Source organism: Micromonospora sp. NPDC001898 (assembly GCF_042891255.1).
GTDB lineage: Bacteria > Actinomycetota > Actinomycetes > Mycobacteriales > Micromonosporaceae > Micromonospora.
In genome coordinates, this window is record NZ_JBIATC010000014.1 from 57,395 (window position 1) to 115,065 (window position 57,671).

General features: G+C 72.7%; 25 protein-coding genes (2 of these 25 running past the window's edge). 10 read left to right on the forward strand and 15 right to left on the reverse strand.

The features are described from left to right. The 9 genes from ACFYZF_RS24180 to ACFYZF_RS24220 all read right to left on the reverse strand — a co-directional run. Window positions 1-1,456, reverse strand: partial view of a class I tRNA ligase family protein gene (locus tag ACFYZF_RS24180; RefSeq protein WP_387024335.1) — the 5' portion only. 143 nt of this gene lie to the left of the window's left edge; 1,456 of the gene's 1,599 nt are visible here — the first part of the coding sequence; the start codon lies at window positions 1,454-1,456; the stop codon falls past the left edge of the window. Further along, window positions 1,453-1,818, reverse strand: a complete 366-nt coding sequence (locus tag ACFYZF_RS24185; protein WP_387024337.1) for a cupin domain-containing protein — start codon at window positions 1,816-1,818, stop codon at window positions 1,453-1,455. Before ACFYZF_RS24185 ends, ACFYZF_RS24180 begins: the two co-directional genes overlap by 4 nt. A gap of 3 nt (window positions 1,819-1,821) precedes the next feature. Then, complete coding sequence (locus tag ACFYZF_RS24190) at window positions 1,822-3,141, reverse strand: SidA/IucD/PvdA family monooxygenase (protein WP_387024339.1); 1,320 nt, start codon at window positions 3,139-3,141, stop codon at window positions 1,822-1,824. 8 nt (window positions 3,142-3,149) lie between these two features. Then, window positions 3,150-4,250: an FAD-dependent oxidoreductase gene (locus tag ACFYZF_RS24195; protein WP_387024342.1), complete on the reverse strand. Its 1,101-nt coding sequence runs from the start codon at window positions 4,248-4,250 to the stop codon at window positions 3,150-3,152. Window positions 4,251-4,527: 277 nt separating this feature from the next. Next, entirely contained in the window at window positions 4,528-5,784 is a 1,257-nt protein-coding gene (locus tag ACFYZF_RS24200) for an MFS transporter (protein WP_387024344.1), read from the reverse strand. 112 nt (window positions 5,785-5,896) lie between these two features. Continuing rightward, window positions 5,897-18,115 (reverse strand): SDR family NAD(P)-dependent oxidoreductase, encoded by a 12,219-nt coding sequence (locus ACFYZF_RS24205; RefSeq protein WP_387024346.1) that lies wholly within the window; start codon window positions 18,113-18,115, stop codon window positions 5,897-5,899. Beyond that, entirely contained in the window at window positions 18,112-22,065 is a 3,954-nt protein-coding gene (locus ACFYZF_RS24210) for a type I polyketide synthase (protein ID WP_387024348.1), read from the reverse strand. Before ACFYZF_RS24210 ends, ACFYZF_RS24205 begins: the two co-directional genes overlap by 4 nt. A 14-nt stretch (window positions 22,066-22,079) precedes the next feature. Further along, window positions 22,080-28,433 (reverse strand): SDR family NAD(P)-dependent oxidoreductase, encoded by a 6,354-nt coding sequence (locus ACFYZF_RS24215; protein ID WP_387024350.1) that lies wholly within the window; start codon window positions 28,431-28,433, stop codon window positions 22,080-22,082. Window positions 28,434-28,447: 14 nt separating this feature from the next. After that, window positions 28,448-29,683: a cytochrome P450 gene (locus ACFYZF_RS24220; RefSeq protein WP_387024352.1), complete on the reverse strand. Its 1,236-nt coding sequence runs from the start codon at window positions 29,681-29,683 to the stop codon at window positions 28,448-28,450. A 349-nt stretch (window positions 29,684-30,032) separates the two neighbouring features. Here ACFYZF_RS24220 and ACFYZF_RS24225 point away from each other — a divergent pair, with 349 nt between their 5' ends. After that, the gene (locus tag ACFYZF_RS24225) at window positions 30,033-31,637 is read left to right on the forward strand and encodes a fatty acid--CoA ligase family protein (protein ID WP_387024354.1); all 1,605 of its coding nucleotides are present in this window, start codon (window positions 30,033-30,035) and stop codon (window positions 31,635-31,637) included. Window positions 31,638-31,785: 148 nt separating this feature from the next. Here the strand turns inward: ACFYZF_RS24225 and ACFYZF_RS24230 are convergent, their stop codons facing one another. Together ACFYZF_RS24230 and ACFYZF_RS24235 are read right to left on the reverse strand one after the other, a co-directional pair. After that, on the reverse strand, window positions 31,786-33,906 hold the full coding sequence (locus ACFYZF_RS24230; protein WP_387024356.1) for a LuxR C-terminal-related transcriptional regulator: 2,121 nt from the start codon (window positions 33,904-33,906) through the stop codon (window positions 31,786-31,788). Window positions 33,907-34,825: 919 nt separating this feature from the next. Further along, window positions 34,826-35,062 carry a hypothetical protein gene (locus ACFYZF_RS24235; protein WP_387024358.1) on the reverse strand — a complete coding sequence of 79 codons (237 nt, stop codon included), beginning with the start codon at window positions 35,060-35,062 and terminating at the stop codon, window positions 34,826-34,828. On the opposite strand from ACFYZF_RS24235, the gene ACFYZF_RS24240 reads away from it, so the two are divergent. After that, on the forward strand, window positions 35,052-37,610 hold the full coding sequence (locus ACFYZF_RS24240) for a hypothetical protein (protein ID WP_387024360.1): 2,559 nt from the start codon (window positions 35,052-35,054) through the stop codon (window positions 37,608-37,610). The two genes, ACFYZF_RS24235 and ACFYZF_RS24240, sit on opposite strands and share 11 nt — an antisense overlap. A 206-nt stretch (window positions 37,611-37,816) precedes the next feature. On the opposite strand, the gene ACFYZF_RS24245 is transcribed toward ACFYZF_RS24240, so the two are convergent. Further along, window positions 37,817-39,256: a DHA2 family efflux MFS transporter permease subunit gene (locus ACFYZF_RS24245; protein ID WP_387024362.1), complete on the reverse strand. Its 1,440-nt coding sequence runs from the start codon at window positions 39,254-39,256 to the stop codon at window positions 37,817-37,819. A gap of 182 nt (window positions 39,257-39,438) precedes the next feature. Between ACFYZF_RS24245 and ACFYZF_RS24250 the strand changes: the two genes are divergently transcribed. Continuing rightward, window positions 39,439-40,089, forward strand: coding sequence for a TetR/AcrR family transcriptional regulator (locus tag ACFYZF_RS24250; protein WP_387024364.1), 651 nt, complete (start codon window positions 39,439-39,441; stop codon window positions 40,087-40,089). A gap of 280 nt (window positions 40,090-40,369) precedes the next feature. Next, complete coding sequence (locus tag ACFYZF_RS24255; RefSeq protein WP_387024365.1) at window positions 40,370-41,200, forward strand: hypothetical protein; 831 nt, start codon at window positions 40,370-40,372, stop codon at window positions 41,198-41,200. Here the strand turns inward: ACFYZF_RS24255 and ACFYZF_RS24260 are convergent. Next, a complete protein-coding gene (locus tag ACFYZF_RS24260) occupies window positions 41,157-42,665 on the reverse strand; it encodes a serine hydrolase (RefSeq protein ID WP_387024367.1) in 1,509 nt (502 codons plus the stop codon). The two genes, ACFYZF_RS24255 and ACFYZF_RS24260, sit on opposite strands and share 44 nt — an antisense overlap. Before the next feature lie 747 nt (window positions 42,666-43,412). Here ACFYZF_RS24260 and ACFYZF_RS24265 point away from each other — a divergent pair. The 4 genes from ACFYZF_RS24265 to ACFYZF_RS24280 all read left to right on the forward strand — a co-directional run bounded on the left by ACFYZF_RS24265 (window position 43,413) and on the right by ACFYZF_RS24280 (window position 53,967). After that, window positions 43,413-44,756, forward strand: a complete 1,344-nt coding sequence (locus tag ACFYZF_RS24265; protein WP_387024369.1) for an MFS transporter — start codon at window positions 43,413-43,415, stop codon at window positions 44,754-44,756. Then, entirely contained in the window at window positions 44,753-48,994 is a 4,242-nt protein-coding gene (locus ACFYZF_RS24270) for an amino acid adenylation domain-containing protein (protein ID WP_387024371.1), read from the forward strand. Before ACFYZF_RS24265 ends, ACFYZF_RS24270 begins: the two co-directional genes overlap by 4 nt. Then, window positions 48,991-50,778, forward strand: coding sequence for a non-ribosomal peptide synthetase (locus ACFYZF_RS24275; protein ID WP_387024373.1), 1,788 nt, complete (start codon window positions 48,991-48,993; stop codon window positions 50,776-50,778). Before ACFYZF_RS24270 ends, ACFYZF_RS24275 begins: the two co-directional genes overlap by 4 nt. A 162-nt stretch (window positions 50,779-50,940) precedes the next feature. After that, window positions 50,941-53,967: an AMP-binding protein gene (locus tag ACFYZF_RS24280; RefSeq protein WP_387024375.1), complete on the forward strand. Its 3,027-nt coding sequence runs from the start codon at window positions 50,941-50,943 to the stop codon at window positions 53,965-53,967. 303 nt (window positions 53,968-54,270) lie between these two features. On the opposite strand, the gene ACFYZF_RS24285 is transcribed toward ACFYZF_RS24280, so the two are convergent. Then, a complete protein-coding gene (locus tag ACFYZF_RS24285; RefSeq protein WP_387024377.1) occupies window positions 54,271-55,164 on the reverse strand; it encodes an NAD(P)-dependent oxidoreductase in 894 nt (297 codons plus the stop codon). Between the two features lie 83 nt (window positions 55,165-55,247). Between ACFYZF_RS24285 and ACFYZF_RS24290 the strand changes: the two genes are divergently transcribed. Then, window positions 55,248-55,853: a CGNR zinc finger domain-containing protein gene (locus ACFYZF_RS24290; protein WP_387024378.1), complete on the forward strand. Its 606-nt coding sequence runs from the start codon at window positions 55,248-55,250 to the stop codon at window positions 55,851-55,853. A 76-nt stretch (window positions 55,854-55,929) separates the two neighbouring features. On the opposite strand, the gene ACFYZF_RS24295 is transcribed toward ACFYZF_RS24290, so the two are convergent. After that, window positions 55,930-56,859 carry an EamA family transporter gene (locus tag ACFYZF_RS24295; RefSeq protein WP_387024380.1) on the reverse strand — a complete coding sequence of 310 codons (930 nt, stop codon included), beginning with the start codon at window positions 56,857-56,859 and terminating at the stop codon, window positions 55,930-55,932. A gap of 78 nt (window positions 56,860-56,937) precedes the next feature. Here ACFYZF_RS24295 and ACFYZF_RS24300 point away from each other — a divergent pair, with 78 nt between their 5' ends. Next, window positions 56,938-57,671: the 5' portion of a LysR family transcriptional regulator gene (locus ACFYZF_RS24300; RefSeq protein ID WP_387024382.1), read on the forward strand. Its footprint extends 148 nt past the window's final position; only the first 734 of its 882 coding nucleotides appear in the window; it begins with the start codon at window positions 56,938-56,940; the stop codon falls past the right edge of the window.

The window sequence follows — 57,671 nt, forward strand, 5'->3', positions numbered from 1 at the left end:
CGTCGATCAGGATCGGCGCGGCGTACGCGAGCAGGGTCTGCACCTGAGCCAGCACGTCGGCGGCGGTGTCCGGGTTGATGTGGGCCCGCGCCAGGCGGTCCAGTTGGGTGGCGATCGTGTCGGCGACCCCGCCCGGGCTGAACCGGTCGTCATGGTAGTGCCGGCGCAGCCGGTCGGCCACCACCCGGGCCCGAGCGCGGCCGGCCGCGCTCACCGGCAACACCGCGCCGTCCGGGATGGTCAGTTCGGCCAGCGCCGTGGCCAGCAGGTTCCAGGGCCGCACCAGCCGGGTGGCCACCACGTCCCGCAGATCGGCCTCGGTGAAGTTGGTGCGTTGGAACTCCGGGGCGGTGAGGGCCAGATAGAACCGTGCCAGGTCGCGGGGCACGCGGTCGAGCAGTTCGGTGGCGGAGATCAAGTGGCCGCGGCTGGTGGAGAACTTCGCCCGGTCCAGCTCGTAGAACTCATTGGTCACCGTCACCGTCGGGGTGGCGTACCGCTGCGGGTGCGACAGCAGCATGGCCAGGTCGAGCATCCCCCAGTGGAAGACGTTGTCGTACCCGTGGAGGTAGACGATCGTGGGCTGGGTGTCGGCGAGCCAGAACTGGTCGGTGCGCTCGGCCGGCCGGCCGAGCTGCCCCGCCGACCACCACGTGCTGTAGATGACCGCCGGCATCGCCTCGATCCACGGGTACAACCGTTGCCCGGGAGTCTCGGCGAACGGCGCAGGCAGCCCCCACTGGCCGGGCACGGTGACCGGAACATCCGGTAGCGGGCCGGCCATCAGCTCCGTGACCAGGTCGCGGGCGTTCGGCCGCCACCGGGGCGCGTGCCGGGCGTAGTAGTCGGCGAGCTGGTCACGCAGGCGTTCCAACGGCAGCACGAGGATCTCCACCTCGCGGTGCTCGACGTCGTCCGTGGGGTCGAGCGTGTAGTACGGGTCGAGCAGCTCGTCGAAGTTGTTCGGGTGCCCGCACGCCTCGCACGCGCCGCCCGAGCTCTGCGCCAGGCAGGTCGGACAGGTGCCCGAGACGAGCGCGTCGTAGAGGCAGACCCCGGCCCGCCGGGCGAACGGAAACCGGACGGTACGCAGCTCGAAAGCGCCTGCCCGGTGCTGGGCGGTGACGAAGTCGAGCACGGTGCGTCGGTAGGTTTCGTCGACCGGCGGCAGCCCGACCAGGGTGGCGCCCAGCGCGGTGAACGCCTGCCCGATCTGCGCGGTGGCATCCCGCACCAGGTCCGCCGGGGCCACCCCCAGGTTCGCCGCGCGGGTCGCCACGAAGGACTGACTGTCGTCGGTGCAGGTGGTGTGGATGACAAACCTGCCCCGCGCACGCTGGTAGCGGGCGTAGACATCGGCGGCCAGGTACGGCCCCGCCAGGTGCCCGACGTGCAGGCCCCCGTTGGAGGTGGGGGTGGCCGGAACCACGATCACCGGAGGTTCGTCCAGGCTCATGACACGGCCCGGTGGCGCTCGACGAACTGGTCCGCCATCTCGTGATCCCACCAGATCGCATACATCTGGAACGGCTGTTCACCGCGGTTGACCACCTGGTGCCGCTCGTGTGGCGGGAAGTGCACGACGTCCCCCGCGACGAACGGCGTGGTGCCCGCGTCGGTGACGAGCTCCGCCTGGCCCGTCAACGCGATCCAGATCTCGTACTCGTGGTGACCGTGCGCCCCGGACTCGGCCCCGGGCGGCACCACACACCAGGAGCCCTCGAAGGGGGCGTTCAACGCCTCCCAGGGCATCAGCCGCTGCGCCCGCAGCCCGTTGTCGGGCTTGAGGCCGTGGTGGTCCAGCTTGCGGATCTCCATGAGTCAGTCATCCCTTCCCTCGGCGAAGACGCCGCCGGCCGCCGCCGTGCCGACCAGCGCCGGTGCGCTGGCACGGGGGGCGAGTAGATCGTTCACCATCTCGCCAGCGCGGACCGCCAGTACGCTGATCAGCGAGTCCGCGATGCCATGAGTCGCCTCGTTGACGCCCTGCAGATAGCAGCCGGCGGTCACGGAGTCCGGCGTCACCATGCGGTAGTTGCGGTCGACCGTGATCTCGCGTACGCCCACGGAGGCGGCGGTCTGCCGGATCAGCGCCGGCTTGCCCTGCTCGAAGCCGGTGCCCAGGAGCACCAGGTCGGCGCGGAGCTCGTCGGTCGTCGCCCGTAGCCGGTCGTGCACGGTCAACACGACCTCGTCGCCCTCCATCCGGGTGGCGAGCACGTCGGTGAGCGTATGCATGACGATCCGGGCGTTGCCGGTCAGCCGGTCCTGGTACATCTGGCGATACAGCGAGTCGAGCATGCCGGGGGCCAGCCCGGCGTAGTTCGTCCGGTGCATCTCCTGCAACAACTGGGCCCGGGCCTCGGCGGAGCCGGCGTGGAACTGGTCGACGAACGACGGGAAGTACAGCTCATTGGTGAAGGCGCTGCTCTCGTAGCCGCGCAGACCGGCCGACCTCATCAACATCCGGCACTCGGCGGCGGGGAACTGCTGGTACATCGTCCACAGCATCTCGGCGGCACTCTGCGCCCCGCCGACGACCACGACCCGGCGCACGGCCTTCGGGTCGAGCTGCGCCACCCGGCTGGTGAACTCGGTGCTGTGGACCACCCGATCGGCGGGCAGATCCCGGAACGCGGCGGGAACGTTGGGGGCCCGGCCGACCCCGATCACCACGTTCCGGCAGCGGACCACCTCGCCGGTGTCGAACTGGACCCGCCAGCGATCCGACACGCCGTCGTCACGCGACGACACCGGCGTGATCGCCGTGACCGCCCGCCCGTACTCCACCTGCACCCGCTCCAGCGACTTGGCCACCCACTGCAGGTACGCGGAGACCTCCAGGCGGAACGGCAACGCCGAGCCCAGGTTGATGAACTCGTCCAACCGGTTGGTCGAGTGCAGGTAGTTGACGAAGGAGTACCGGCTGCGTGGGTTACGCAGCGTCACGAGATCCTTGAGGAAGCCGACCTGGCTCTGGGCCCACGGCAGCAGCATCCCGCGCTGCCAGGCGATGTCGTCGTACTGGTCCACCAGCAGGGTTTCGTCGGCCACGTCGGGAGCCATCTCCTCGACCGCCACGGCGAAGGCGAGGTTGGCCGGACCGGCCCCCACCGCGACCACTGACTTGTGTCTCTCCATGCTGCCCCTCATCTTGACGCCTGGTCGCCCGGGTCCCGGCAAACCGGCACCGGGGGCGTGGACATCTGTGGCGGTTGTCCGCTGGCCGCCACGCACACCGTCGCGGCGGCGAGTCGGCTCGACGCCAGAACACTCTTCGCGGCGCTTCCCGCCCCACCGGCGAAGCTGAACACTCCCGGCATGTCGTCGATCGCGCGTAGCCGCAGCCCGCCCTCATCGGCGAAACCGTCCACGCCCGCGGCCGACCACCGCGGCGCCGGCAGCCGCCCGTCGAGGCCGAGAACGGCGCGGGCGACGTCCGAAACCCGATCCACGTACGCCGGGTCGGGGCGGTCGTCCCCCGGAGCTGCTCCCCACGCCGAGGTGGCGACACCGAGCAGTACGGACCCTCCATAGGACCGGCCGTACAACGTGGACACGTCGTCGACGAGGCAACCGAGGTCGGGTCGCGCCAGCGGGTATACGCCGTACTGGATTCGTCGGGTGCGCAGCGGCACGGGAACCAGTGCGCTGGTCCACGCACCGGCCGCGACCACCACCACGTCGTGATGCCGGACGATGCCGCCCACCGTCACGGCTGGCCCGGCTGCGACCGAGGCGACCGCCTCGTGGCGTACCCGAACACCCAACGCGGTGGCCCGGGTGACGGCGTAGTGGCGCAGCGCGTCCGGACGGATGTGCCCCGCATGCTGCTCGACGACCGCGAACGTGCCCTCCGGCCGGGGGGCGAGACCGAGGGCCCGCGCCGCCTGTCCGGCTGGCACCAGCCGGGCGGAGCCGCTGAGCGCGCCGTCCAACAGGGCGAGCTGGCGGCCCGGATCGACCTCCGGGCGCAGGAAATAGTAGGAGGGCGACTCCTGGTATTCGCTTGCCTGGGCCAGCGCGGGGTCGCGGCGAAGCTCGGCGAGGCTCTCAGCCGCCAACCGGCACTCGTCGAGGTTCGTCTCGAAGCCCCGGACCAGCCCACCGGAGGCGACAGTGGCATCTCGGCCACGCGTCGCCGCGCCCAGGTACAGCTCGATGCGGGGTCCGCCGATCTGCTCGGCGAGCCGCAGCGCGAGCAGGGAACCGGCCAGGCCCCCGCCGATGACGGCCACTGGGGTCCGCATCGGATCAGGCTCGGCGGGCATGCGGGCCGACCTGTGGACGGCGTGCGGACCGCCGGTCGAGCCCGCGCATGATCACTCCGACTCCACAGGTGGGGGAAAGGTGCCGCTGTGGCAACTGTGGTTGCAGACAATAGACATCAGTCGACAATCCGACAACCGATCAGGAAGCCCTGGCGCAGGGCGCGTAGGGCGACCATCCATGCATTCACCACGTCCGTCTCCGTCGAACAGGTTGATCCGGCTGGCTTGCAGGCGTCCAAGTGTCGCTTGTCGTCTGTCAGACCTCGACGTTCGGTCGTGCCTCCTCCACCGGGGGCGCGGCGTTGGCGACGCGGTCGTCCGGGCTCGGCTGAACGGCCACCAGGACCACAGCGGCGAGCGTCAGCACCGCCGACGCGCCGATGGTGACGGTGTAGCTGTGCTGCAGGTCAGCGAGAATCGCCCCCACCTGGCTCGTCGCTGCCACGGCGAGCATGTGGACCGCCCAGAGCACCCCGAGCGCGGTGCCGCGCACCCCGGGCGGCAGGGCCCGGGTCGCCCACACCGTCGTGGCGACCACGGTGGCCAGATAGCTCACGCCGAAGACCGCCCCGAAGGCGATGACGGTGGCCGGGGAGTTGACGAACAGCAGCATGACCATGGCGGCGGCGCGCAACGCGTAGGCGCCGATCAGCGTGGCCCGCGTCCAGCCGAGGTCACACAGTCGTCCGGCGGCCAGCGCGCCGATGATTTCCAGCGCGCCCAGCACCGCAACCGCCGAGGCGCCGACCGAATCGGAGATGCCGTGGTCGTGCAGGTGCGGGAAGAAGTGCACGTCGATGAAGGCCATGGTGGTTCCGCAGCCGATGAAGGCCAGCACCAGCGCGCGCATCTGCGGGTGGCGGAACGTCGTGGCCGTCGCGCTCCAGAACGACACCCTCGGTGCCACCCTGGCCGGCTGCCGGCTGATGGACAGGCGTACCAACGCCAGGGACAGGGGCAGCAGTACGACGAGGAAGAACACCCCGATGGCGAACAGCACCTTGTTCCAGGACATGGTGTTGTCCAGGTAGGTCCACAGGGGAACCAGCACCATGAATCCCACCGCCGCGCCGTTGGTCAGCAGCGCGTAGAACAGACCACTGTTGCGCCCCTGGAACAGCTGGTCGGCCAGCACGCCCAGCGGCACGAAGGAGAGCATCGTGACCGCGACGGCGCCGACCACGCCGTAGGTGAGGACGAACATCCACAACTCGGAGGCCATGGCGCTGAGCAGCAACACGATGCCGTTCAGGGCGGTGCCGATCGCCAGCACCGGGATCGCGCCGATCCGGTCGGCGAGGTGCCCGATCACCGACGATGTCACCGCGGTGACCACAGCGAACAGGGTGGTCGCGATCGCCAGGCTGCCGCGGCTGACGTCGAAGCCGTCCGCGATGTTCAGGAAGAAGACCTGGACGGTGCTCTTCAGCGAGGAACCGGCGAGCGAAATCAAGAAACTGGCGGCCGCTGCGAAGGTCGCAAAGGCCGTGCCCACTTTGGCGGTCCTGGTCATTGGGTAGCCTCTGCTTAGGAGAGTGCCGAACTACAAGCACGATTGCCGAGACATCCTGGCATGATCGTCAACCCCTGACCAGGGTCGGGCCTGGACCGACGACCGGCGGATCTCAGCCCTGCTCGTCGGTGGTGCCCAGCACGGCGTCGATGAGGCTGTACATCTCCTCGTCAGAGGCGACGTCGAGATCGGCGGAGACGTCGAGACCCTCCGTGCCGCGCCATCGGCGGAGCAGCCCCTCCAGCGCGGCCGTTATCTCCGTACGCGCGTCCTCTGCGGCCGTGGTCGCGCCCAGGGCCTCCTCCAGGTCGCGCAACCGGTCGAGGACCGGACGACCGGACGGCGCCCGCAGCGCACGCAGGCGGTCGGTGAGATGGCCGGCGAGTTCGACCGGGGTCGGGTGGTCGTAGACGACGGTCGCGGCCAGGCTCAGGCCGGTGTCGGCGCTGAGCCGGTTGCGTAGCTGGATCGTGGCGAGAGAGTCCATGCCCAGCTGCTTGAACGGCTCGCCCGGCGGAACGTCGGCGGCCGGGTGCCCGGAGACGGCCGAGACGTGGGTGACCACGCGTCCGAGCAGGAACTCCCGGAGGTCCTCGTCCGGCAGCGCGAGCACCTCGGCGGGCAGCGGCTCGGGGCTGCCGGGCTCCGCGCCGGTGGTCAGCTCGGCGAGCAGGCCGCGGGGGCGCCGGCCGAAGCGGTTCCAGTCGACCTCGGCGACCACGCTGCAGCCGGGCACGCAGCGCTCCAGCGCGTCCAGGGCCTCCTGCGGCACCATCGCGGTGAGACCGTCGAGGTGCGGGGAGCGGCCCGCCACGGCGTCGAACATGCCGGGACCGGCCCACGGTCCCCAGGCGACCGAGGTGGCGGGCAGGCCCAGGTCGCGCCGGTGCAGGGCGAGAGCGTCCAGCGCGGCGTTGGCGGCAGCGTAGGCGCCCTGACCGGCTGAGCCGACCAACCCGGCGAGCGAGGAGAACAGCACGAAATGATCTAGCGGCAGGGCGCGGGTGAGCTCGTGCAGGTGCCAGGCGGCACCGGTCTTGGGTGCCCAGACGCCCGCCATCCGTCGCGGGGTCAGGGCTGCGGCGGGGGCGTCGTCGAGGATGCCGGCAGCGTGCACGACCGCGGTCAGCGGCGCGTCGGCGGGCACCGACGCGATCAGCCGGGACAGGGCGGCCCGGTCGGTGACGTCGCAGGCGGCGATGCGTACGTCCGCTCCCAGCGCGACCAGGTCGGCGCGCAGGTCCTCCGCGCCCGGCGTGGCGGCGCCGCGGCGGCCGGCGAGCAGCAGGCGGCCGGCGCCGCGCCGGGCCAGCCACCGGGCGACCTGCGCGCCCAGGCCGCCGAGCCCGCCCGTCACCAGGACGGTCCCGTGCGGACGCCAGGGCTGCGGCTCCCGGACCGGCGCGCGGCGCAGGCGCGGGACGAGGATGTCGTCGCCGCGGATCGCGATCTCGTCCTCGCCACCGGGATCGAGCAGGACATCGGCCACCAGGGACCAGCAGTCCTGCTCCGGCAGGTCGAGTAGGCCGCCCCAGACGTACGGTGTCTCGAGCGCGATCGTGCGGCCCAGCCCCCACACGGCGGCCTGCGCGGGCCGGCGGATCCGGTCGCCGGGGCCGGTCGAGACGGCGCCCCGGGTCAGGTTCCAGACCGGCGCGCCCAGCCCGGTGGCGTCGACGGCGTTGAGCAGGTCGAGCGTGGCGGTCGCGGCCCGGGGCAGCCCGCCGTCGTCCCGGTCGTCCAGCGCGAGCAGCGAGACGATCCCGGCCGGTGTCCCCTGGTGCTGCCGCGGATCGGTGCACTGCCGCACCTGCACGCCGCGCTCGATCAGGGCCCGGCGAAGGCCTGCGGCGTCGTGCCCGCCGACGATCAACCAGGTCCCGCCGTGCGCGGGACGGTCGGGTGCGGGCCGGGGCCGCCAGGTGACGTCGTAGCGCACCGGGTCGACAGGCGGGTGCTCCACGTCGCGCAGCCAGTAGCGCTCCCGCTGAAAGGCGTACGGCGGCAGGTCGACCAGTGTGCCCCCGGCAGTCAGCGGTGACCAGTCGACGGGGACGCCGCGGACGTGCAGGTTGGCCAGCGCGGTCAGGAAGCCGTCCGGCTCGGTCCTGCGCAGGCAGGTGATCGGCTCGTCCGCGTCCGGCAGGGCCGCGGACACCAGGGTGGACAGCGTGTGTCCCGGCCCGGCCTCGACGAACGCGCGGACCCCGGCCCGCGCGAGCCGCTCCAGCGCGTCGCCGAAGCGCACCGTGTCGCGGGCCTGCCGCGTCCAGTACTCCGGCGTGCACAGCTGCCCGGCCGCGACCGGCTCGCCGGTGACCGCGGAGATGATCGGCGTGGTGGGCGGCGAGAACGTCAAGCCGGTCAGCACCTCGTGGAACGGTTCGAGGATCTCGTCGAGGTGGTGCGAGTGGAAGGCGCGGTCGGTGCGCAGCACGGTGGCCCGCAGCCCCCGTACGCAGTCGTGGACGGCCTGCTCGTCGCCGGAGAGCACCACGGCGGCGGGCCCGTTCACGGCCGCGATCGCGACCTCGTGCTCGCGGCCCCGGATCAGCTCCCGCGCCTCGTCCTCGGAGACTGGCAGGGCGACCATCGCTCCGGCGTGGCCGACCTGGCGCATCAGCCTGCCCCGGGCGACGACCAGCGCGCAGGCGTCGGCCGTCGAGAGGACCCCGGCGGCGTACGCGGCGGTGATCTCCCCGACGGAGTGACCGGCGAGGAAGTCCGGGCGTACGCCGAAGCTGGTCAGCAGGCGGTGCAGCGCCGCCTCGACCGCGAAGATCGCGGGCTGGGCGTAGTCGGTTCGGCTCAGCAGCTCGGGTCCGAGGTCGGTGAGTGACCGGCCGAGCAGGGGCTCCAGCTCGGCATTCAGTTCGTCGAAGGCCTGCGCGTACGCGGGCATCGTCCCGTGGAGACGGCGGCCCATCCCGGGCCACGCCGTCCCCTGGCCGGGGAAGAGGAAGGCGGTCGGGACCTCGCCCGACGCGTGCCCGGTGCGGCAGACGTCGCCGAGGAGGACGCTGCGGTGCGGGTGGTGGGCGCGCCGGGAGAGCGTGTACGCCACGTCCACGAGGCGAGGAGCGTCGGCCACGTGGTCGAGCAGCCGGGCGGTCTGCGCGGCCAGGGCGGCCGGCGTGGTGCCCGACACCGGGAGCGGCACGACCGGTGCCGTGGTGGCCGCCGCCGGGGGCTCGGCGGGTTCGGGCTGCTCCAGGATCAGGTGCGCGTTGGTGCCACTGATCCCGAACGCGCTGACCGCGGCGCGCCGGGGCCGGCCGGTCTCGGGCCAGGGGGTGGGCGAGGTGAGCAGGGTCAGCGGCGTGTCGTCCCAGTCGACGTGCGGGGTGGGCGCGGTGAGCCTGGGCTGCGCCGGAAGCGTGCCGTGGCGCATCGCCAGGATCATCTTGATGATGGCGGTGACGCCCGCGGCGGCCTGGGTGTGCCCGAGGTTGGCCTTGATCGAGCCGAGGTAGAACGGTCGTTCTCGCCCGGCGCCGTACGTGGCGGCCAGGGCCTGCGCCTCGATCGGGTCGCCGAGCGTCGTGCCCGTGCCGTGCGCCTCGACCACGTCGACGTCGTCGGCGTTCAGCCCGGCCCCGGCGAGCGTGGCCCGGATCAGCCGCTCCTGGGCGTCGCGGCTGGGCGCGGTGAGACCGTTGGAGGGCCCGTCCTGGTTGACGGCGGTGCCGCGGACGACGGCGAGCACCCGGTGGCCGTTGGCGCGGGCCCGCGACAGCGTCTCGAGGACGAGGACGGCCGCGCCCTCGCCCCATGCGGTGCCGTCGGCGTCCGCGGAGAACGGCTTGGCGTGGCCGTCGGGGGCGAGGCCGTGCTGCTGGGAGAACTCGACGAACCGGGTGGGCGTGGACATGACGGTCGCTCCGGCCACGATCGCGAGGCTGCTCTCGCGCTCGCGCAGCGACCGGGCGGCCAGGTGCAGCGCGACCAGGGAGGACGAGCACGCCGTGTCGACGGTCATGGCCGGCCCGTGCAGGCCGAGCAGGTAGGCGACCCGACCGGAGGCGACGCTCGGGGTGTTGGCGATCGAGGCCTGCCCTACCAGGTCGTCGGGGATGTCGGTGACCAGCGAGGTGTAGTCGCCGGCGATCAGCCCGGTGAAGGTGCCGGTGTCGGAGCCGCGCAGCGCGTGCGGGTCCACGCCGGCGTCCTCCAGGGCGTGCCAGGTGGTCTCCAGCAGGACCCGGTGCTGCGGGTCCATGATGAGCGCGTCGCGCGGCGAGATGCCGAAGAACGACGGGTCGAACGCGGTGGCGTCGCCCAGGAACCCGCCCCGTCGCACGTACGTCTTCCCGGGGGCCGGCGAAGGCGCGTACAGGGCGTCGGTCGCCCAGCCCCGGTCGGCGGGGAAGTCGGTGATCACGTCGCGGCCCTCGGCGAGCAAACGCCACAGCTCGGCGGGTGTGCCGATGCCGGGGTAGCGGCAGGCCATACCGACGATCACGACCAGGTCGTCGGTGTCCGCGGCGGGCCGGGCCGCGGGTTCGCCGCCGGCGGGCCGGGCGGGTGTCCGGTCGGCCAGGAAGGCGATCAGCGCGGCCGGGGTGGGCCGGTCGAAGATCAGGGTGGCCGGCAGCCGCAGCCCGGTGGCGGCGCTGAGCCGGTTGCGCAGTTCGAGGCCGGTGAGCGAGTCGAAGCCCAGGTCGCGGAAGGCGCGGTCCTCCTCGATGTCGTCGGCCGAGCCGTGGCCGAGCACCGCGGCCACGGTCGACAGGACCAGGTCGGGCAGCGTCTGCCGGTCGCGCGGGGCAGAGTCCGCCGCGTCGGTGGGCGCAGCCGCCGGTGCACGGCGGGACGGGCCGGCGAACGCGGTGGGGTCGAGACGGGCGGGGATCAGGTGCGCGACGTCGCGGGCGAGCGCCAGGTCGAACGCCGCGAGGCCCTGTTCGCGGCCGAGCGGGGAGAGGCCGTACCGGGCCAGCCGGGCCCGGCCGGCGTCGCCGAGGTGGCCGGTCATGCCGGTGTCGAGTTCCCAGAGCCCCCAGGACAGCGAGGTCGCCGTGAGGCCGCGGGCCCGGCGGTGGTGGGCGAGCGCGTCGAGGAACGAGTTCGCGGCGGCGTAATTGGCCTGCCCGGGCGTGCCGACCGTGCCGGCCACCGAGGAGAAGAGCACGAACGCGTCGAGGTCGAGGTGCTCGGTGAGCCGGTGCAGGTGCCACGCCCCGTCGGCCTTGGGCCGCAGCACGGTGTCGAGCCGGGCCGCGTCCAGCGAGTCGAGGGTGCCGTCGTCGAGGACCCCGGCGGCGTGCACGACGGCGGTCAGCGGGTGTTCGGGGTCGAAGGAGCCGAGCAGCGCGGCGACCGCGTCCGGGTCGGCCACGTCGCAGGCGGCGACGCGTGCCCGGGCACCGAGCGCGGCCAGCTCGTCCGCGACCGCCGCGCCGCGACCGCCGCGCCCGGTCAGGACCAGGTGGCGTACGCCGTGCTCGGTGACCAGGTGGCGGGCGACGAGCGCGCCCAGCGTGCCGGTGCCCCCGGTGATCAGCACGGTTCCGTCGGGGTTCCACGCCCACGGCGCCGTCGTGGATGGGGTGGCGGAGCGGGTCAGCCGGGGGACGAGCAGCCGCGAGCCGCAGAGGACGACCTCGCGTTCGCCGGTGCTGGCCGCCGCGCGCAGGTCCTCGGGGCCGGCCGGCCGGTCGGTGTCGACGAGCACGATGCGGCCCGGGTTCTCGGTCTGCGCCGAGCGCACCAGGCCCCGGACCGCCGACTGCGCCAGGTCGGCGTGCCGGGTGACCACGACCAGGGTCGTGTCCGAGTGGGCCGGGTCGGCCAGGGTGCGCCGCAACCACTCCAGGACGCCGCCGGTCGCCTCGCGCACCGCGGCGGGGACGTCCGGTGCGCTGTCGGGGCAGACGTACGCCACGACCTCGGCCGGTTCGCCGGCCCCCGCCTCGACCCAGTCGACCTGCCAGAGCAGCCGGTCGGGCGACCCGCGCCGCAGCGGGCGCAGCGTGAGCGCGTCGACCGAGGCCACGGGCCGACCGCCGAAGTCGGTGGCGTGCAGCCGGATCGCGCCGCCGCCCGCGTCGGCGAGGTGCACCCGCAGGCCGGTCGCGCCGGTGGCGTGCAGCGTGACGCCGCTCCACGAGTACGGCAGGCGGATCTCGTCGTGGTCGTCCGCGACCAGCAGGGGATGGAGGGCGGCGTCGAGCAGGGCGGGATGCAGCCCGTACCCGGCGGCGTCGGCTTGCAGCGGCTCCGGGAGGACGATCTCGGCGTACAGGTCGGTGCCGGATCGCCAGAGCGCCCGCAGGCCCCGGAAGGCGGGCCCGTACTCGTAGCCGGTCGCGGCCAGGCGCTCGTAGGCGCCGCCGAGGTCGACCCGTTCGGCGTCCACGGGCGGCCACGCGAACGGCGCGGCCGGGGCCACCCCGCCGGTCAGCCAGCCGCTCGCATGCCGGACCCAGGTGCTCCCGTCCTCGGCGTACACGGTGACCGGGCGGCGTGGCTCCGACGCGGCCCCGCCGACACCGACCTGGATCCGCGCGCCGGCACCCTCGGCCAGGACCAGCGGCGCGTGCAGGACCAACTCCTCGACCTGGGGGCGGCCGACCCGCTGCCCGATGTGCAGGGCGAGTTCCACGAACGTCGTCCCGGAGAGCAGCACGTCGCCGCCGACGCCATGGTCGGCCAGCCACGGCCGGCCGGTCGCCGACAGGACACCGGTGAGCAGCAGCCCGCCGTCGTCGGCGCGCGGCAGCTCGGCACCGAGCAGCGGGTGCTCGCCGGGCGACAGACCCAGGGCGCGGGCGCCGGCTGCCGCGGTGTCGGGCAGCATCCAGAAGCGTTCGGTCTGGAACGCGTACGTGGGCAGGCCGACACGCCCACGGCCGCCCGCCGCCAGGGCCGGCTCCCAGCGCACGCCGAGACCGATCACGTACGCCTCGGCGATCGAGGTCAGCAGCCGGTCGAGGCCGCCGTCGTCGCGGCGCAGCGTGCCGAGCGCGGTTCCGGGCCGGTCGCCCTCGTCGAGGATCCCCTGGACGTCCATGGTCAGCACCGCGCGGGGGCTCGCCTCGACGAACGTGCGGTGGCCGGCGGCGTGCAGGGCCCTGATCGCGCCCTCGAACTCGACGGTGTGCCGCAGGTTGCGGTACCAGTACTCGGCGTCGAGGCCGGCCGTGTCGATGATGCCGCCGGTGAGCGTGGAGTGGAACGGCACGTCCGAGGTGCGCGGCCGGATCCCGGCGAGCTCGGTGAGCAGGCGCTCGCGAAGCCGTTCCACCTGGGCCGAGTGCGAGGCGTAGTCCACGGGCAGCCGGGAAAGCCGGACGTCTTCGGCCGCGAGCTGCGCGCCCAGCGCGTCCAGCGCGTCCGGGTCGCCGGAGACCACCGTCGACCGGGGACCGTTGACCGCCGCGACCGAGATCCGCCCCTGCCAGGGCCGCAGGTGCCGCTCGGCGTCGGCGCGCGGGAGCTGGACCGACATCATGCCGCCGCGACCCGACAGCGCGCGGATCGCCCTGCCCCGCAGGCAGACCACCCGGGCGCCGTCCGAGAGCGACAGTGCGCCGGCGGCGCAGGCCGCCGCGATCTCCCCCTGCGAGTGCCCCACCACCGCGGCCGGCTCGACGCCGAAGGAACGCCACACCTCGGCCAGCGACACCATCACCGCCCACAGCGCCGGCTGCACGACGTCGACGTGGCGCAGCGCCGCCGCGTCGCCCAGCACGTCGGGCAGCGACCAGTCCACGAACGGAGCCAGGGCCCGCCCGCACTCGCGTATGGACGCCGCGAACACCGGCGAGGACTCCAGCAGCCGTACGGCCATGCCGGTCCACTGGGTGCCCTGGCCCGGGAAGACCAGGACCGGCCGGTGTCCCGTGCGGGCCCGCCCGGTGCGCACGTCCGGCGCCGGCTGCCCGCAGGCCACCGCGTCGAGGCCGCGCAGCAGCTCGTCGCGGCCGGTGCCGACGACGACCGCGCGGTGCTCGTGCGCGTGGCGGTGCGCGGCCAGGGCCCGGGCCAGATCGGCGAGGTCGGTCTCCGGTTCGTCGTGCAGCAGGTCACGCAGCCGGGCGGCCTGCGCCCGCAACGCCCGCGCGGACCGGCCGGACACCACCCAGGGCAGCGCGGCGGGCGGTTCCGGGCGGCGTCCGGGCGCCGGCTCCGGTGCGGGTTCCTCCAGCAGTACGTGCGCGTTGGTGCCGCTGATGCCGAAGGAGGAGACGCCCGCCCGGCGCGGGCGGCCGGTTTGCGGCCACGTGGTGGGGGCGTCGAGCAGGCGTACGCCCGAGTCGTCCCAGTCGACGTGCCCGGTCGGGCTGTCCAGGTGCAGCAGGCCCGGCAGGACCCCGTGCCGTAGGGCCTGGACCATCTTGATGACGCCGCCGACGCCGGCCGCCGCCTGCGCGTGCCCGATGTTCGCCTTGAGCGAGCCGAGCAGCAGCGGCCGTCCGTCCGGCCGCTCCCGCCCGTACGTGGCGATCAGCGACCGCGCCTCGATGGGGTCGCCGAGCGGTGTGCCGGTGCCGTGCGCCTCCACCGCGTCGATGTCGCCGGGTGTCAGGCCGGCGTCGGCGAGCGCCTCCCGGATCACCTGCTCCTGGGCCGGGCCGCTCGGCGCGGACAGGCCGTTGGAGGCGCCGTCCTGGTTCACGGCGCTGCCGCGCACGACCGCCCACACCCGGTGGCCGTGGCGGCGGGCGTCGGAGAGGCGTTCGAGCACGAGCAGGCCGGCGCCCTCGGCCCAGGCGGTGCCGTCCGCCCCGGCCGCGAACGACTTGCACCGCCCGTCGGGGGCGAGCCCGCGCAGCCGGGAGAACTCCACGAACATCTCCGGCGTGGACATCACCGAGACGCCGCCGGCAAGGGCGAGCGTGCACTCGCCTCGGCGCAGCGACTGGGCGGCCAGGTGCAGGGCGACCAGCGAGGACGAGCACGCCGTGTCCACGGTGACGGCGGGGCCGCGCAGGCCGAACACGTACGACAGGCGCCCGGAGACCACGCTGGAGGTGTTGCCCGTGACGAGGTGGCCCTCAAGCCCGGCGGGCACGGTGTGCACCCGGGGCGCGTAGTCGTGGTGCATGACGCCGGCGAAGACGGCGGTGCGGCTCTCGCGTACGGTCGCCGGGTCGATGCCGGCGTGCTCGAACGCCTCCCAGGCGGCGGTCAGCAGCAGCCGCTGCTGCGGGTCGGTGGTGAGCGCCTCGCGCGGCGAGATCCCGAAGAACGCGGCGTCGAACTCGGCGGCGTCGTAGAGGAAACCGCCGTGACGGGTCAGCGAGGAGCCGGGCCGGTCGGGTCCGGCGCCGAACAGCGCGTCGAGGTCCCAGCCCCGGTCGGCGGGGAACTCGCCGATCGCGTCGCCGCCCGACTCGGCCAGCCGCCACAGCTCGTCGGGGCCGGTGACGCCGCCAGGGTAGCGGCAAGCCATGCCCACGATGACGACCGGATCGTCCGCGTCGGCCGACCCGGCCACCGGCGCGGGGACGGGGACGGGGACGGACGCGGCGGACAGGTGACGGGACAGCGCGGCCGGGGTGGGGTGGTCGAAGACCGCCGTGCCGGGCAGCGCGGTGCCCGTGCGCGCGCGGACCCGGTCCAGCAGTTCCGCGGCCATCAGCGAGTCGAGACCCAGGTCGGTGAACGTGCGCTCAGGTTCCACGGCCGTCGCGTCGGGATAGCCGAGCACCTCGGCGACCTCCTCCACGACCAGGTCCCCGACGGCCACCACGGGCCGCCTCGTTCGGGGGACCGGCCGCGAGGTCAGCCAGTGGGGCTCGCGCTGGAACGCGTACGTCGGCAGCCGCAGTCCGGCGGCCCCGCCGAGCACCTTGGCCCAGTCCACCGGCACGCCGTGCGCGTGCAGCGTGCCGAGCGCGCCGAGCAGCGTCGCCGGTTCGGGCCGCTTGCGGCGCAGCACGGCGGTCACGGCCGGCGCAGGCCCGTCGCGGGCGGCCAGACACTCGCGGGCCGCGGCGGCCAGGCCAGCGCCGGGCCCGAGCTCGACGAGGACGGCGGCGTCCAGGGCGCGCATCGCGGCCATGAACCGTACGGGCTCCCGAGCCTGCCGCACCCAGTAACCCGGGTCGGTCATCTCGGCGGGGCCGACGGGCTCGCCGGTGAGCGTCGACACGATCGGCAGCCGCGGCGGGTGCAGGGCGACCGCCGCCAGGACCTCACCGTAACGCTCCAGCATCGGGTCCAGGTCGCGCGAGTGCAGCGCCCGGCTCACCCGCAGCGCCGTGGTCCTGCGCCCTCGTCGAGCGAGCAACTCGGCCGCGTGGGCGAGCGCGTCGGCATCGCCGCTGATCACGGTGGCCGCCGGCCCGTTGACGGCGGCCAGCCCGATCCGGCCGTCGTAGCCGGACAGCAGTTCGAGGATCTCCTCCGCGCAGGCGCGTACGGCCAGCATCGCGCCGGTCGCCGGCAGCGCCTGCATGAGCTCGCCCCGGGCGGCCACCACGGCCGCCGCGTCGGGCATGTCGAAGACACCGGCGACGGTCGCGGCGGCGAGCTCGCCGATCGAGTGTCCGGCCAGCGCTGCGGCCGTCACGCCGTACGAGGTGACCAGGCGGTGGACCGCCACCTCCAGCGCGAACAGCGCCGGCTGGGTGTAGCGGGTCTCGTCCAGCAGGGCGGCCCGCGGCGTGCCGGCCGGGGCGAACACGATCTCGCGCAGCGGCACGCCGAGGTGGGCGTCCAGGTGCCGGCAGACCTCGTCGAAGGCGTCCCGGAATACCCGGTGCTCGCGGTACAGCGCCCGGCCCATCCCCGGATGCTGGCTGCCCTGCCCGGAGAAGAGGAACGCGGCGGTCGCGCCGGGCGTGGCCACGCCCCGGGAGATCTCCGGGCCGCCGCGCCCGGCCGCGAGCCGGTCCAGCCCCGCGAGCAGACCCGGCTCGTCGACCGCGGTGAGCACCGCCCGATGCCGTAGGGAGGTCCGCGCACCGGCCAGCGTGCGGGCCACCGCCAGCAGGTCGGTGCGGGGCCGGTCGGCCAGGTACGCCCGCAGCCGCGCCGCCTGATCCGCGAGCGCGGCGCCGGTGTGGCCGGAGAGCAGGAACGCGGCCCGCGCCGGGCCGGGTTCCGACGAGGGCGCCGCGGCGACGTGTTCGGCGAGCACCACGTGGCAGTTCGTGCCGCCCATCCCGAACGAGCTGACCCCGGCGATCCGTGGCCCGTCCGCCGGCCAGTGCGCCGCCTCGGTCACGACCCGCAGTCGCAGCTCGTCGAGGGGTATCCGCGGGTGCGGCGCCGTGAAGTGCAGGGCGGCGGGCAGCTCGCGGTGCCGGATTGCCAGAGCGGTCTTGATCAGGCCGCAGACGCCGGCCGCGCCCTCCAGGTGGCCGAGGTTGGTCTTGACCGAGCCGACCGGCAGCGGACGGCCGGGGTCGCGGACGGCGCCCAGGACCGCGCCGAGCGCGGCGGCCTCGACCGGGTCACCGACGGGCGTGCCGGTGCCGTGCAGCTCGACGTAGCCCACGCTCGCCGGGTCGACACCGGCGTCGCGGTACGCGTCGCGCAGCAGCTGCGCCTGCGCCGCCTCGCTGGGCACGGTCAGGCCTGCGCCGCCGCCGTCGTTGTTCAGCGCCGAGCCCTTGACGACGCAGTACACCGGGTCGCCGTCGCGCAGCGCCGCCGCCAGGGGCTTGAGCACGACGATGCCGCCGCCCTCGCCCCGCACGAAGCCGTCGGCGTCCGCGTCGAAGGTGCGGCAGCGGCCGCCGGGGGACAGGCCACCGAACAGGGCGGCCTCCTCGTCGCTCGCCGCGAGCAGGTTGAGGTTCAGGCCCCCGGCCAGCGCCACGTCGGACTCGCCCGAGCGCAGGCTGCGGCAGGCCAGGTGAACGGCGGCGAGGGAGGCGGACTGCCCGGTGTCGACGGTCAGGCTCGGGCCGCGCAGGCCGTACAGGTAGGAGATCCGGTTGGCGATCAGGCTGCGCTGCAGGCCGGTGAAAGAGTGCTGGGTGGTGCTGTGCTCGCCGAGCTGCTGGGCCAGCCGGGCGTAGTCGTCGCGCATCGCCCCGACGAAGACCCCGGCCCGGCCGCCGCGCAGGGTCGCCGGGACGATCCCGGCGTCCTCCAGGGCCTCCCAGCTCAGCTCCAGGGCGAGTCGCTGCTGCGGGTCCATGACGGCCGCCTCGCGCGGGGAAATCCCGAAGAACGCGGCGTCGAAGCCGTCGACCGTGGGCAAGAACGAGCCAACCCGGGGCCGCCCGCCCGGCCCGGCGTCGGTCCAGCGGTCCGGCGGCGCCTCGGTGACGGCGTCCACCCGGTCGCGCAGCAGCCGCCAGAACTGCTCCGGCCCATCGGCGCCGGCGAACCGGCAGGCCATCCCGACGATCGCGACGTCCCCGTGCGTCACAGGACCTCGGCCAGCCAGTCGTGGACCGTACGGGCGGCCGCCTCGGCCTGCTCGGAGAGCATGTTCAGGTGGTTGCCGGGCAGCGTCACCACGCGGTTGCAGGGCGGCCGGAACCGGGCCTGCGGCGCGGGCGCGGGACGTCCGGGCAGCGCCTCAGCCGCGGCCACGTGCAGGATCGGGGTGGCTATCCCGCCGGGCCGCCAGTCGGCGAACAGGCGCTGGTAGGCGCCCATCGCGCCGAGCTGGGTGTCCAGGGCGCGGTCGGCGCCGCCCGCCCCGGCCGGCCAGCGGCGCGCCTGCTCGCGCATGAAGCCGCCGCGCAGCTCGTCGGCGCTAGAGGCGTACGGGTAGTAGTCGAAGAGTACGAGCGCGTCGGCCGGACGCCCAACGGCCTCCAGGTGCGCGGCGAGTTCGTGCGCGAGCCAGCCGCCCGACGAGTAGCCCACCAGCACGACCCGGTCCAGCTCGCCGTTGTCCAGCAGGGCCCGCGCCTGCGCCCGCACCAGGGCGTCCAGGTCGGCCGGCACCCGCTCACCGGGCACGAAGCCCGGCGGCCGCACCATCCACAACGGACGCGGCTGCGGCATCGCGGCGGTGAAGAACCCGTAGGCGACGTCGGTCATCGGGGCGATCGGCGCCGTCGTGCAGACCAGCGCCGCGCCCGTGCCGTCCGCCATCCGGTACATCGGCGCGGCGGTCCCGGCCTCGAACGTGGGGCGCAGGCTGCCCGCCGTACGGATCAGGTCCATGGCTGCGGCGGTGCGGCCCGCGCGGACACCGGCGAGGTAGAGCGCGCTGAGCGTGCCGTCGCCCGCGTCCGCCTCGGCGGGTGCGTCGAGGGCGGCGGGCCCGGCCTCGGGCAGCCGGGCGCCGAGGAACTCGGCGAGGTCGGTGACGGTCGGGTAGTTGAGGATGTCGGCCAGCTGCAGCTCGACGCCGGTCGCGGCGCCCAGCCGGTTGCGCAGGTCCACCGCGTTGAGCGACTCGAAGCCCAGGTCGCGGAACGTGTCGTCGCGCGGGACGGCCCCGGGCGAGGCGTATCGCAGCACCACGGCGACGTGCTCGGCGATCAGGTCGGCGAGAGCGTCGTCGCGCTCGCCCGGTGCCAGCGTGGCCAGGCGGCGCAGCAGGGCGCCGGCGGTCTCCTCCGCTCCACCGTCGTCCGTTGGGCGGCCGTCCATCCGGGGCAGCGCCGAGTTCAGCCAGTACCGTTCCCGCTGGAACGCGTAGCCCGGCAGGTCGATCCGGCGTCCACCGGTGCCGACGAGCACGGCCGGCCAGTCGACGGCCACGCCCGACACGTGCGCCTCGGCCAGCGCGGCCATCCACCGGTCGAGGTCGCCCTCGTCGCGGCGCAGCGTGCCCAGGGCCGCGGCGGAGGCCCCGACCGCGTCGAGCGTCTCACGGACGGCCGGCAGGAGCACCGGGTGCGGGCTGACCTCGATCAGCTTCAGGTTGCCGCCGTCCAGCAGCGTGCCGACCGCCCGGTCGAACCGGACCGGCTCGCGCAGATTGCGGTACCAGTAGGCGGCGTCCAGCGGTACGGCCGCCGTGTCGTGCCAGTCACCGGTGACCCCGGAGACGTAGGGCACGGTCGCGGCCTCGGCCCGGATCCCGGCCAGCCCTTCGAGGAGCCGGTCGCGGATCGACTCCACCTGGTAGGAATGGGCGGCGTACCCGATCGGCAGCCGCCGGGTGCGCACACCCCGGCGCGCGCACCCGGCGAGCAGCGCGGCCAACTCCTCGAGGTCACCGGAGACCACCGTGGATCGGGGACCGTTGACGGCGGCGATCTCGAGACGGCGCGACAGCAGGCCGCCGGTCTCGTCGGGGGACAGGCCCACCGAGGCCATCCCGCCCAGCCCGCTCAGCTCGGTGAACAGCCGGCTGCGCAGCGCTGACACCCGGATGGCGTCGGGCAGCGTCAACGCCCCGGCCAGCCACGCCGCGGCGATCTCCCCCTGCGAGTGCCCGGTGACGGCGGCGGGCCGTACACCGTAGGACCGCCACATCTCGGCCAGGCCGGCCATCATCGCGAGCAGTGTGGGTTGCAGCACGTCGGGCCGCTGCTGAGGTGGTGTGCCGCTCTCGCCGCGCAGCACCGCACCCAGGGACCAGTCGACGACTTCGGACAGCGCGCCCTCGCACGCCGCGATCGTCTCCCGGAACACCCGCGAGGTCCGTAGCAGCTCCCGCCCCATGCCCGGCCACTCGCTGCCCTGCCCGGGAAAGAGGAACGCGACACCGCCGTCCGCACCGGCGTGCCCGAGGACGACCCGCGGCGAGGGCGTCCCTTCGGCCAGGGCGTCGAGGCCGGCAGAGCCGTCCCCGCGGTCGCTCAGCACGACGGCCCGGTGCGGGTGGTGGGTGCGTCGGCAGAGAACGTACGCGACATCGGCAGCGCCCGCCTTTGCCGTCAACCCGTCGAGGTACCCACGCAGGCTGCGCGCCTGAGCGGCCAACGCCGCCGCACTGGTGGCCGACAGCGTGAGCGGCAGCACCGCCGGCACACCGTCCTCCGCACCGCCGGCGGACCCCGCCGGAGTGTCCGCCTCGCCGGGTGCGGGCGGCTCCTCCAGGATCAGGTGGGCGTTGGTGCCGCTCATGCCGAAGGCGCTGACCGCCATGCGCCGGGGCCGGCCGCCGGTCTCGGGCCAGGGGGTGGCCTCCGCCAGGGGGCGCAGGACCGTCTTCTCCCAGTCGACGTGCGGCGTGGGCCGGGAGAAGCCGGCGATCGGGGGCAGCAGGCCGTGCCGCAGCGCCAGGATCGTCTTGACGACGCTGGCGATGCCGGCCGCCGCTTGGGTGTGCCCGAGGTTGCCCTTGTTGGAACCGATATAGAACGTGCGTTCTCTGCGAGAGCCGTACGTGGCCGCGAGCGCTTGCGCCTCGATCGGATCGCCGAGCGTGGTGCCGGTGCCGTGCGTCTCCACCGCATCGACGTCGTCCCCGGTGAGCCCGGCCCGTTCGAGCGTCTCCCGGATGAGTTGCTCCTGAGCGTGCCGGTTCGGTGCGGTGAGCCCGTTCGACGGCCCGTCGTGGTTGACCCCCGACCCGCGCAGCACGGCCAGCACCCGGTGACCCAGGGCGCGGGCCCGCGACAGCTTCTCCAGGACGACCACCGCCGCGCCCTCGCCCCACGCCGTGCCGTCGGCGTCGGCGGAGAACGGTTTGATCAGGCCGTCCGGGGCCATTGCCCGCTGCTGGGAGAACTCGATGAACCGGGCCGGGGTGGCGGTGACCGCGGCCCCACCGGCGAGCGCTAGCCCGCACTCGCCCCGATGCAGGGACTGGGCCGCCAGGTGCACGGCTACCAGCGACGATGAGCAGGCGGTGTCGACGCTCAGCGCCGGCCCGTGGACGCCGAGCAGATAGGCGATGCGGCCCGAGGCGACGCTGACCGCGTTGTTGATTGAGATCTGGCCGATCAGGTCGGGCGGGATCTCGGCCAGGTTGGTGGTGTAGTCGCCGGCCGAGACCCCGGCGAACACACCCGTGTCGGTGCCGCGCAGCGCGGCCGGGTCGACTCCGGCGTCCTCGAGGGCGTGCCAGGCGGTCTCGAGCAGGATCCGGTGCTGCGGGTCCATCACGATCGCCTCACGCGGAGCGATACCGAAGAAGCCGGCGTCGAAGCCGGTCGCGGTGTCCAGGAAGCCGCCGACGCGGACGTACGTCGTGCCGGGCGCAGGCGCCTGCGGGTTCGGGTCGTAGACGGTGGCGGTGTCCCAGCCACGGTCGGCCGGGAAGTCGGTGATCGCATGCTTGCCCTGCGAGAGCAGCTCCCACAGGGCGTCGGGGGTGTCCGCGCCGCCGGGGAAGCGGCACGCCATGCCGACGACCACCACCGGGTCAGTGTCCGGGCGCAGGGCCTCGCGCAGCCGGGCCCGGGTGTCGTACAGCTCGGTGGTGACGCGCCTGAGGTATTCGGCGAGTTTCGTTTCCTGGGACATGCGAACGACACCTCTCAGCCGAATTCACGGTCCACGAAGTCGAACAGCTCCTCCACGGTGGTCGCCGAGCGCAGCGCCGCCCGGTCGTCGCCGGCGTCGCCGGGCGTCAGCACGTCCAGCAACGCCCGCAGCCGGGCACGCACCTTGCCGCGTGTCTCGTCGTCCAGTCCCGCAGCGCCGGCCTCCAGGGCCGCCAGCCCGTCCAGTACCGAGGGGTCGGGCGTCGGTTCGGCGGGCGTCGCTGCGGTCCGCGTGAGTTCCGCGTCGAGGTGCTCGATCAGGGCGAGCGGCGTCGGTTGGTCGAAGGCGAGGGTGGCGGGTAGTTGCAGCCCGGTCGCGCCGCTGATCCGGTTGCGCAGTTCCACCGAGGTGAGCGAGTCGAAGCCCAGGTCGTGGAAGGGCAGTTCGACGGCGACCTCGTCGGCCGAGGCATAGCCGAGCACTGCGGCCACGTGAGTGCGGACGAGTTCGCGCAGCCGCCCGCGCCGCCGCGCCGGGGCGAGCGCCCCCAGGGCCTCGGGCGACACCGCCGGCGCGGACCGGGGCCGGACCGCGCGGCGCCGCCCGGAACGCCCGGCGAGTTCGCGCAGCATCGCCGGGACGTCGTGCTCGTCGAGCCCGGCGATCGTCGTCAGGTCGAGGCGCATCGGGGCGAGCATCACCCGGTCGCTGGCCCGCGCCGCGTCCCACAGGTCCAGGCCCTGCTCGGTGGTCAGGCCGAGCATGCCGCCGCGGCCCAGCCGGGCCCAGTCGGCGGCGCCGAGCCCGCCCGCCATGCCCGCACCCGAGGAATCGTCGCCGTCGGGCGCCCACGGCCCCCAGGCCAGCGACGTCGCGGGCAGCCCCGCGGCGCGTCGCTCGGTCATGAGCGCGTCCAGGAACGAGTTGGCTGCGGCGTACGCGCCCTGCCCGGCCGCGCCGAGCACCCCGGCCGCGGAGGAGAAGCACACGAACTCGGCCGGCGGCGCGTCGCGGGTCAGCTCGTGCAGGTGCCAGGCGCCGTCGACCTTGGGGCGCAGCACCCGCTCCAACTGCTCGCCGGTGATCGAGCCGAGCACCCCGTCGGCCAGCACGCCTGCGGCGTGCACGACGGCGCCCAGCGGATGCTCCGGCACGACGGAGTCCAGCACGCGCCGGACGTCCTCGCGGGAGCCGATGTCGCCGGCGACCACCGACACCGTGGCTCCGGCCGCGGTCAGCTCGGCGACCAGCGCGTCGGTTCCGGGCGCGTCCGGGCCGCGCCGGCTGAACAGCAGTAGCCGCCGGGCACCGCCGCGGGCCAGGTGCCGGGCCAGGTCGCGGCCCAGCCGGCCGGAGGCACCGGTGATCAGCACCGTGTCCTCGGGCCGGGCCGTCCGTGGCACGGTGAGCACGACCTTGCCGACGTGCCGGGCCTGGCTGACGAAGCGCAGCGCCTCCGGCGCCCGCCGGATGTCCCAGTCGCGTCGCGGCGGCAGGCGCAGCACACCCCGCTCGAAGAGGGCGAGCAGTTCGGCGCTCATGTCGGCGATCCGGTCCGGACCGGCGGACTCGACCAGGTCGAACGCCTGGTAGGAGATGCCCCGGCCGGCGAGTTCCGCAGGGTCGCGCGGGTCGGCCTTGCCGATCTCCACGAACCGTCCGCCGGGGGCGAGCAGCCGCAGCGAGGCGTCCAGGAACTCGCCGGTGAGCGAGTTCAGTACGACGTCCAAGCCGCGTCCCCCGGTGCTCGCGCGGAAGCGCTGCTCGAATTCGGTGGTGCGGCTGGAGGCGAGGTGGTCGTCGTCGAGGCCGAGGTCGCGCAGCACCGCCCACTTGCCGGCGCTGGCCGTGGCGAACACCTCGGCGCCCAGATGCCGGGCGAGCTGGACCGCCGCGATGCCCACGCCCCCGGCCCCGGAGTGGACGAGCACGGTCTCGCCGGGCCGCAGGCGGGCCAGGTCGGCGAGACCGTGGTACGCGGTGAGCCAGGCGATCGGCAGGGCCGCGGCGTCCTCGAAGGACCAGCCCGGTGGCATCGGCGCGACCAGGCGTTCGTCGGTGACCGCGACCGCCCCGAACGCGCCGCCGAACACGCCCGTCACCCGGTCGCCGGGGCGTACCCGGGTCACCTCGGGGCCCACCTCCCGCACCATGCCCGCGGCCTCGGCACCCGGTATCGCGGACCCGGGGTACATGCCCAGGGCGATCAGCACGTCGCGGAAGTTCACGCCGGCGGCCCGCACCTCGACGCGTACGTCGCGGTCGCCGAGCGGCTCCAGGGCCTCGGGGAACGGCACGAGCGCGAGGCCGTCGAGGGTGCCCGCGCCGGACGCCGCGAGCCGCCAGGCCGGCTCTTCGGGCACGCGTAGCAGGCCGTCGGCGTCGGCCGGTCGCAGCACGGGCACGAGCACCCGGCCGTCGCGCACCGCGACCTGCGGGGCGCCCGTGGTCAGCGCCAGGGCTACTGCGGTGTCCTCCGGAGTGTGCTCGTCGACGTCGACCAGCACGATCCGGCCCGGGTGCTCGGCCTGCGCGGCGCGCGCCAGGCCGAGCGCGGGCGCCGCGATCAGGCCGGCCGTCTCGCCGGGCCCGGCGGCGACCGCGCCGCGGGTCAGCACCGCCAGCCGCGTGCCGGCGTGGCGTGCGTCGGCGAGCCACCCGGCCAGGTCGCCGGTCACCCGCTCGACGGTGGCGCGGACCAGGGCGGGAACGTCGTCGCCCTCCTCGGCCACCACGCGATACACCTCGGCCTGCGCATCGACGGAACCGGTGGCCTCGACCCAGTCGAGGCCGAGCAGCGCCCGGTCGCCGCGGCGGCCGGGCGGCGCCGACAGGCGGGCCGGGATCGGCCGCCAGACCAGGTTCTCCACGGTCGCCACCGGCAGGCCGACGTCGTCGGCGAGGGTCAGCTTCACCTGCCCGTCGGTGCCGCGTACCCGGACCCGCAGCTTGGCCGGGCCGGGCCGGTGCAGGGTGAACCCCGACCAGGTGAACGGCATGACGCCCGTGCCGGTGTCGACCGCCCGCAGGTACGGGCCGAGCCCGACGGTCTGCAGCGCCGCGTCCAGCAGCGCCGGGTGGAGGCGGTAGTGGCCGGCCTCGCGCTCGTGCTCGGCGGGCAGGGCGACCTCGCCGTACACCTCGGTGCCGCCGCCGGGCAGCTCGCGCAGCCAGACCCGGCCCATTCCGCGGAACGCGCCGGTGTAGTCCCAGCCGCCGGCCAGGTCGGGCCGCTCGTAGATGCCGCCGCCGATCGTCGGCACCAGGCCGGGCGGCGGCCACGAGGTCAGTGCCGGCTCGCCGGGGGAGCCGCCCGGCGCGAGCAGGCCTGCGGCGTGCTGCTGCCAGGGGCCGTCATCGTCGGGGCGGGAGAACACGCGTACGGTTCGGGTGCCCGTGTCGTCGGGGGCGCCGACCTGGATCTGGATCCGGACGCCACCGTCCTCGGGCGGTAGCAGCGGCGCCTGCAGGGTCAGCTCGCGCAGCACCTCGCACCCGGTCACCTCGCCGGCGTGCAGGGCCATCTCGACGAACGCGGTCGCGGGCAGGATCAGGGTGTCGTGCACGCGGTGCCCCGCCAGCCACGGGTGCTCAGCCAGCGAGAGCCGCCCGGTCAGGACGCGGCCGTCGCCGTCGGCGAGGTCAACCACCGCGCCCAGGAACGGGTGCGCGGAGCGCCCGAGCCCGGCGGCGGCGACATCGGCGGCCCCGGCCGGCGCGGACAGCCAGTAGTGCTCGTGCTGGAACGGGTAGGTGGGCAGGGCCACGGCGCGGGGAGCGGCCGGGGCGAACACCGCGCGCCAGTCCACGGCGGCCCCGTGCGCCCACACCGTCGCCAGCGCGCGTAGCACCGACTCTTCGTCGTCGTGGCCCTTGCGCAGCGTGGGCACGGCGACCGCCTGCTCGACCAGCGGGCTGAGCACCGCGTCGGGGCCGAGTTCGAGCAGGACGTCGACGCCCTTGGCGAGCACGGCGCCGAGCCCGTCGTGGAAGCGGACCGTGCGGCGTATCTGTCGGGCCCAGTACGCGGGTGAGGTGAGCTGCCCGGCGGTGGCGAGGCGGCCGGTCACGTTGGAGACGATCGGGATCCGGGGCTCGTGCGCGGTCAGGCCCGCCACGACGGCCTCGAACTCGGCGAGCATCGGCTCCATCAGGGGGGAGTGGAAGGCGTGGCTGACCCGCAGCCGCCGGGTGCGCCGCCCCTCGCCGGCCCAGAGGCTCTCCAGACGTTCGATCTCGGCGAGCTCGCCGGACACCACGACGGCGTCGGCCGCGTTGACGGCCGCGATCGCGACCCGGTCGCCGCGCCCTTCCAGGGAGGGCAGGACGTCGTGCTCGGGCGCGCGTACGGAAAGCATGGCGCCGCCCTCGGGCAGCGCGGCCATCAGCCGTCCCCGTGCGGCGACGAGCCGGCAGGCGTCGGCGAGCGACCACACCCCGGCGACGTGGGCCGCCGCGATCTCCCCGATCGAGTGCCCGAGCAGGACTCGCGGTCGCAGGCCCCAGCCCTCGTAGATTCGGAACAGCGCGACCTCGACCGCGAACAGGGCGGCCTGGGCGTGATCCGTACGGTCGAGCAGGCCGCCGTCGGGGGCCGCGAGAATCTCGCGCAGCGGGGTTTCCAGGTGTTTGTCGAGCTCGGTGCAGATCTCGTCGAAGACCGGGTTCTCCTTGGCCAGCGCAAGGGCCATGCCCGGGCGCTGCGAGCCCTGGCCGGTGAAGAGCATCCCGACGCGGCCGGCCGTGGCGACACCGGTCACGACCTCGGGGCCCGGTTCGCCGCCGGCCAGGCCGTGCAGCCCGTTCAGCAGGCGGTCGCGGTCGCGGCCGAGCAGGACCGCCCGGTGCCGGAACGCCGATCTCGTGGTGGCCAGCGAGAATCCGAGGTCGGCCGGGCCGGTGCGCCCGGCGACGTCGAGCAGCCCGGCGGCCTGCGCGGGAAGTGCCCGCTCGGTCTTGGCCGAGACCGGCCAGGCGAGCACGGGCAGCGTGCCGGTGGCCGTGGTCCCCACCTCGTCCTCGTCCTCGGGCGCCTCCTCGAGGATGAGGTGGGCGTTGGTGCCGCTGATCCCGAACGAGGACACCGCGGCGCGGCGCGGCCCGTGCCCGCGCTCCCACTCGACCGGCTCGGTGAGCAGCGCGACCGCACCCCGCCAGTCGACCTTCGCGGTGGGCTCGTCCACGTGCAGAGTCCGGGGCAGGCGCCGGTGCCGCATCGCCATGATCATTTTGAGGACGCCGGCCACGCCGGCGGCGGCCTGGCTGTGCCCGATGTTCGACTTCACCGAGCCGAGGCGCAGGGGGCGCTGCGGCGCCCGGCCGTGGCCGTACGTGGCCACCAGCGCCCCGCCCTCAATCGGGTCGCCCAGCGCCGTGCCCGTGCCGTGCGCCTCCACCGCGTCCACGTCGCGCGGCGACAACCCGGCGTCGGCCAGCGCCGCGCCGATCACCCGCCGCTGCGCCTCGCCGTTGGGCGCCGACAGGCCGTTGCTGCGGCCGTCCTGGTTGACCGCCGAGCCGCGCAGCGTCGCCAGCACCCGGTGCCCGTTGCGGCGCGCGTCGGAGAGGCGTTCCAGCAGCACGACCCCGGCGCCCTCGGCCCAGATCGTGCCGTCCGCGCCGGCCGCGAACGACCGGCAGCGGGCGGTCCGCGAGATGACGCCCTGCCCGCAGAACTCCACGAAGCTGCGCGAGGTGCTCAGGATCGTCACCCCGGCCGCCACCGCCAGCGAGCACTCCCGGGCGCGCAGCGCCAGCGCCGCCTGGTGGATCGCGACCAGCGACGACGAGCACGCCGTGTCCACGGTGACCGAGGGGCCGGTGAAGTCGAAGAAGTACGACACCCGGCCCGACACCACGCTGGCGATGTTGCCGATGATGCCGTGGGGCGAGTACGGCGACGCCTTCCACAGGGTGTCGTAGTCGTGCCCGGTCACCCCGCAGAAGACACCGGTGTCGCTGTCGCGTAGCGCCTCGGGGTCGATGCCGGCGGACTCCAGGGTCTCCCAGACGACCTCCAGCAGGACGCGCTGCTGCGGGTCCATCACCAGCGCCTCGCGCGGCGAGATGCCGAAGAAGCCCGCATCGAACGCGCCGGCGTCGATGAAGCCGCCCTCGCGCACGTACGAGCGCCCCTCCTGCCCGGCCTGAGGGTCCGGGTCGTACAGCGCCTCGACGTCCCAGTGGCGGTCGCCGGGGAAGTCGCCGATCGCGTCGCGGCCCGCGTCGACCAGGTCCCACAGGTCCTGCGCCGAGCGCACCCCGCCCGGGAACCGGCACCCGGTGCCGACCACCACGACCGGGTCGTCGGCGCGTTCCTCGCACCGGCGCAGCTTCTCCTTCGTGGCGAGCAGGTCGGCGGTGACCATCTTGAGGTACTGCCGCATCTTGTCGTCGGCGACGCGCACGTCACTCCCTCCGCTCAGGGCCGCAGGGTGACGGGCAGGGTCCGCAGGCCGCGCACCACGACGTGCTGGCGGTAGTCGAGCGCGTCCTCGTCGGCCTCGAACCCGGACGGTCGGGTCGCGAACGCGGACAGCGCGATCTCCGCCTCCTGCTTGGCCAGCGCGGCACCGATGCAGTAGTGCGGCCCGGCGCCGAAGGAAAGCTGCATGCTCTTCGGCTTGCGGTCGGCCTTGAACCGGTCGGCCCCGGGGAACGCGGCCTCGTCCCGGTTGCCCGCGGCCAGCAGCAGCACCACGACCGTGCCCGGCTCGACCCGCAGCTCGCCGACCGTGGTGGGCCGCAGCACGACCCGGGCGGTGAGCTGCACCGGAGCGTCGTACCGCAGCACCTCGCTGACCAGCAGTGGCGCGATCTCGTGCCGCTCGCGCACCAGGGCCAGCTGGTCGCGGTTGCGGTGCAGCGCCAGCACCCCGCTGGAGATCACGTTGGTCACCGACTCGTGGGCGGCGGCGAACAGGTTGAGCAGCACGTTGGTGATCTCGGGGCGGGTCAGCGACTCGCCGCCGTCGCGGACCTCGATCAGGCTGGAGATCAGGTCTTCGCCCGGCTGCCGGCGTCGCTTGTGGATCAGGTCGGCGAAGTACGCGTGGATCTCGAACGAGGTCTTCGCGAAGCCGCCGACCTCCTCCTCGCTGAACAGCTCCGGGCTGCGGAACGCGGCGGACAGCGTCGGCACCTCGGTGGCCAGGGCCAGCTCGTCCGACCAGTCCTTGAGCATGGCCACGTCGCCGTCGGGGATCGCCATCAGCTCGCAGATCACGCCCAGCGACACGCGGGTCGCGTACTCGACGACGTCGAACGAGCCGCGATCCGCCAGGTCGGCGTAGACGCGGTCGACGGTGCCGCGGATCATCGGCTCGTACCGGCCGGTGATCCGCGGGGTGAACGACTTGGAGATCAGGTTGCGCTGGCGGCCGTGCTCGGGCGGGTCCATGAAGAAGAGCGACTCGAGCACCATCAGCGAGTTCGACCGAGGCAGCACCTCGGCGATGCTCGGGTAGCCGAGGGTGTCGTTGCCCATCGCCGGGTTGCGTAGCACCGCCATGCAGGTGGCGTGGTCGCCGACGACGACCAGGTCACCGGCGCGCAGCGGGCTGGCCGCCCGCAGCTCGGCGAGGATCGGGTACGGGTCGCGGCGCACGGAGTGGTCGAGGAGCGCGAACAGCGGATTGGTGTCCAGCGGACCGGGCACGGTGCGGTCTCCTCACGACGACAGTGACGGAGTCAATCCGCTGCGGCCGATACTAGGATCGCGCAACGGATTCGCGCCCCTACCAGGATGAATGGTTTCCGCTGCCGGCCCGACGGACCGACGCACAATCGGTGGCCGCACCCGCCCCGGCGGCACAGGCGAGGGGTGACGATCGATGGTTCGGCGCGGATGCGATTCGGCCTCCCCGAAAAGCGCGCCCACCCATTTCCCGGCGGCCGGGTGCCGTCAATGTGAGGGATGGGGACCACGCTGCCCCGCAGGTTAACCTGCGATCTGCGGTCGGCGCTGGTCATCGCGTCTTCCCGGAGAAGGAAGGCGAAACCGGGTTATGAGTACGACGCACCCGCATTATGTGCAGCGTTTGCTGAGCCAATTCGACGCCGATCCGGATCGCGCCGCGATAGTCAGTGGCGGTGTCATCCTCACGGCGGGGGAGATCGCCGACGCCACCCGCCGGGCCGCGGCGGCGATGGGCCGCCAGGGCATCACCCGTGGGGACGTCGTGTCCATTTTCACCGAGCCCAACACCGCCGCCACCCTGATTCTGCGCTGGGCCGCCAACCTGCGGGGGGCGACCGCCGCGCACGTGCGCGGTGTGAGCGCCGTCGTCCCCGACGACGAACTGCGGCTGGAGTTGCAGCGCGCCGTCGTCGCGGACCTGGGCGCACGGATGCTGGCGGTCGACGTGGCTCACGAGGGGCGGGCGCGTGACCTGCTCGCGACCGGGGCCGAGCGTCCGGTCCTGGCGGTTCTCGGGGCCGGGGGTCCGGACACCGTGGACCTGACTGCCGGATCCGGCGACGGAGTCGAGCCCTGCGCGGACATCACCGACGACGACCTCGCGGTGATCACCCAGACCAGTGGGTCGAGCGGCCTGCCGAAGGGCGTCTGCTGGACCTTCGGGGTCAAGAACGACATGGTCGCGTCCGCACCGTGGCTGCCACCCATATCCGGCGCGAGCGCCGCAGGCCGCTGCGGTCGGACGAATCTCCTGATCACCGCGCCGCTCACCCATTCCAGCGGGTTCGCCGCGGACGACACGCTCGTCTCCGGTGGCTTGGTGGTGCTGCACAACGGCTTCGAGGCGGGGGCCGTGCTGCGCGCGGTCGCCCATCACCGGATCAGCCGGCTCATGCTCGGCACTCCGCAGGTGAACGCGCTCGCCGAGCACCCGGACCGGGCGGGCACGGACCTGTCCACCTTGACCGAGCTGTTCTACATGGGCAGCCCCGGGGCGCCGCTCCGGCTGCGCGAGGCCCGGGAGATCTTCGGTCCGGTGCTGATCCAGGGCTACGGCACAAGCGAGGCCGGCGACGCGATCACTGTGCTCTCCCCGGACGACCACAAGGACCTGCGCACATGCGGCACCGTCGGCCGGCCGGTGAACCCCGCGGCGCTGAGCATCCGGCACCCGGAGACCGGCGCGGCCCTGCCCGTCGGCGAGATCGGCGAGGTCTGTGCGAAGCCACGCTGGCCGTCGGCCGGCTACTGGCACGAGCCCGAACTGACCGCGACGCTCGTCCGGGACGGCTGGATTCGCACCGGCGACGTCGGGCACCTCGACGCCGGCGGTTACCTGCACCTGAGCGGCCGGCTCTCGGACATGATGAAGGTCAAGGGAATCCGGATCCATCCCGAGGCAGTCGAAAGGGTGCTGAACCAGGCGCCCGGCGTGTCCCAGGCCGCGGTGTGCGGCGTGGAGGATCCCGACCGTGTGGAGCGGATCTATGCCGCAGTCGTGCCGAAGCCCGGCGTGGTCGTGGACCCTGAGGAGTTGCGCCGTCATGTCGCCGAGGAACTGTCCGACAGCTATGTCCCCAGCTTGATCGAAATTCGCCGGGAACTGCCGGTGATCGGCCCGGGCAAACCTGACCGGGCCCAACTGAGGGCCGATGCCCGCGCGGCATTGAGCCGGTCCGGCTCCCGGGTCTAGGGCCGGCCGGGCAGGTCGTGGACGCTGCGGAGAATGCGGAAGACCTGCGCCGCGTGGGTGAAGGCACTCCCGTCGGCGTCGGTTACCCGGATCTCGCGTACGCCGCGCCGGCCGCCGTTCGACCTTGCCGTCAGGTTCAGCAGGGGGTTCAGGGAATGAGCCCGTGGCGGCGGGCGGTGGTGACGGCGGCGGTCCGGTGGGCGACGCCGAGTTTGCGGTAGATGGCGCGGGTCTGGGTTTTGATGGTGTTGAGGCTGACGTGCCGGTGCGCCGCGATCTGCGGCAGGGTCATCGGTGCGGGTAGCAGCCGTAGCAGGGCGTGTTCCTGGGTGGTGAGTGTGGTGGGTTGGCGGGTGGCGTGCGGTGCCGGGCGGGGGTACCGGTCGAGTCGGTCGAGGAGTTCGAGCAGCGGGCTGTGCGGGTCGGGGAACTCGTCGATCAGAGCGCGGGCCTCGGTGATGCAGGCGGCGGCGCCGACGTGATTGCCGGTGTTCAGGTACAGCTCGGCCAATCGGGTCAGACCGCAGAGAGTGGGCCAAGGGCTCATCCCGGGAGCGCGCCGACGTAGTGCGAGGGTCAGCTCGAGCAGGGTTTGCGCGCGGTCGTGCTCGCCCTGATGGATGGCGACTGCGGCTTGGGCGATGTAGGCCATGCTGGCCTGTGGCGACTGTTGCAGGCCGAAGTGTTCGGCCAGCTCTTCAGCGGCGGCGGCGGTCGCTGCCGCCCTTTCGTGCTGGCCAAGATGGTGTTGCGCGAGCGCGAGCACGCCGGTGGCAAGGGTACGCACCATGGGGGTGGCGGCGTGGCTGCCCGTCGCGTGGCGGAGGGGTTCGAGGGCTGCGGGTGACTTGTCGCCGAGGTAGTGAGCGCAGCCGAGGGCGGTGCGGGCCATGGCGTACCAAGGGCTGGTGGGGTCGGTTTCCTGCTCGACGGCAATGTGCGCGGCTTCGGTCATCGGTTTGAGTCCGTCGAAACCGAAGATGGCCCGGACCAGGGCGGCGGCGGAGGTGACTGACGCCGTGCCGTCCGGTAGCGGTCCTGGGTGGCCGAGGTGTTCAGCGATGCGCAGCCAGTGTTCGACGGCCGGGCGGTCGCCGCTGACGGCGGCGACCCAGGCGGCCGCGATGGCCGCCGGAGCGCTGGCGGCGACCGTGTCGGTGCCGAGGCGGTCGAGCCACGCGCGTACGGTCACCCGTCGTCCGGTGTTGATCGCCGCCATGTAGGCGGAGGCGATCGACGTGATGGCGGTGGCGGTGTCGCCGGCGGTCAGGCTGTGCTCGATCGCGTCTTCGGTGCGGCCCTGCGCGTGCAGCCAGGCGGCGGCACGGCGGTGCAGGCGTGCGAGCATGTGCGGTTCGTCGCGGTGCAACCGCTGTCGTAGGGCGTGCTGGATCAGGTGGTGGTGGCGGAACCATTCACCGGTGGTGTCCAGCGGGACCAGCAGCAGCCCGTTCGGGTGGCGCGAGTCGAGGGCGGGCAGGTCGTCGCAGGCCACCGCCTGGGCCAAAGCGGTGGTGAGCTGCTCCAGGACCGCGGTACGAGCCAGGGCCACGGCCTGCTGGCGGGTGAGGCCGTCGAGGATCTCCTCAGTGATGTAGTCGTCGAGGTGGCCGTGGCTGGCGGTCAGCTGGGTGAGCACCGTTGCCGTGTCGGCGTGGTGCCGCATCGCGCGGGCGGCCAGGTGCACCGCGACGGGCCAGCCCTCGCCGGCCTCGATCAGGGCCTGCGCGGTGCCGTCGTGCGGGTCGACCCCGGCGGTGGCGGTGCTGGCCAGCCAGGCGGCGTCACCAGCGTCGAAGCGCAGCTCGGCGGGACCGATCTCCAGCAGGCGCCCGCTGGCGCGAAGCCGGGCCAGGCGCAGTGGTGGGTTGCGGCGGGAGGCGATCAGCAGTTGGCAGTTGGGCGGTTGCGCCGTGACGAAGGCGGCGAGCTGGCGGTGACACGCCGGTTCGGTGAGCAGATGGCAGTCGTCGATGGCCAGAGTCACCCCGGTCGTAGCGGCCTGCGGGGCGAGCGCCGCGCACACCGCGGGCAGCACCGCGGCGTCGATGTCCGGGTTTGTCTGGCGCAGTAGCCGGGCCACTGCCGTCCACTGCGGTCCCGGCGCCGCTGCGGTCAGCGCGGCGAGGATGCCCGACCACAACAGCACGGGGTCGTTGTCGCGCGCGTCGACGGCGAGCACCGCCAGCGCCCGGCGGCGGCCCGGGTGGGCGTGCCACAACGCCAGCAGTGTGGACTTGCCGAACCCCGCGGGGGCGATCAACGTCACCAGCCGCGCCGCATCGGCATCGTCAAGTGCGGCAAGCAGCTTGGGACGGCCTGCCCATTCGGGCGGCACGGCGGGAACATGGATCTTGGGCGCGATCAGCACCTCCACCACGCCGACGGGTCGGCGTGCCGGCCACGCATCAGGCCAGCCCGGCCCCATATTGGTAGGAAGCCTCTCGGGCACCGGCTGACACACCCCCCTGTTTCCGGCGTGCACCATTGGTGCCCGAGCCGTCACGCGTAGTGTCGTTGAGGGGGTGGCCTCAGTCAATCGAGGGGCCGGGCCTCCGTAGCCGTAACGGATACCACTGCCTGCCCCGATGCCGGGCGTTGTCGCCTTGCTGACAGCCCATTCGGCACCCTCCCTCCTCGCGCGGCGCCTATCCGAGGGGGCGATGCGCCCTCAATCCACGCGGGCATCATCCGGCTTTTCACCCCCGGCGTCCGAGGAGGGGTGATGCGCCATCACCCCTTCGAATGCGATACCTGTGGGCGGCATGCGACACCCGCCGATCCGCCACCGACCCAACGACCGGACCCCCTCCCGAACCATGGCGTTGACCCGTCGTTTCGACCTGGGCAGTCCGCAGCACTCCAGTATCAATCTTCGGCGGATCGGCTATTCGCGTTCTTGGCCGGTCCAGATATCGGCTCGCAAATTCTTGACAGTCCGCTTCGGACTTTCGTTGATCCCGCGTGGAAAGGCTCACCATGCCCGCAGCACAGAACGGTCAGCAAACCACAAAGCCGGCGACCGGCCCCCTCGACGGAGCCACACCGGCAGACCTCCTGCCCGCCAGCGGCGACCATCCGGTAGAGATCGTCCGCTACCAGTCGGTGGTGCTGACCGACATTCCGGGCACGAAACCGGCCCGGAAACTGACCGGGGCCATCGACCTCGGCGAGGAGAACCTGCCGTTCTACGACCGCCCCGCCGAGGGAATGATCGTCACCACCGAGCAGAGCTGGGCGGTGAAGGGCGTCACGCTGGGCCGGCTGCTGCACAGCCTCGCCCTGGCACCCGGAGAGAGCACCAGAGTCGCCGTCGTCGACTGGGAACGGCGCACCCGCGGCACCGGCACCGAGGCGACCAGCGAGAAGGACCAGCTCACCAGCCGCACCGACCAGGACCGCTCGATCTCCGAGGTGGCCAACACGATCGCCCAGGAGCAGCAGCACGGCACCTCCTCGATGCAACAGGCGTCGACGTCATCGAGCAAGGGCGGCGGCGGGGGAGTGGCGCTGTTCGGCCTGAACCTCGGCGGCACCTGGAGCAACTCCTCCAACAGCGGCTTCGCGACGAACGTCGTCCGCTCCACCGGCATTCGCTCGGTCGCCTCGGACGCCGCACAGCAGATCAGCGCACGTACCCAGCAGGTGGCGACGGCGGCTCGCAGCCGGCACATGACGGTGGTCCGGGAGACCTCGCAATCGGAGAAGGAGCAGGTCACCACCCGGGTGGTGACCAACTACAACCACATGCACGCACTGTCGGTCCAGTACTACGAGGTCGTGCAGGTCTACGAGGTGACGACGAAACCGGTGACCGCCGAGCGGTGCCTGTTCATCCCGTTGCAGGAACTCTCCTTCACGCACAACAACCTCCAGCGGTACAAGGAGGTGCTGGCCAGCGTGGCGCCGAAGGACTGGGCCACCCGGATCCGCGACGCCAATCCACTCGAGTCGACCGTACGCAAGCTGGAAGGTTGCGCCGCGGCGGAGGCGCCGGGCAACCAGCTGTTCGAGGGCATCGATCTGCTCGACCTCGCGGCATCGGCCATGGGCGTCTACGGTGTCCGGAAGCTCGATGGGGCTCCGGTGCGCTTCGATCCCGTCGCGCGGCAGTGGAATCCGCTGCCCACCACCGGCCTGCCCGCCAGCGGCCTCAAGCGGATCGCGCCGGGCAAGGACACGGTGTGGGGAATCCGGCCGGACAATGTGATCTTGATGTTCGACGGGGCGACGTGGCGAACGGCCCCGCAGGGCGCATCCGGCCTGGGAATCGCTAGTGGCAGCGACGGCACGACCTTCCTGTGGGGGTCAGCGGACATTCATCAGCTGGTCGGGAGCGGCTGGCAGCGATCTGACATCGCAGTCGACGACCTCGCCGTGGTCAACAGCGAGCGGGTCTGGTACTGCAAGGGCGGCAAGACCTTCGAGCGGACCGGCTCGACCTGGACGGAGCGCCCGGCGCCCACTCCTGGCATCGTGAGCTTGACCGCTGCGCCGGACGGTGTCATCTGGGGCGTCACCGGCGACAAGAAGATCATGATGGTCGAGCCCGGCTCGTCGACATGGACACCCGGCAAGATCGGGACCGCGCCCATGACCGCAGCGTTCCCAATTAAGATCGTTTCGGCCGGTGGTGGTGAGTTCTGGCTGATGAACGACAAGGGCATGCTCTACCGGCTGTTGACCGCGCCGCGTGAGGCGCTCACCGCGTTCGACGACCCGCCGCCGCCGGAGTCGGGGTGGCCTACCAAGATCGACGTGTGGTGGGACAACGTCGGCATCCGCAGCGTTCGGCTCGTCATCCCAGGCCACACGTATCGCTGCGGCGACACCGGCGGCTCGGGCGTGCTGCAGCACGGTTCCTACGACTTCAAGGCCGGTGAGAAGCTGCTCTCCGTCGACTACTGGACCGGCACGGCCGCCCGGGGCAGCCTCGCCGGGCTGCGCCTGACGTTGCAGACCGGGATGGTCAGCTTCGGCCCCGCCGCCGGACCGACCACGCCGGACCTGACCGAGGACGCCGGCGGCGCGGCGATCTGCGGGCTGCTCGGCTCCACCGTCCGCACCGGCAGCCGGACCTACATCGCCGCGCTCGGCTTTCACCTGCGCGGCGGGAAGGTGCCGCAGGCCGTCCTGGACCACCTCAACGACAACCGTCGCTACTACAGCCAGGCCGTCTGGGCGAACGCTGACGAGCTGACGCTGAGCCGCATCCTTGCCAACTACTCCTACCTGCCGCCGGGCGGCAAGGGTGACGCGGTCCCGCTCGGCATGCTGCTCGACCCGAAACCGGTCGCGGCCACCGGCAACTATCTCGGTTTCCGCTGGAACTTCAGCAGCGAGCAGGATCGGCAGGACTGGCTCAAGGCGCGTTCGGCGGACAGCACGACGCTGGGCAAGTCGGTCACCGCCAAGGTCGGCATCGCCACCAACGGCGTCTTCGCCGAAGCCGTCCTGGGTCGTGCCAACGCCGCCGAGAAGATCGACCTGACCCGCTTCTGGAACTGGAAGGACTCGCCGATCCCGATCCTGCCCACCGACATCGCGGCGGTCAGTACCGGCACCCGCAACCAGGAGGTGGACGTCAAGGTCGCCCAGCTCGGCGCGAGTGAGGCCAAGTTCCAGACGGTCGCGGCCCTGCCCGACCCGGCCGCCACCCAGGCGGCGATGCAGGTCTTGTCCACCGCCAACCTGTTCAAGGACATCGCCGGAGCGGCTGAGATGAGTCAGATGCTCAGCAAGGGCATCGAGGCCGCAGCAAACAACGACAAGGATGCCGGCGCTCGTGCCAACGAGGCCATGAAGACCGCCGCCGAACACCAGCAGAAGATGGCCACCATTGCCGTCGAAGCGGCGTCCAAGCTGGTCCCGGCCGGAAAGGCCGCGAGCAGCCTCAGCGCCCTCGGCGGAATGATGAACCAGGCCAGCAACGGCAACGGCTCAAACACCTCGGACGATTCCGAGGAAAAGTAGCGGATTCGCGGCGCCGGTCCAGCATGCGCCGGACCGGCGCCGCGGCACCCGACCGGTACTCGCGCCCGTGCGGAAGACGTCGCGGTAGCCGCCCGTGGGATGTGCGGCGCGGCGACGCCTGCGGGCATCGCCTCGACGGGATCAACGACGTCGGACCGCTGGTGGCCTTCCCGTGTGGCCCGGAGGCGCCGCCCGATGGTGCTCCCTCACCGGCGGCGCGGCGCGGCGGGCAGCAGCAGGGCTGGGACGAACGCGAGCGCGGTGAAGGCGAGTGTCCACCAGAAGGTGTACCCGTACGCGACGGCCCGGGCGGCTGCGCCGCCGTCGGCGGTGGCAGTGAGCCGGCGCTGCAGTATGACCACCAGGACGGCGGCACCGAACGACGCGCCGACCGTCTGGATGGTGGTGATAGCGCTGGTTGCCCGCGGGATCAGGCCGGGTGCCAGACCCTGATACGCGGCGGCCATCACCGGCACGGTCGCGGCAGCGATGCCGATTCCCCAGACCAGCAGGGCGACCGCGAGCAGTGCCGGGTCGGAGTTCGGCCGCACCTGGGTGTACGCCACCGTCCCGGTGACGGCGACGGTCAGGCCGACCAGCACGACCGGACGGGCACCGACTCGGTCGGTGAGCTTTCCGACGAACAGCAGGCCGAGCATGGTGCCCACGCTCTGCGGTGCCAGCAGCAGGCCCGCCGTCAGCGCGCTCTCGCCCCGCACCTGCTGGTAGTAGAGCGGCAGCAGGATCATCGCCCCGAAGATCGACATCCGGGATAGGAAGTTGAGCGCTGCCGTCGCGGCGAACGCCCGGCTGCTGAACAGTCGCAGGTCGAGGACCGGGGTGGTCCTGGCCCGCAGCGCGTGCACCGCGAAGGCGCCGAGCAGCGTCAGCCCGATCGCGAGGGCCACCAGGATCGGCAGGGCGGCAAGCGAGCGTTGCACGCCCGCCCGGTACAGACCGTAGATCGTGACGGCGAGGCCCGGCGAGAGCAGAGCCAGCCCGAGCACGTCGAGCGGGCCAGCGGACGGCGCCTGGGCGGCGCGCGGTATCCCGCGCCAGGCCAGGAACAGAGCGACCAGCCCGATTGGCAGGTTGACATAGAAGATCCACCGCCAGCTCGCGGCGTCCACGATCAGGCCGCCGAGCAGCGGACCGGCGATCGGCGCGAGTTGTCCGGGAACGGCGACCATGCTCATCACCCGACCCCTGCGCGCCGGACCGGCCGCCTGGGCCAGGATCATCATTGCCAGCGGCACGATCATGCCGCCGCCGATCCCCTGCACCACCCGGAACGCGATCAGGCTGCCCACCGACCAGGCGGTGCCACACAGCGCCGAGCCGGCCAGGAAGATGGTGAGGGCGGACAGCCACACCCGTCTGGTGCCGAAACGTTCCACCGCCCAGGCGGTCAGCGGGATGACCATGGCGATGGTGAGCAGGTAACCGGTACTGACCCACTGCACGGTCGCGACCGAGGTGCCGAAATCGTGGCTAAGGCGGGCCAGCGCCACGCTGACCATCGTCATGTCGAGCATGGCGGTCAGCGCCCCGAGTACGACGATTACGGCCAACCTGACCAGGGCGGGATCCAGCGGGGCGTTGCCGGTGGCGGCATCCGGTTCGGTAACGGGGTCGGGTCCGGCCATGGCACCGGGACCGGCCGGGCGATCGGGTGTGGCCGTCGAACCGGACTCAGCCCCGTCAGGCCTGCCTGCGGGCTGTTTGGGGTCTGTGGCGGAAGACGTCATGCGTGTCACACTACACCGTGCAGTGTAGATGAGTACACTGCACGGTGTAGAGGTCATCGCTCTGATTGAGGAGTCCGCTCATGCCCCGCCCGCCGGCCAACACCGACCGAACGCTGCGCCGGGGCTCCGCGGACAAGCGGGCCGTCATCGAACAGGCAGCCCTGACGACATTCGTCCGGGAGGGCTACGCGCGGGCCAGCGTCGACGCGATCGCCGCCGAGGCCGGGGTGTCCAAGCGGACCATCTACGACTACTACGGCGACAAGGAACGGCTGTTCGTGGGCGTGCTGACGGACACCATCAAGGCCACCGACGCCGCCTTCGGCGCGCTGCTGGACCGAACCCTCCCGGCGGACGGTGACCTGCCCGACGGCCTGCTCGCGTTCGGTCGTGAACTCGCCACCGCTGTCGCCCGGTCGCCCGAGCGGGCCGCCGTGATGCGACTGATGATCGCCGAGGCCCCCCACTTCCCTGCCCTGCTGCCGCAGTGGCGGGGGGCGAACGCGACCCAGCGGATGCTGGCCGCGCGGCTGGCCAGCTTCGCCGACCGCGGGCTGCTGCACCTGCCCGACCCACTGGAAGCGGCCGGCCACCTCGGAGCCCTCGTCACCAACGCCGTCAGCCTCCGATCACTGATCGGCGCCGAGCTGATCGACGAGGCCGAGCTTGATCAAATCGTCACGAGCGGCGTACGAGTCTTCCTACGTGCGTACCGTCCCGATCCCGAATGAGTTCCCCCGCTTTGACACCGGAGCGCTGACGTTCGGCTCGTCCGACGAGCGTCCCCTGCGTCCGACCCGGTCCCGGGGTGTCGGCGGCGTCCGGCTCGGCGTGGCGGCCGTTCGACTTGATGATCACTGATTTGATCGGTAGGTGTCGACCGACTTGTTCGGTGGTGCTGGTGGGGGTAAGCGGCCATGATCGAGATAGGCGTTGTCGCGCCAGAAGATCATGGACGTGGCCGTCCCGCTCGGACGGCCGTCGTACCCGACCCTGAACTGAGGAGACCTCGTGGACACGGAGATGTGGAGCCTGCTCCGGGTAGGTGATGGCGGGCAGGACCTCGTGCTCACCGTCGACTTCGGCGGGGCCAGGCCGGAGGCCGGGTTTGTGGACCTGGCCGCCCGGCTGCCGTCCGGCTGTACCGTGCTGGCCACCCGGCCGCCGGACCGCGTCATCGACGACCCGGTCGACGCCGTCCGGCAGGTCGACGCCTGGCGGGACGCGGTCCTCGCCACCGGTGCGCGGATCTCGGCGGTGATCGGATACTGCTCCGGCGCGACCGTGGCCACCCGCCTGGCGCACGACCTCACCACCCACGGACACCCGGTCAGCCTGGTGCTGGTCGATCCTGCGGTGGCGACCCACGAACTGCTCCTGGAGGCGTACCACAGCGCGATCGAATCGCTGGTGGCGGTGCTCGACCAGCCGCCGACCAGCGGCGATGAGGCGTCCGGCCCGGGGCCGGGAGGGGCCGCCCTGGTGGGCCTGGCCCGGCGTCTCTGTGACAGCTACGTCCGGACCGCCGGCCAGGTCGGCCGGGAGTTGGACCTGGACGACGACCTCGTCGACGACCTCGCCGTCCGGTTCCAGCGCTACCTGTCGTACCTGGTGGTGGCCGCTCTCGCGGAGCTGCCGACACCGGTCACCGCGCTGCGGCTCCCGGTGCTGACCGTCATGTCCGCCACGCACCCCGATGACGCCTTCCCGGCGGTCGGCGACCGCCGGGTCCGGTTCGACGTTCCCCGCGCCGACCTGCTCGCGGACGCCGGAGCCGGTCGGCTGTTGGCGGAGTTCATCACCGGGCGGTCGGTGACACCAGCCCCAGTTCCCGGTAGATAGCGTCACTGACCCGGTGCCAGATGGATTTGCCCGACACGAAGCCGGGCAGTCCGTTGCCGTTGAAGGCCACCACCAGCTCGTGTTCCGGGTCGACGTATGCCATCGGCGACGACCCGTGGCCCTGGTGACCGAAGGTGCGGGGGCTGGTGTGTGACCCGTAGTACGCGTGTTCCTCCCCGTGCCGTCTGCTCTCCAGCGTCAGGCCCAACCCGAAGTCGATGAGGGGAGCCTCCCCGAAGAAGCTCGGTCGCTGCGGTCGGATCATCTGCTGGACGGTCGGTGCGTCCAGCAGGCCATCATGCCCGGCACTCCACGCGTCGCCCACCGCATGATGGCAGAGCAGCTCGTAGAACCGGGCCATGCTGCGGGCGCTGGCCCACAGCCCCTCACCCGGATGCCGGGTCGTGTGGACCAGGCCGCTGGCCAGCAGCCGCCGGGTCTCGGCAGCGGTCTCCACCTCCTGCGGGCTGCTGAGCTCCGCCGCCCTGTGCCGGTGGTAGGTGCCCACCTGGCCGCCGAGCACCCGCAGCTCGTCGGCGGAGAAACCATAGTGGTACGTCGTGCCGAGCGGACCGGCGATCTCGTCGGTCACGAACTGGTCGAAGTCGCGGCCGTCCAGCTGTCGGACCACCTCGGACAGCACCAGCCAGCCGATAGCCGAGGAGCAGTACGACGGCTGCTGACCGGGCACGTCGTCCGGGTGCAGCCGGGCCGCGAGAGCTCCCTGGACCGCCTGCGCGTAGCCCACGCAGTAAGGGTCGGCGCTGCGCGGGTCGTCGGTGAGCAGTCGCCCCGAGGAGTGGGTGAGCAGGTTCCGGAGGGTGATCGCGGCCTTGCCGTCGGTGCCGAACCCCGGCAGGTAGGTCGCCACCGGCTCGTTCGGGTCGAGTGACCCGCGGCGCCACAGCTCACACAGGGCCGCCGCGAGTAGCGGCTTGCCACCGCTGAACCAGGGCAGAACGTCGTCGGGCCCCAGCGGTGTGCCGTCCTCGCGGTGGCCGGCGACCCGGTCGTGCACCGGCTTGCCGGCGATCGAGACGTAGAGCTGGATGCCGAGGTGTCGGACCTCCCCGATCGCCTCGGCGATCGCCCGGTCCAGCGCACCGGTCGCCGACTGGGACACCGGCCGGTCCGCCGGCCCGTCCCGGCGGTGCTCGGCGCGCAGGACGGTCAGCCGTTCGGCGAACCGGCGCGGGGTGGGCGCCGAGATGAGCGTGTCCAGTGGAACCGGAATGCCGAGCGTCCGGCGTACCCGTTGGAGAAGCTGGATCGCCAGCAGCGACTGGCCGCCGGAGGCGAAGAAGTCGGCGTCCACCGGCAGCTCGGGCTGGCTGAGCAACTCCCGCCAGAGAGCGAGCATGTCGGGCAGGAGCGGACTGTCGGGGTCGACCGACTGCGACTCGACCGGAAGGTGTCGACGCGGGGACTCGTGGCCGAGCCGTTCGCCTGTCTCGCTTTCCTGCATCCTGGTCCTCTCGAACGATGGACAGCGCACCTCAGGCACCAGATTTGCCTGGAAGCGACGCGGCGTCCGGTGCTGGCCGCCCCTTCGGGCGGCGGACCCGTCCCGCCGGTCGCGCCGGCCATCGTAGCCCTCGGGGGACAGGTGGTCGCAGCCCTGGTGGCGACGTAGACGGCTCCGGGCTGCGGTCACTCCGCGTAGCGACGGCTGTGCATTTTGGATCGGTGTCGGCGACCGGGCCGCCGGGGTCGGCACGGCTCCCTGAGTGCCCTTGATCACCCGACCGACTCCTGCTAGCGTCGGGGCCGCATCAGACATCAACTGCGTTGCATGTGCTAATTGTGGCTACAGATAGTGACCGCGGGAGATGTGGCGACGTGACAATTGGTGGACGCACCCAGGTATGACCGACCGTCTCCCGAGCGGCATGTCGTCAGGCGGCATCCCCTGAGTCACGTCCCCGGCGGACCGGTCGACCAGTAACGACCGGCATGGTCCGATCGGATGCCGCAACCCCGACCGTAATCGGGACCCGGCCGGGCCGACCGGCGGGTTTCCCCTGCTCAGGCCTCATTCGGGTGGCCAACACCCACCCCCGTCGGCCCCGCCCACCCGGTGGCCCGGTCCGGCCGGTGGACGTAGGTGAGCCGGATCTGCCCGTCGGCGCGGGTGAAGCGCCAGCACCACGGGTCGGTGCGGCCAGCGCACCGCGGTCCGGCGAAGCATCGAGGCGGAAGGACGATCAGTCAGGTGGCAAGCTTCAGAGGCGTTGCCGGTTGGCCATCGCGTTGGTGGGCCAGCGTCCGCGACCTGCCGAAGGTCGAGGCCATCCTGCTCGTCAACACCCTCGTCGGGTGCGTCGGGTTCGGTCTCTACACCGCGGTCAGCGTGATCTACTTCTCCACCTTCGCCGACGTGTCGGCGGTGCAGGTGGGGCTCGGCTTCTCCCTCACCGCCTCGGTCTGGATCTTCGCGGCTGGTTCGGTCGGCCGGCTGGTCGACCGGATCGGGCCACGCGAGACGACCATCGGAGCCGGTGCGGTGCAGGGACTCCTGCTCGCCTGCCTGCCGCTGATCAACGGCGTCGCGTCGTTCCTGATCCTGATGTGCACCCTCGGCATCGCCGAACGTGGCGCGAGCGTCAGCCGGGAGGCGCTGCTGGCGCAGCTCGTCGACGACAAGCGCCGGGTGGCCACCGCCGCCCGGAGCCGGAGCATCGCGAACATCGGCCTCTCGGTGGGCACCGCCCTGGCCGGCGTCGCGCTCGCGGTGAACACCCGTACCGCGTTCGTCGTGCTGCTGGTCACCTACGCGGCGCTCACCCTGGGGGTCAGCGCGATCAGCCTTCAGTATCCCCGGGTGCCCGGCCGGCGGGAAACCGTCCGGACCGGCCCCAGAGGCGTCTTCCGCGATCCGCCGTTCCTCGCGGTGTCCATCCTGGCCGGCCTCGTCTCGATCTACGACACGGTGCTGGTGATCGGTCTGCCGCTGTGGATCGCCCACCATACCGACGCCCCGGCCACGATCTTCGCCGGACTAATGATCACCAACACCCTGCTCATCGTTCTTTTCCAGGTCCGCGCCGCACGCAACGTCGAATCGGTGCCCGACGCGCGCCGGGCCCTCATCCAGGGCAGCCTGGCCGCCGCGCTCGCCTGCGCCATCTTCGGCGTCACCGCCTGGACCGACACCGCCGTGCTGGCCGGGGCCGTCCTCTCCGCTGGCGTCCTGCTGCTGACCGCCGGTGAGCTGCGCGCCGCAGCCGCCGACTGGTCCCTCCGGTTCGAGCTGGCACACCCGGAGGCCCAGGGCGAGTACGGGGCCATCCACTCCCTCGGTTCGACGACCCGGTCGATCTGCGGTCCGGTCCTGGTGACCTACCTCCTGGGCGTCTGGGCCGACGTGGGCTGGCTCGCCCTGGTCGTCATCTTCCTGCTGCTCGCCGCCGCGACCGGGCCGGTCGTCGGGTGGGCGCAGCGCACCCGCGTCCGATACACCCCCGCCGGCAGCAACCCCGGGCCGGTCCCCTCCACCATCGACAGCGTCGCGGACGAACCGGTGCCGACGGCGCAACCCGAGGGAGCGACCCGATGAGCCGGCCCGTGCCCGCCAGCCCCGAACAGCGTCGACTGTGGCTGGTCGACCGGCACGAGGAGGGAGGCGCCGCCTACACCGTGCCACTGGTCTGGCAGGTGTACGGCGAGCTGGACGTGCCGGCCCTCGAAGCGGCGGTGGACGCGCTGGTGGCCCGGCACGAGGCGCTGCGCTGCACGTTCGTGGACGACGGCGACAAGGTGCACATGCTGGTCGGCGAGCCGGCCGGCGGCAACCTGCGGGTGTCGACCGGGCAGGCAGCCGCGCAGGCCGAAGCCGAGCTGGCCGCGTTCCTCGACCGGCCGTTGAGCCTGCAACGCGGTGAGGTGTTCCGGGCGGCGCTCTGGACGCTGCCCGAGCAGGAGGCGTTGCTCGCCCTGATTCTGCACCACGCCGTGGTGGACGGCTGGTCGGTTGCCAACCTGGCCGAGGATCTCTCCACTCTCTACGCGGGGCTGGCCGGCGCCGCGGGGGCCGGCACCGAACTGCCGCCGGTTCCGGGGATGGCCGAACTGGCCGCCCTGCAACGGCGGGAACGCACCGAGCAGACGCAGCAGGAGGCGGTCAGCCACTGGCGGGAGACGCTCCGGGGAGCACCCGCCGAACTCGACCTTCCGGTCGACCGGGCCCGCCGCCCCGATCTGCTCGACTGGCGTGGTGGCATCCGTACCCACAAGCTGGACCGGTCGACGGCGCAGGCACTCAGGAAGCTGGCCGCCGAGCGTCGCACCACCCCGTTCGTGGTGGCGGTGTCGGTGCTCGGGGTCTTCCTCGCCCGATGGTGCAACGTGGTGGACCTGGTGATCGGTGTACCGGTCGCCGACGACCGCGACGAGGTGACCGAGCGGGCGGTGGGCTTCTTCGTCAACACGCTGCCGATCAGGCTCGATCTCAGCGGCGACCCGTCGTTCGACGAGGTGATCAGCCGTACCCAGGCCCGCGCGTTCGAGGCGCTGCTGCACCGCGAGGCCCCGCTGGACCTCATCATCCGGTCGCTGGAGCTGGACCGGACCCCCGGGACGCATCCGCTGTTCCAGGTCATGATGACGTACCAGAACGTGCCGGAGATCCACCTGCGGCTCGGGTCCAGCCGGGCGCACGCCCGTCCGGTCTACCCGGCGGGCGCGAAGTTCGACCTGTTGATCGATCTGGCGCCCCACAGCGAGGGACTGAACGTGCGGTTCGAGTACCGCACGGCCCTGTTCGACGACCGGTCGATTGCCGAGGCCGTCGGCTCGTACGTCGAGGTTCTGCGACGCTGTCTCGCCGACCCCGGGGTCCGGGTGGGCGAGATCGACCTGCTCCCCGGGGAACAGGTCGCCGAGCGGCCCGACGGGTCGGAGCCGGTGACGGCCGTGCCGTCGCCGGTGCTCTCCCTGGTCGCGGACGCGGTCCTCGCCGCGCCCGACGCGGTCGCGGTGACCTGTGGAGATGTTCGGCTCACCCGGCGTGAGCTGTGGCGGGCCGCTCTCCGGCTCGCCGCCCGGCTACGCGCCGCCGGTGTCACCGAGGGGGTGCCGGTCGGCTCGTACCTTCCCCGGGGTGTCGGTCTCGTGGTGTCCGTGCTGGGCATCTGGGCGGCGGGCGGCGTGTACGTGCCGTTGGACCCGCAGAACCCGCTGCCGCGCAACCTGTTCATCCTCGACGACGCGGGGATCGGGGTGCTGGTCGCCGACCGGGCGGTCCCCGAGCTGGGCCGGCGCACCGCGGTGCTGCTGGGGGAGGACGGCGACACCGGTCCGACCATCGGGGAGTTCCTGACCGACCCCGGGTCACCGGCGTACGTCATGTACACCTCCGGTTCCACCGGCCACCCGAAGGGTGTGCTGGTGGAGCACGGCAGCCTGGCCGGGCTGATCGCGGAGATGGAGCGGCTGGTCCGGCCGAACGCAGCCGACCGGATGGTCGCGTCGACCACGGTCACCTTCGACATCTCGCTGGTGGAACTGCTGCTGCCGCTGACCACGGGCATCGAGTGTGTGGTCGCGGACTCCGGGATCGCGGCCGATCCGGTCCGGCTCGCCGAACTCGTCCGGGACCGTGGCGTGACCGTGGTGCAGGCGACGCCGAGCGTGTGGCGGATCCTGGCCGAACACCTCGACGGCGGGGTACGGGTGGCGATCTGCGGCGGGGAACCGCTGACCGTGGAGGTCCGCGACGCGCTGCTGGGCCTGGCCGGACAGGCGTTCAACGGGTACGGCCCGACCGAGGCCACCGTCTACTCGTCGGCCTGGGAGATGACCCCCGGGGACATCTCCGTCGGCGTGCCACTGCGCACCAACCGGTTCCTCGTGCGGGACCGGTGGGGCCGTCCGGCCCCCGCCGGCACCTGGGGCGACCTGTGGATCAGTGGTCCGGCGCTGTCGCGCGGCTACCTCAACCGACCCGAGCTGACCGCCGAGGCGTTCAAGACGATCGACGGGGTCGGACGCGGCTACCGCACCGGTGACCGGGCCCGGCGTACCCGCGACGGCCAGTACCAGCTACGCGGCCGGGTGGACGACCAGTTGAAGCTGCGCGGCTACCGGATCGAGCCGGGCGAGGTGGAGAGCGCGATCAACCGGCTGCCGGGGGTGAACGGTTCCACGGTCGTCGCGGTCGAGGTCGACGACAACCGTAGCCTCGCGGCCCTGGTGGTGCCCACCGAGCGCGACGGGGCGGGCGCCGCCGTCGATGACTGGCGCACCCAGTGGGAAGAGGTCTACACCGACCTCGACCGGTCGGAGTTCAGTGGCTGGACGAGCAGCCTGACCCGCGAACGGTACCCGGACGGGGTGATGCGGGAGTGGGCCGGCCACACACTCGACGCGCTCACCCGCCTCGGGTTCGAGCATGTGCTGGAGATCGGCGCGGGGTCGGGCATCGTGACCCGGCCGCTGGCCCGGAAGGCCGCGACCTGGCTGGCCACCGACATCTCGGCCCGGTCGGTGGACGCGCTGAACGCGGACCGGGAGACGCTGGGCCCCGGTTTCGCGGCGCTGCTGAGGTCGGCCGACGAATGGGACGGCCTGCCGGACCGGTTCGACCTCATCGTGCTCAACTCGGTGATCCAGTACTTCCCGACCCGGGAGTACCTCGACCAGGTGCTGGGCGCGTGTCTGGACCACCTGTCGCCCGGTGGCCGGATCTTCCTCGGTGATCTCCGCTCGTGGCCGCTGGCGCGGGCGCACTACCGGGCGATGGCAGAGGCACGCCATCCGGACGCGGACGGGCCGCGACTGGCCGCAGCGGCCGACCAACTCGCCGACGCCGAACGGGAACTGCTCGTCGACCCGGGGTACCTGTACCGGCTCGCCGGGTCCCGGGGTGACCTGCGGGTCTCCCTGCGGCCCAAGCACCTGGACGCATGGAGCGAGATGTCCGCGTTCCGGTTCGACGTGGTGTTGACCAGGGCCGGGGCGCCGACCGCGCCCGACCGCACCCCCGGTGAACACGCCTGGCAGACCCCTGAGTCGTTCGAGGGGATCTGTGCCCGGGTGGGCGACGGCCTCGACCCGGCGGTGGTCCGGGGGATTCCGAACGCCCAGAACGCGGCATGGCTCCCGGCCCCGGAGCCCCGGGTGCCGGTGACCCCGGCGGCGCTGGTGGATCTCGCCCGCGCCCACGGCTGCGTCGCTGTGCTCCGCGTCGACCCGCAGGACGCCACTCTGCTCTGCGCCTACCTCGACCGGTCCGCCACGGCCGCCCGGCGGTACGCGGAGTGGGACGCCGCGCGGGCCACGGTGGATCCGTCCCGGCCACTGGTCAGCGAGCCACGGCGGTCCCCCGCAGCCGGGTTCGATCCGGAGGACGCGATCGAGCGGCTGCGCCGGATCCTGCCGCCCTACCTGGTGCCCCACGTGATCGTCACGGCGCCGGCGCTGCCACGGTTGCCCAGCGGCAAGGCCGACCGGAACCGCGCACGGCGGCTGGTGCTCGACCACGTGCAGGCCCGGCAGGGCCGCACCGCGCAGCCGGCCGACCCGCTGGAGGCGGCCGTGCGGGACGCCTGGGCCCGGGTGCTCGGCCATGACGGCTTCGGCCGGGCGGACAGCTTCTTCCGCCTCGGCGGTGACTCGCTCGGCGCGGTACGCGTGCTGGCGGACCTGCGCCGCCGGCTCGGCGTGCGGCTCCGCCTGCCGCAGTTCGTCCAGGCGCCGACGTTCGCCGGACTGTGTGGGCTGGTGCGGACGCTCGTGGCGGCCGAGGACGGCGGGAACAAGTCAGGTTCGCCGACGATGAGGGGAGAGACGCCGTGACGGGTTCAGCGGATGCGCCGGTGGTCGTCGACACGTTGCCCGGGCTGTTCCGGGCGGCGGTACGGACGCATCCGGACCGCCCCGCGGTCAGCGACGGCAACCGCCGACTGACGTATGCGGAACTCGACCGGGAGTCCGACGCCGTGGCCTCCGGGCTACGGGCCCGGGGCGTGGCCGTCGAGGACCGGGTCGGGCTCTACGCCGAGCGGTCCGTCGACCTGCTCGTGGCGGTCCTCGGCATCCTCAAGGCGGGCGCCGCCTACGTCGCGGTGGACAGCCGCTACCCGGACGCCCGGCGCGACCTCATGCTGCATACCAGCGGCGCCAAACTGGTCATCTGCGCGCCGGGCTGGCTCGACCGGCTGCGGGAACTCCCCGTAGACGTGGTCACCCTGGCCGAGGTGACCCGGTCGGAGCCGGCGCCGATGCCGGCCGTCGAACCCGCCAGCGCGGCGAACGTCCTGTTCACCTCCGGCTCGTCGGGGCAGCCGAAGGCGATCGTTCTGGAACACCGGAACCTGGTCTCGCTCGCGCTCAATCCGGGACTGCCCCAGCTCACCCCGGCCGACCGGTCCGGGCAGATCTCCAGCGTGTCGTTCGACGCCTTCAACATGGAGCTCTGGACGGCGCTGGCCGTCGGCGCCGAGGTGGTCGTGCTGCCCGACGTACCGGATCTGCTGGCGGCCGACTTCCAGCGGCAGCTCAGGCGGTACGGGGTCACGGTGATGGTGGTCCCGACGATGGTGGTCAACCAGGTGGTCCGGGCGGACCGCGACGCGTTCGCCCCGCTACGCCTCGTCCGGGTCGGCGGGGACGTGCTCCAGCCGTCCGCCTGCCGCGACCTGCTCGGCGGCCGGTTCTCCGGTGAGCTGTACAACATGTACGGACCGGCCGAGATCACCACGGCCTGCACCGCGCACCTGGTGACGATGGCCGACGCCGAGAGCGACCTGATCCCCATCGGCCGGCCGCTGTCCGGGGTGACCGCCCACGTGCTCTCGCCGGACCTGCGGCCCACCGCCGACGGGGAGATCGGCGAACTGTTCGTCGAGGGACCGGGGGTGGCCCGTGGCTACCAGGACCAACCGGAGCTGACCGAGGAGCGGTTCCGCACGCTCACTGGCAACGACGGTGCTCCGGTCCGGGCCTACTGGACCGGTGACCTGGTCCGTCGCCGGCCCGACGGCGTACTGGAGTTCATCGGCCGGGCCGACGACCAGGTGAAGATCCGGGGTTACCGGGTGGAACCGGGCGAGGTGGAGCGGGGCCTGCGCCGCCAGCGGCAGGTGCAGGAGGCGGTCGTCCTGCCCGACGGTACGGGTGACGACCGGCGGCTGATCGCCGTCGTGGTGGTCGACGGCACGCCCAGCGTCGCGGAGTTGCGGGCCCAGGCCGAAGGCGACCTGCCGGACTTCATGGTGCCCAGTCACTTCATCGTGGTGCCGCAGATCCCGGCCACCGACCACGGCAAGCGGGACATGCCGGCGCTGCGCGAACTGCTGGACGCCCACCGCCTGCGCCGGGACAGCTACCTGCCGCCGGGTACGGACACCGAGCGGTATCTCGTCGAGTTGTGGGAGCGGCTGCTCGGGGTGGAGAACATCGGCAGCAACGAGAACTTCTTCGCGTTGGGTGGCCATTCCCTTCAGGCCTTCCAGATGCACCGGCGGATCAGCCGGGACCTCGGGGTGAAGCTGCCGTTCCAGGCGCTGCTGTCCAACACCGTCCTGGCCGAACTCGCGGCCCTGATCGACCAGTCCGTGGCGGGGGGCGACCCGGCGTGACGGGCGCAGCGGGCATCGACCTCACCGCCGTCGACCTGTTCGTCCGGGGCGCGCGGTCGAACTTCATGCTCGGCATCACCTCCCTCCCGGTGCGGGTCGTCTGAGTCGGGCGGTCCCGCCGCTGTTCCGCTGCACTGCCCCGCCACCAGGAGAGTGAGACCGATGGACAGCCCGTACGCCCTCGGTGACCGGATCGAACAGGTCGTCGCGACCCGCGTCCGCCAGCGGCCCGACGCGACGGCGGTCCAGCAGGGGGAACGCCGGGTCAGCTACGGCGAGCTGTGGGCGCAGGCGTCCACGGCCCAGGAGGCAGTCCGAGCCGGCGGTGTATCGGCCGGTGACGTCGTCGCCGTGCACATGGAACGCACCCCGGAGCGGGTGGCGGCCTTTCTCGGCGTGCTGCTGGCCGGGGCCGCGTACCTGCCCCTGGATCCCCGGTGGCCCAGGGACCGCGTCGACGGGGTGGTGGCACGCAGCGGCGCGTCCCTGGTCATTACCGACGACGAGCAGCGCTTCGCCGGGACCGGTCTGGTCAGCCTCTCGCCGGACGTGTTCACCGGGTCACCCCGGCCGGTGGCGCCCGACGCGCCGACCGGTCGACCCGGACTCGACGGTGCCGCCCCGGCCAGCGTGTTCCACACCTCGGGCTCGACCGGCCGGCCCAAGGGCGTTCTCTCCCCGCACCGCGGCACCTGCCGGGTCCTGGTCAACTCGCCGACCATCCCGCTGGATTCGACCACCGTGTTGTTGCAGGCCGTACCGGTGCCGTGGGACATGCACTCGTTGGAGCTGTGGGGGGCCCTGCTCAACGGCGGTCGCTGTGTGCTGATGGACCGCGACCAGCCGGCCCTGGACGCCGAGGCGCTGCGCGCCGGGATCGCCCGGGGGGTGAACACCCTCTGGGTGACCAGCTCGTTGTGCAACGTCTTCGCCGACGAGTGCCCGGAGCTGTTCCGCGACATCCGGGTCCTGGTCGTCGGTGGGGACCGGGTGTCCGCCCCGCACCTGCGCCGGATTCTCGACGCCGCACCGGAGCTGCATCTGGTGAACCTCTACGGGCCAGCGGAGTGCTCGATGGCGGCGACCACCCACGTGGTGACCCACGCCGACCTGGTGGACGGCACCGACGACGTGCCCATCGGTCGGCCGGTGCCGCAGACCGGGGTGGTGCTCCTCGACGGCACCGGGGAGATCGCACTCTCCGGTGACGGGCTGGCCCTGGGCTACCTCAACGACCCGGACGAGACCGCGCGCCGGTTCTTCGACCGGGACGGTGTCCGTTACTACCGCACGGGTGACCGTGGCGAACTCGGCCCGGACGGCGAGTTGCGGTACCGGGGCCGAATCGACCGGCAGTTCAAGATCCGTGGTGTGCGGATCGAGCCGGGCGAGGTCGAGGCGGTGCTGCGGTCGTACCCGTCGATCGCCTCGTGCGCGGTGCTGCGGGTGACGCGGCGCGCCGGTGACGCGGAGCTGGCCTGCGTCTTCAGCTCCACCGACGGGCGCCCGGTGGACCTCGCGCCGCTGCGCGACTTCGCCGCGCGCACCCTGCTCGACGCGATGATCCCGACCCGGTTCCACCAGGTCAGCCGGCTACCGCTGACCCCGAACGGCAAGCTGGACCAGGCCGAGCTGCACCGGCTGGTGTCGCACGCCCCGGCCGGGGCCGCCGACGACGCCGTGGACCCGCTGATGGCGGAGGTACGCGACCTGCTCGACCTGCCGGAGGTGACGGCCTCCGACGACCTGCTGGCAGCGGGCGCCACCTCCCTCGACGCGATCCGGCTCGCCGCCCGGCTGACCGGCCGCCTCGGTGTCCGTTGCACGATCGCGGACATCTACCGGCGGCGCTCGCTGGCCGGCATCGTCGACGCGCTCGACGCGACCGCGCCACGGGCCGCGACGCCGCTGGTGCCGCTGGCCGCCAGCGGCCCGGCCCCGCTCTCCCACGCGCAACGCCGGTTCTGGCTCGCCGAGCAGACCGCCCCCGGCCAGGCCGACAACATGCTGGTGCTGGCCTATCTGATGACCGGCACCCCGCATCCGGACGTGCTGCGGCAGGCGTTGACCGACGTCGTACGGCGCAATCCGGTGCTGCGCACCAGCTACGGCTGGGACGACGACTTCCCGATCCAGCAGGTGCTGGACGGCGACGCCGTCGTGCTCAGCGTCGAGGATGTGGTCCTCCCGGCGGCGGCCACGGTCCAACTGGCCGCCGAGCAGGCGACCATGGACTGGTGGAGCCGCCCGTTCGAGCTGGAGGACGAGATCCCGGTCCGGGCCCGGATCTGCCGGCTCGACGAGGGTCGGCACCTGCTCTGCCTGCACGTGCACCATGTCGCGTTCGACGGCTGGTCCGAATCGGTCTTTCTGGCGGACCTCGCCGACGCGTACGCGGCCCGTCTCGCCGGGGAGGACAGCCCGACTCCGGGCGAGCCGGTCTCCTACCGGGACTTCGCGGTGTGGGAGCAGGCGAACCTGGAGCACTGGGGTCGTACCGAACTGCCCTTCTGGCGGGACACCCTCAAGGGTGCGCCGGCCCCGTTTCTGCCGCGTCCGTCGGCCGTGGGTGAGGGGCCGCGGCGGGAACTCGAACTGGAGGTGGCGGCGGAGACGGTGGCCGCCCTGCATCGGGCCGCCGCCGCGAACGGGGGACCGCCGGTGTCGGCCCTGATCACCGCCACCGGCAGGGCGGTGGCCGCCGTTTTCGGGGTACCCGACCTGCGTATCGGCACGGTTACCGCTGGCCGCTTCGACACCGAGACCGAGCGGATCATCGGGTACTTCGTCAACCCGCTCGCGGTGCCGGTGTACGACGTGCCGGACAGCGAGCCCGGAGCGCTGCTGCGGGCGGTCAGCGACAGTACGGTGGCTGCTCTGGAGCATGCCCGGATCCCCTTCGACGAGCTGGTCCGGGAGCTGCGGCCGGACCGGTCCCGGCATCCCTTCTTCCAGGTCTGGGCGGTGCTCCAGGCGGAGACGCCACCGGTGACGATGGGCGCGGACGTCGTTGTCGAACGGGTTCGGGTCCGGCCCCCCACCACCGCCGTCGAGCTGATGTTCGAAGCGTTTCCCCGCCCGGACGGTTCCTGGTCGCTGATCATGCTGTGGCGGGCCGACGGGATGACCGAGGACACCGCCGTGCGCCTGCTCGCCGAGATGGACGACGCCCTGCACACGCTGGGATGACGCACATCAACCCTGTCACCACTTCCGTGGACGCAACCAACCGGTGCCGGCCCCGGAAGCGTGAACGAACATGTCCGTCGTAAGCCGCTGTCTGAGCTGCCGTGGCCAGCGCTGGCCCGGGAACCGTGATTGATCTTTCTGACACCAGGTCTGAGATACCCAGACCGGAGGCGAGTTGCGGCAGCAGGCCCGCGGGGATGGTCTCAGTGAAGATCGCCAGGAACCCGGCTGCCGCGAGCGCGGGCAGTGCCGCCCAGGGCAGCCGCGGCGGCGCGACAACGCCCGTTGTTTCGGTGTCCGCGGTCACTGGTCGGTCTCGGTGAAGTCGCGGTGGCGCTGGAGGTCAGCGAGCGAGGCCCAGTCGTCGCGTCCGTGCCCGGTATCGATGGCCTCGGTCAGCAGTTCGGAGAGCAGATCGCCCAGGGGTAGTCGCAGTCCGGTCGCTGCGGCCTGGGTGCGAGCGAGGTCGACGTCCTTACGGCCCAGCACGGGCGTGAACCCTGCGGGTGTGTACTTCTCGGCGGCGATGAGCCGGCCGTAGTTCGTGTAGACGGGGCCCGGAGTGATGGTCGAGGTGAACAGCTCCACCACGGTGCCGGCGTCGATGCCGCCGCGCTCGACGATGCTGACCGCCTCCGACATCGACTGGATAGCCGAGGCGATGAGCACCTGCCCGGCGACCTTCACGACGTTCGCCTGCTGCGGCTGTTCGCCCACGGACCACACGCGAGCGCTGACCGCCTCCAGCAGGTGTCGTACCCGCTCGATCAGGTCGGGGGCTGCGGCGGTGACGATGTTGAGCTTGGCGGCCTCGGCGACGGGCACGCCGCCGAACATCGGCGCTGCCACGTACCCGACGCCCTGCTCGGCGTGCCCTGCGGCGGCTTCCTCGGCCAAGGCAGGGCTGATCGTGGCGAGGTTCACGTGCACTGCTCCCGAAGGGGCCGCGACGAGCGCTCCGCTGTCGAGGAACACCTCACGCACCGCCTGATCGTCGGCGAGCACCGAGAACACCATGGGCGAGGAGACGAACACCTCTCGGGCATGTGCCACCTCCACGGCACCCATGCCGAGCAGCGGCGCGAGCTTGGTCTGATCGCGGTTCCACACCGCCACCCTGTAACCGGCCTTGATGAGGTTGCGCGCGATCGCCGTCCCCATCCCGCCGGTACCGACCACAGTCACATCAGCAGTCATCTCCCACACCCTTCTGTTGGAACCGTTTCAAGCGGTTCCATACTAGCATCGACTTGCCGAGTGGAACTGCTTAAGGTGGTTCCATGGTCAAGGCGGAGGATGTGAAGGTGCGTGAGCACGTGAGTGAGGTTCCGGCGTTCCGGCTCGACAACGAGCAACTCGCGTTCCGGTTCACCGCCACCCTCAGCGACCGCAGCGGACAGCCCGTGGAGCGCCTGCCCGATGCCGGTCGCCTGGATGACTGGCTCGCAGCGAATCGCCTGGGACTGGGCGGTGAGAGGGCGGTCGGGTCAGATCTGGTCCTGGCTCGGCGCCTCCGTGAGGCCATCCATCGCGCCGGCTCCGACGTCGCCGCAGGATCCCCGGCCCGACGCGCCGATGTGACGCTCATCAACATGCTCGCCCGGGAATCTCAGTCGTTCCCCGTGCTCACCGAGGACGGCATGCGATGGCAGACCGAGGCCGGCAGCCAAGTGCAGGCCAGTCTCGGCCTCATCGCCCGTGACGCGATCCTCGCTCTGGGCGGCGAGCAGCGAGACCGGGTCAAGGCCTGCGAGAACTCGGACTGCGGCGGCCTGTACGTCGATACCAGCCAGGCCCGCAATCGCAGATGGTGCTCGATGAACACCTGTGGCAACCGTGCCAAGAAGGCCAAGTTTCGCCACGGCCGCACCTCCGCGGGGAACTGATCCGCGCCCGTCCTCACCGCTCAACGGGGGGGCGGACGGGCGCCGCCCATGCCGGTGGCGCCGATGATCGTGAGCTTCATGCGGGGAGTCCTTTCGAGGTTCGACGGCGCTGGGCGAGCTGCCCGCACGCCATGGCGGCCAGCGCGAGGGCGAACCCGGCGATCTGGACGGCGGTGAGTGCTTCTGCGGCGATGACGGCACCGAGGACGGCCGCGACCAGCGGCGAGAGCAGGCCGAGCAGCGCGGTCGGGGCGACGGGCAGTCTGCGGATGCCGGAGAACCAGACCGTGTAGGTCAGCAGTGCGCCGACGAGACCCAGCCAGGCGTAGCCCGCGACGGCTGGTGCGTCGATCCCGGGAGGGATGCCGTCGATCATCAGGGCGGGGATCAGCAGGAGCAGGCCGGCGGCGGTGAGCTGCCACCCGGCGAGCCCGATCGCGATGAGGCCCTCGGGGCGGCCCCACTTCTTGGTCAGCACGACGCCGGTGCCCATCGACGCCGCCCCGGCGATGCCGGCGATGATGCCGATCGGGTCGAGCCCCGCGCCTGGGCCGAGGACGACCATGCCCACGCCGACCATCCCGGCCAATCCCCAGGCGGTCCGCCAGGCGGAGAGCTTCTCGTGCAGGATCGCGACGGCGAGGAACGCGACGAGGATCGGCTGGGTCGCCCCGAGCGTGGCCGCGACCCCGCCGGGCAGGTGCTGGGCGGCGACGAACAGCAGCGGGAAGAACGCGCCCATGTTCAGCACCCCGAGCACCGCGCTCCTCCACCACCACGCGCCCCGCGGCAGCCGACGCGCCAGCGCCAGCGCGATCAGCCCGGCAGGCAAGGAGCGCATCAGCGCGGCGAACAGCGGATGCCCCTGCGGCAGAAGGTGCGTGGTGACGATATAGGTCGTGCCCCACACGGCCGGAGCGATCGCGGTAAGGGCGGCCCACCCCGCCCGAGACGTCGAGGACGCTGCTCCAGGCAGGACGGGGACGGGAGTGGCTGCTGTGCTCACCCATCCATCGTCGGCCGAGAACGATCATGGGTCCAAGACATGCTTCTCATGGCAGCGATCACCATTCATGATGAATTCATGGAGTTGCAGCAGCTGCGGTATGTCCTGGCCGTCGCCGAGGAGCGGAACTTCACCCGCGCCGCCGAGCGCTGCCACATCGTACAGTCGGCGATGAGCCACCAGATCAAAGCCTTGGAACGCGAGATCGGCGTGCAGCTGTTCGCCCGCACCAGCCGCCGGGTCGAGCTCACCGCCGCAGGGGCCGCGTTCCTGCCCGCCGCCCAGGCGAGCATCGACGCCGCCGACCGCGCCATCGCCGACGCCGCCGCCGCGACCGGCGAGCTGCGCGGCACCCTCACCATCGGCGTGATCCCCACCGTCACCGCCGTCGACATCCCCGCCGCGCTGGGGCGCTTCCGGCGGGCGCATCCCGCCGTGCGGATCAGGCTGCGCAGCGGCGGCAGCGACGAGTTCATCACCGCCATCAGCGCCGGCACGATGGACGTGGCCGTCCTCGGCCTGCCCGACAGCACCCCGCCACGCGGTGTCGCCTCCCACGAGCTGGCCCGCGAACGCCTTGTCGCCGTGGTCAGCACGCAGCACCGGCTCGCCGAACGCCGCTGCCTGCGCCTGGACGAGCTGGCCGAGGAGACCTTCGTGGACTTCCCCGCAGGCACCCCGGGACGCGCCCCCTCCGACCTCGCGTTCGACGCGGCGGGCATCCCCAGGGACATCGCATTCGAGGCGATGAGCACCGACCTCATCCTCGACCTCGTCCGCAACGATCTCGCGGTCGCGCTGCTCTCGCCCGG

Excerpts from the sequence above, each read along its gene's own strand:
- ACFYZF_RS24185 (WP_387024337.1), bottom strand. The coding sequence starts at position 1,818 with ATGGAGATCCGCAAGCTGGACCACCACGGCCTCAAGCCCGACAACGGG.
- ACFYZF_RS24190 (WP_387024339.1), bottom strand. The coding sequence starts at position 3,141 with ATGGAGAGACACAAGTCAGTGGTCGCGGTGGGGGCCGGTCCGGCCAAC.
- ACFYZF_RS24195 (WP_387024342.1), bottom strand. The coding sequence starts at position 4,250 with ATGCGGACCCCAGTGGCCGTCATCGGCGGGGGCCTGGCCGGTTCCCTG.
- ACFYZF_RS24200 (WP_387024344.1), bottom strand. The coding sequence starts at position 5,784 with ATGACCAGGACCGCCAAAGTGGGCACGGCCTTTGCGACCTTCGCAGCG.
- ACFYZF_RS24210 (WP_387024348.1), bottom strand. The coding sequence starts at position 22,065 with ATGTCCCAGGAAACGAAACTCGCCGAATACCTCAGGCGCGTCACCACC.
- ACFYZF_RS24225 (WP_387024354.1), top strand. The coding sequence starts at position 30,033 with ATGAGTACGACGCACCCGCATTATGTGCAGCGTTTGCTGAGCCAATTC.
- ACFYZF_RS24245 (WP_387024362.1), bottom strand. The coding sequence starts at position 39,256 with ATGGCCGGACCCGACCCCGTTACCGAACCGGATGCCGCCACCGGCAAC.
- ACFYZF_RS24250 (WP_387024364.1), top strand. The coding sequence starts at position 39,439 with ATGCCCCGCCCGCCGGCCAACACCGACCGAACGCTGCGCCGGGGCTCC.
- ACFYZF_RS24260 (WP_387024367.1), bottom strand. The coding sequence starts at position 42,665 with ATGCAGGAAAGCGAGACAGGCGAACGGCTCGGCCACGAGTCCCCGCGT.
- ACFYZF_RS24270 (WP_387024371.1), top strand. The coding sequence starts at position 44,753 with ATGAGCCGGCCCGTGCCCGCCAGCCCCGAACAGCGTCGACTGTGGCTG.
- ACFYZF_RS24280 (WP_387024375.1), top strand. The coding sequence starts at position 50,941 with ATGGACAGCCCGTACGCCCTCGGTGACCGGATCGAACAGGTCGTCGCG.
- ACFYZF_RS24285 (WP_387024377.1), bottom strand. The coding sequence starts at position 55,164 with ATGACTGCTGATGTGACTGTGGTCGGTACCGGCGGGATGGGGACGGCG.
- ACFYZF_RS24290 (WP_387024378.1), top strand. The coding sequence starts at position 55,248 with ATGGTCAAGGCGGAGGATGTGAAGGTGCGTGAGCACGTGAGTGAGGTT.